Origin of the sequence: Erythrobacter epiphyticus (assembly GCF_034653295.1) — a bacterium.
Lineage (GTDB): Bacteria > Pseudomonadota > Alphaproteobacteria > Sphingomonadales > Sphingomonadaceae > Erythrobacter.
In genome coordinates this window covers 1-57,671 of sequence record NZ_JAYEEU010000005.1, presented here as the reverse complement: position 1 = coordinate 57,671, position 57,671 = coordinate 1, and the positions used below count along the sequence as shown (strand labels likewise).

At 61.3% G+C, this 57,671-nt stretch carries 52 protein-coding genes and 1 pseudogene (1 of these 53 running past the window's edge); 26 read left to right on the top strand and 27 right to left on the bottom strand.

Annotation, left to right across the window (positions count from 1 at the left end):
* Positions 1-152: the final stretch of a LysE family translocator gene (locus SOQ14_RS04025; protein ID WP_322896773.1), read on the top strand. Its footprint begins 460 nt before the window's first position; only the last 152 of its 612 coding nucleotides appear in the window; its start codon lies off the left edge, out of view; the stop codon is at positions 150-152.
* A gap of 39 nt (positions 153-191) precedes the next feature.
* Here SOQ14_RS04025 and SOQ14_RS04020 read toward each other — a convergent pair.
* Positions 192-951 (bottom strand): annotated as a pseudogene (locus SOQ14_RS04020) (IS5 family transposase).
* 218 nt (positions 952-1,169) lie between these two features.
* Here SOQ14_RS04020 and SOQ14_RS04015 point away from each other — a divergent pair.
* Complete coding sequence (locus SOQ14_RS04015) at positions 1,170-1,805, top strand: response regulator (RefSeq protein ID WP_322896772.1); 636 nt, start codon at positions 1,170-1,172, stop codon at positions 1,803-1,805.
* Here SOQ14_RS04015 and SOQ14_RS04010 read toward each other — a convergent pair.
* Positions 1,791-4,046: a sensor histidine kinase gene (locus SOQ14_RS04010; RefSeq protein WP_322896771.1), complete on the bottom strand. Its 2,256-nt coding sequence runs from the start codon at positions 4,044-4,046 to the stop codon at positions 1,791-1,793. The genes SOQ14_RS04015 and SOQ14_RS04010 overlap by 15 nt on opposite strands.
* A 294-nt stretch (positions 4,047-4,340) precedes the next feature.
* On the opposite strand from SOQ14_RS04010, the gene SOQ14_RS04005 reads away from it, so the two are divergent.
* From SOQ14_RS04005 to SOQ14_RS03990, 4 genes are all read left to right on the top strand, one after another.
* Positions 4,341-10,097 carry an autotransporter domain-containing protein gene (locus SOQ14_RS04005; RefSeq protein WP_322896770.1) on the top strand — a complete coding sequence of 1,919 codons (5,757 nt, stop codon included), beginning with the start codon at positions 4,341-4,343 and terminating at the stop codon, positions 10,095-10,097.
* A 489-nt stretch (positions 10,098-10,586) separates the two neighbouring features.
* On the top strand, positions 10,587-11,498 hold the full coding sequence (locus SOQ14_RS04000) for a GNAT family N-acetyltransferase (protein ID WP_322896769.1): 912 nt from the start codon (positions 10,587-10,589) through the stop codon (positions 11,496-11,498).
* A 286-nt stretch (positions 11,499-11,784) separates the two neighbouring features.
* Positions 11,785-12,258: a flavin reductase family protein gene (locus tag SOQ14_RS03995; RefSeq protein ID WP_322896768.1), complete on the top strand. Its 474-nt coding sequence runs from the start codon at positions 11,785-11,787 to the stop codon at positions 12,256-12,258.
* Complete coding sequence (locus SOQ14_RS03990) at positions 12,249-12,536, top strand: hypothetical protein (RefSeq protein WP_322896767.1); 288 nt, start codon at positions 12,249-12,251, stop codon at positions 12,534-12,536. Before SOQ14_RS03995 ends, SOQ14_RS03990 begins: the two co-directional genes overlap by 10 nt.
* Here SOQ14_RS03990 and cofD read toward each other — a convergent pair.
* Genes cofD through SOQ14_RS03975 form a run of 3 tightly spaced genes read right to left on the bottom strand, consistent with a single transcriptional unit; the run spans position 12,533 to position 14,864 of the window.
* On the bottom strand, positions 12,533-13,462 hold the full coding sequence (gene cofD / locus SOQ14_RS03985) for a 2-phospho-L-lactate transferase (RefSeq protein WP_322896766.1): 930 nt from the start codon (positions 13,460-13,462) through the stop codon (positions 12,533-12,535). The genes SOQ14_RS03990 and cofD overlap by 4 nt on opposite strands.
* Positions 13,459-14,214, bottom strand: coding sequence for a coenzyme F420-0:L-glutamate ligase (gene cofE, locus SOQ14_RS03980; protein ID WP_322896765.1), 756 nt, complete (start codon positions 14,212-14,214; stop codon positions 13,459-13,461). Before cofE ends, cofD begins: the two co-directional genes overlap by 4 nt.
* Positions 14,215-14,231: 17 nt before the next feature.
* Positions 14,232-14,864 (bottom strand): TetR-type transcription factor C-terminal domain-containing protein, encoded by a 633-nt coding sequence (locus tag SOQ14_RS03975; RefSeq protein ID WP_322896764.1) that lies wholly within the window; start codon positions 14,862-14,864, stop codon positions 14,232-14,234.
* A 202-nt stretch (positions 14,865-15,066) separates the two neighbouring features.
* Between SOQ14_RS03975 and SOQ14_RS03970 the strand changes: the two genes are divergently transcribed.
* Positions 15,067-16,425, top strand: a complete 1,359-nt coding sequence (locus SOQ14_RS03970; protein ID WP_322896763.1) for an MFS transporter — start codon at positions 15,067-15,069, stop codon at positions 16,423-16,425.
* A 2-nt stretch (positions 16,426-16,427) separates the two neighbouring features.
* A complete protein-coding gene (locus SOQ14_RS03965) occupies positions 16,428-16,877 on the top strand; it encodes an acyl-CoA thioesterase (protein ID WP_322896762.1) in 450 nt (149 codons plus the stop codon).
* Between the two features lie 3 nt (positions 16,878-16,880).
* Here SOQ14_RS03965 and SOQ14_RS03960 read toward each other — a convergent pair whose 3' ends face one another.
* The 13 genes from SOQ14_RS03960 to SOQ14_RS03900 all read right to left on the bottom strand — a co-directional run bounded on the left by SOQ14_RS03960 (position 16,881) and on the right by SOQ14_RS03900 (position 31,371).
* Positions 16,881-17,327: a MaoC family dehydratase gene (locus tag SOQ14_RS03960; protein ID WP_322896761.1), complete on the bottom strand. Its 447-nt coding sequence runs from the start codon at positions 17,325-17,327 to the stop codon at positions 16,881-16,883.
* Complete coding sequence (locus SOQ14_RS03955; RefSeq protein ID WP_322896760.1) at positions 17,324-18,502, bottom strand: acetyl-CoA C-acyltransferase; 1,179 nt, start codon at positions 18,500-18,502, stop codon at positions 17,324-17,326. Before SOQ14_RS03955 ends, SOQ14_RS03960 begins: the two co-directional genes overlap by 4 nt.
* A gap of 16 nt (positions 18,503-18,518) precedes the next feature.
* A complete protein-coding gene (locus tag SOQ14_RS03950; protein WP_322896759.1) occupies positions 18,519-20,777 on the bottom strand; it encodes a TonB-dependent receptor in 2,259 nt (752 codons plus the stop codon).
* Positions 20,778-20,810: 33 nt separating this feature from the next.
* Positions 20,811-21,581, bottom strand: coding sequence for an enoyl-CoA hydratase/isomerase family protein (locus tag SOQ14_RS03945; RefSeq protein WP_322896758.1), 771 nt, complete (start codon positions 21,579-21,581; stop codon positions 20,811-20,813).
* Between the two features lie 6 nt (positions 21,582-21,587).
* Positions 21,588-22,679, bottom strand: a complete 1,092-nt coding sequence (locus SOQ14_RS03940; protein WP_322896757.1) for an LLM class flavin-dependent oxidoreductase — start codon at positions 22,677-22,679, stop codon at positions 21,588-21,590.
* Positions 22,680-22,780: 101 nt separating this feature from the next.
* Positions 22,781-23,725, bottom strand: a complete 945-nt coding sequence (locus tag SOQ14_RS03935; protein ID WP_322896756.1) for an acyl-CoA dehydrogenase family protein — start codon at positions 23,723-23,725, stop codon at positions 22,781-22,783.
* Positions 23,726-23,734: 9 nt separating this feature from the next.
* Positions 23,735-24,880, bottom strand: a complete 1,146-nt coding sequence (locus tag SOQ14_RS03930; protein ID WP_322896755.1) for an acyl-CoA dehydrogenase family protein — start codon at positions 24,878-24,880, stop codon at positions 23,735-23,737.
* Position 24,881: 1 nt separating this feature from the next.
* Positions 24,882-25,799 carry an SDR family NAD(P)-dependent oxidoreductase gene (locus SOQ14_RS03925; protein WP_322896754.1) on the bottom strand — a complete coding sequence of 306 codons (918 nt, stop codon included), beginning with the start codon at positions 25,797-25,799 and terminating at the stop codon, positions 24,882-24,884.
* Positions 25,796-27,343 carry an AMP-binding protein gene (locus SOQ14_RS03920; protein ID WP_322896753.1) on the bottom strand — a complete coding sequence of 516 codons (1,548 nt, stop codon included), beginning with the start codon at positions 27,341-27,343 and terminating at the stop codon, positions 25,796-25,798. Before SOQ14_RS03920 ends, SOQ14_RS03925 begins: the two co-directional genes overlap by 4 nt.
* Complete coding sequence (locus SOQ14_RS03915) at positions 27,340-27,852, bottom strand: VOC family protein (RefSeq protein WP_322896752.1); 513 nt, start codon at positions 27,850-27,852, stop codon at positions 27,340-27,342. Before SOQ14_RS03915 ends, SOQ14_RS03920 begins: the two co-directional genes overlap by 4 nt.
* Entirely contained in the window at positions 27,849-28,847 is a 999-nt protein-coding gene (locus SOQ14_RS03910) for an LLM class flavin-dependent oxidoreductase (protein WP_322896751.1), read from the bottom strand. Before SOQ14_RS03910 ends, SOQ14_RS03915 begins: the two co-directional genes overlap by 4 nt.
* Positions 28,848-28,859: 12 nt before the next feature.
* A complete protein-coding gene (locus tag SOQ14_RS03905) occupies positions 28,860-29,843 on the bottom strand; it encodes an enoyl-CoA hydratase/isomerase family protein (RefSeq protein WP_322896750.1) in 984 nt (327 codons plus the stop codon).
* Between the two features lie 22 nt (positions 29,844-29,865).
* Positions 29,866-31,371, bottom strand: coding sequence for a class I adenylate-forming enzyme family protein (locus tag SOQ14_RS03900; RefSeq protein ID WP_322896749.1), 1,506 nt, complete (start codon positions 31,369-31,371; stop codon positions 29,866-29,868).
* Between the two features lie 250 nt (positions 31,372-31,621).
* Here SOQ14_RS03900 and npdG point away from each other — a divergent pair, with 250 nt between their 5' ends.
* Genes npdG through cofH form a run of 3 tightly spaced genes read left to right on the top strand, consistent with a single transcriptional unit; the run spans position 31,622 to position 35,269 of the window.
* Positions 31,622-32,275 (top strand): NADPH-dependent F420 reductase, encoded by a 654-nt coding sequence (gene npdG, locus SOQ14_RS03895; RefSeq protein WP_322896748.1) that lies wholly within the window; start codon positions 31,622-31,624, stop codon positions 32,273-32,275.
* Positions 32,268-32,915, top strand: a complete 648-nt coding sequence (gene cofC, locus SOQ14_RS03890) for a 2-phospho-L-lactate guanylyltransferase (RefSeq protein ID WP_322896747.1) — start codon at positions 32,268-32,270, stop codon at positions 32,913-32,915. Before npdG ends, cofC begins: the two co-directional genes overlap by 8 nt.
* The gene (gene cofH, locus SOQ14_RS03885) at positions 32,912-35,269 is read left to right on the top strand and encodes a 5-amino-6-(D-ribitylamino)uracil--L-tyrosine 4-hydroxyphenyl transferase CofH (protein WP_322896746.1); all 2,358 of its coding nucleotides are present in this window, start codon (positions 32,912-32,914) and stop codon (positions 35,267-35,269) included. The genes cofC and cofH overlap by 4 nt, the downstream gene beginning before the upstream one ends.
* Before the next feature lie 42 nt (positions 35,270-35,311).
* Here cofH and SOQ14_RS03880 read toward each other — a convergent pair whose 3' ends face one another.
* Positions 35,312-36,277 (bottom strand): LLM class flavin-dependent oxidoreductase, encoded by a 966-nt coding sequence (locus SOQ14_RS03880; RefSeq protein WP_416232725.1) that lies wholly within the window; start codon positions 36,275-36,277, stop codon positions 35,312-35,314.
* 927 nt (positions 36,278-37,204) lie between these two features.
* On the opposite strand from SOQ14_RS03880, the gene SOQ14_RS03875 reads away from it, so the two are divergent.
* The 4 genes from SOQ14_RS03875 (at position 37,205) to SOQ14_RS03860 (ending at position 39,419) form a co-directional block, all read left to right on the top strand.
* Positions 37,205-37,384 (top strand): type II toxin-antitoxin system HicA family toxin, encoded by a 180-nt coding sequence (locus SOQ14_RS03875; protein WP_322896744.1) that lies wholly within the window; start codon positions 37,205-37,207, stop codon positions 37,382-37,384.
* Positions 37,385-37,438: 54 nt separating this feature from the next.
* A complete protein-coding gene (locus SOQ14_RS03870) occupies positions 37,439-37,882 on the top strand; it encodes a type II toxin-antitoxin system HicB family antitoxin (protein WP_322896743.1) in 444 nt (147 codons plus the stop codon).
* Between the two features lie 428 nt (positions 37,883-38,310).
* On the top strand, positions 38,311-38,592 hold the full coding sequence (locus tag SOQ14_RS03865; protein WP_322896742.1) for a hypothetical protein: 282 nt from the start codon (positions 38,311-38,313) through the stop codon (positions 38,590-38,592).
* 197 nt (positions 38,593-38,789) lie between these two features.
* Complete coding sequence (locus SOQ14_RS03860) at positions 38,790-39,419, top strand: hypothetical protein (protein WP_322896741.1); 630 nt, start codon at positions 38,790-38,792, stop codon at positions 39,417-39,419.
* Positions 39,420-39,641: 222 nt separating this feature from the next.
* Here the strand turns inward: SOQ14_RS03860 and SOQ14_RS03855 are convergent, their stop codons facing one another.
* Together SOQ14_RS03855 and SOQ14_RS03850 are read right to left on the bottom strand one after the other, a co-directional pair.
* A complete protein-coding gene (locus SOQ14_RS03855) occupies positions 39,642-41,822 on the bottom strand; it encodes a TonB-dependent receptor (protein WP_322896740.1) in 2,181 nt (726 codons plus the stop codon).
* Between the two features lie 102 nt (positions 41,823-41,924).
* Positions 41,925-42,779 carry a helix-turn-helix domain-containing protein gene (locus SOQ14_RS03850; RefSeq protein ID WP_322896739.1) on the bottom strand — a complete coding sequence of 285 codons (855 nt, stop codon included), beginning with the start codon at positions 42,777-42,779 and terminating at the stop codon, positions 41,925-41,927.
* A 224-nt stretch (positions 42,780-43,003) separates the two neighbouring features.
* Here SOQ14_RS03850 and SOQ14_RS03845 point away from each other — a divergent pair, with 224 nt between their 5' ends.
* Genes SOQ14_RS03845 through SOQ14_RS03830 form a run of 4 tightly spaced genes read left to right on the top strand, consistent with a single transcriptional unit; the run spans position 43,004 to position 47,406 of the window.
* Positions 43,004-45,193: a TonB-dependent siderophore receptor gene (locus SOQ14_RS03845; RefSeq protein ID WP_322896738.1), complete on the top strand. Its 2,190-nt coding sequence runs from the start codon at positions 43,004-43,006 to the stop codon at positions 45,191-45,193.
* Between the two features lie 4 nt (positions 45,194-45,197).
* The gene (locus SOQ14_RS03840) at positions 45,198-45,512 is read left to right on the top strand and encodes a hypothetical protein (RefSeq protein ID WP_322896737.1); all 315 of its coding nucleotides are present in this window, start codon (positions 45,198-45,200) and stop codon (positions 45,510-45,512) included.
* A gap of 17 nt (positions 45,513-45,529) precedes the next feature.
* Positions 45,530-47,098 carry a PepSY-associated TM helix domain-containing protein gene (locus tag SOQ14_RS03835; protein ID WP_322896736.1) on the top strand — a complete coding sequence of 523 codons (1,569 nt, stop codon included), beginning with the start codon at positions 45,530-45,532 and terminating at the stop codon, positions 47,096-47,098.
* Positions 47,095-47,406, top strand: a complete 312-nt coding sequence (locus SOQ14_RS03830) for a DUF3325 family protein (RefSeq protein WP_322896735.1) — start codon at positions 47,095-47,097, stop codon at positions 47,404-47,406. Before SOQ14_RS03835 ends, SOQ14_RS03830 begins: the two co-directional genes overlap by 4 nt.
* Before the next feature lie 222 nt (positions 47,407-47,628).
* On the opposite strand, the gene SOQ14_RS03825 is transcribed toward SOQ14_RS03830, so the two are convergent.
* The 4 genes from SOQ14_RS03825 to SOQ14_RS03810 form a co-directional block, all read right to left on the bottom strand.
* Complete coding sequence (locus SOQ14_RS03825; RefSeq protein ID WP_322896734.1) at positions 47,629-48,111, bottom strand: hypothetical protein; 483 nt, start codon at positions 48,109-48,111, stop codon at positions 47,629-47,631.
* A 211-nt stretch (positions 48,112-48,322) separates the two neighbouring features.
* Entirely contained in the window at positions 48,323-48,562 is a 240-nt protein-coding gene (locus SOQ14_RS03820; RefSeq protein WP_322896733.1) for a hypothetical protein, read from the bottom strand.
* Positions 48,563-48,720: 158 nt separating this feature from the next.
* The gene (locus SOQ14_RS03815; RefSeq protein ID WP_322896732.1) at positions 48,721-48,975 is read right to left on the bottom strand and encodes a hypothetical protein; all 255 of its coding nucleotides are present in this window, start codon (positions 48,973-48,975) and stop codon (positions 48,721-48,723) included.
* Between the two features lie 89 nt (positions 48,976-49,064).
* A complete protein-coding gene (locus tag SOQ14_RS03810; RefSeq protein ID WP_322896731.1) occupies positions 49,065-49,304 on the bottom strand; it encodes a cold-shock protein in 240 nt (79 codons plus the stop codon).
* A 270-nt stretch (positions 49,305-49,574) separates the two neighbouring features.
* Here SOQ14_RS03810 and SOQ14_RS03805 point away from each other — a divergent pair, with 270 nt between their 5' ends.
* The 7 genes from SOQ14_RS03805 to SOQ14_RS03775 all read left to right on the top strand — a co-directional run bounded on the left by SOQ14_RS03805 (position 49,575) and on the right by SOQ14_RS03775 (position 56,236).
* Complete coding sequence (locus SOQ14_RS03805; RefSeq protein WP_322896730.1) at positions 49,575-53,969, top strand: chemotaxis protein CheB; 4,395 nt, start codon at positions 49,575-49,577, stop codon at positions 53,967-53,969.
* Positions 53,970-54,251: 282 nt separating this feature from the next.
* Positions 54,252-54,659, top strand: coding sequence for a glycine zipper 2TM domain-containing protein (locus tag SOQ14_RS03800; RefSeq protein ID WP_322896729.1), 408 nt, complete (start codon positions 54,252-54,254; stop codon positions 54,657-54,659).
* Between the two features lie 45 nt (positions 54,660-54,704).
* Entirely contained in the window at positions 54,705-54,851 is a 147-nt protein-coding gene (locus SOQ14_RS03795) for a lmo0937 family membrane protein (RefSeq protein ID WP_322896728.1), read from the top strand.
* Between the two features lie 50 nt (positions 54,852-54,901).
* Positions 54,902-55,093: a Thivi_2564 family membrane protein gene (locus SOQ14_RS03790; protein WP_322896727.1), complete on the top strand. Its 192-nt coding sequence runs from the start codon at positions 54,902-54,904 to the stop codon at positions 55,091-55,093.
* A gap of 58 nt (positions 55,094-55,151) precedes the next feature.
* A complete protein-coding gene (locus SOQ14_RS03785; protein ID WP_322896726.1) occupies positions 55,152-55,334 on the top strand; it encodes a CsbD family protein in 183 nt (60 codons plus the stop codon).
* A gap of 49 nt (positions 55,335-55,383) precedes the next feature.
* A complete protein-coding gene (locus SOQ14_RS03780; RefSeq protein ID WP_322896725.1) occupies positions 55,384-55,710 on the top strand; it encodes a hypothetical protein in 327 nt (108 codons plus the stop codon).
* Between the two features lie 58 nt (positions 55,711-55,768).
* A complete protein-coding gene (locus SOQ14_RS03775; RefSeq protein ID WP_322896724.1) occupies positions 55,769-56,236 on the top strand; it encodes a ferritin-like domain-containing protein in 468 nt (155 codons plus the stop codon).
* A 339-nt stretch (positions 56,237-56,575) separates the two neighbouring features.
* Here the strand turns inward: SOQ14_RS03775 and SOQ14_RS03770 are convergent, their stop codons facing one another.
* Positions 56,576-57,208 (bottom strand): tyrosine-type recombinase/integrase, encoded by a 633-nt coding sequence (locus tag SOQ14_RS03770; protein ID WP_322896723.1) that lies wholly within the window; start codon positions 57,206-57,208, stop codon positions 56,576-56,578.
* Positions 57,209-57,233: 25 nt separating this feature from the next.
* The coding region (locus SOQ14_RS03765; RefSeq protein ID WP_322896722.1) for a hypothetical protein at positions 57,234-57,671 on the bottom strand (438 nt) is incomplete at its 5' end.

Here is a 57,671-nt window from a genome sequence, read left to right as displayed (position 1 = left end):
CGACGGTCATTCATCTCGTGCTGGTGATCACGGGAGCACGTGCACAGGTCTGGCTTGCCGATCCCCAGCGGATGCAAGTCGCGCGGCGCGGGTTTGCACTGGTGATGCTGGCGGTGGCCGCGTCGTTCCTGCTGGCTGATGTCGGCGCCTAGCGGCATTGGCCTCCCTTTCAGGGCTAGGCCGTAGACTCATTACGCGGCGCACCAGATGCGAGTGCAGACGAGTTTGACGGCGGCGAGGTAGTTTTCGGGGCAGTTGTCGTAGCGCGTGGCAATGCCCCGGAAGTGTTTGATGCGGTTGAAGAAGCGTTCGACGAGATTGCGTTGCCGATAGAGGCAGCCCGAGAATGCAAAGCGCTGCTTGCGGTTGGAGCGCGACGGAATGTTGGCCCAGGCATTCTTGTTGGCAGCCGCTTCACGGATGGCGTTGCTGTCGTAACCCTTGTCGGCCAGCAACGTGGCGCCTTCGGGCATGGCATCAAGCAGTGCTTCGGCCTCCCGGCTGTCGTGAACCTGACCGCCCGTCAGGCCTAGCGCGACGGGACGACCATCAGCGTCAACGAGGGCATGGATCTTGCTCGTGAGGCCGCCTCGGGAACGTCCCATGCCGCGATCATTGGCTCCCCCTTTTTACCCGTCGCACCATGCTGGTGGACGCGGACACAGGTAGAATCGATCATCACGATATCGCCTTCGAAAGCTGCGGAAACCGCTGCCATAAGCAGGTCCCACACCCCAGCTTTGCGCCAGCGGACGAACCGGTTGTAGCAAGTCGTCGGGGGGCGTAGCGCTCGGGTATCTCGGCCCATGGCGAGCCTGTTCGGAACCGCCAGAGAATGCCGTTCAGCACGCGCCGGTCATCAACGCGGGGAACGCCGCGCGGCTTGTTGGGCAGAAGCGGCTCGATAATCGACCATTCCCTGTCCGTCAGTTCGTAGCGTCGCCGTTTCATCCAAAGCTCCTTCCTGAAGCCTTGAATCAACCCACGGAACTTCCCGCAAGTCAGTTTATGAGTTTACGGCCTATTCTCAAGGCGTAGCGGACAGAGGCGGGCCCGCATAAAGTTGCTGGTGGGAGATGCAGGGCAAGCCAAGAAACATTTGGGTTGCACGACACGGCTTTTGCCCCGCACATAGCGCTTTCGCACGACACGTGCGGGAGCTTCCATCAATGGCCTGCGACACGACAGCACCCCACCGTCACAAGATCCTCATTGTTGATGACCATCCTTTGACGCATGGCGGGCTGCGTCTGCTGTTTTCGCAGCACCCGCAATTCGAGGTGGTGGGCGCGCTTGATCGCTGCGAAATCACCACGGCTTTCATCCGATCGCAGCCGGTCGATATTGTGCTGCTTGATCTCAACATGCCTGAGGTGCGCGGCGTGGATGTGCTGGCAGATATTGTCGGCGCGCACGACATGACGGTGATCGTGCTTACCGGCGAGACCCAGTTCGGCGAAATTGACTATGCGCTCAAGCTCGGCGCGCGGGGGGTGGTCAGCAAAGGCGATCCGCCCGAGGAGATCATCGCAGCCTGCGAGGCCGCGCTGGCGGGCGATATCTACATTTCCAGCGGCATGCGCGATGGGCTCGCCGCGTTTGAGCAGATCGCTGTCTCGCTGTCAGCGCGGCAGATGGCGATCCTGCACTATCTGGCGCAGGGTGAAAGCAACAAGGAAATCGCCTATCGCCTGTCGATCGCGCAGCCGACTGTATCGTTCCACATTGGCGAGCTGCGCCGCAAGTTCAATGTCCCGAACAATCGCAAGATCGTGGAACATGCACGGACCTTAAAGCTGATATGATGCCACCCGCAGGGCGGGATGCTGCGCCATTTCGTGCGAGAGCGGCTTGATCAGCATCAGGCTTGCCAGCTCGCTGATGCGACCGCGGGTGATCGAGGTATCATCATAGGTGGCAGCAATCAGATTGCGCTCGCGCGCTTGCGGCGCGTCAGCCGCGATCGTTTCGAATTCGCCGCGCTTATCAAAGTCTGCAAGCCGCCATCCGGGCAAGCGCACTGCCATCTCGTCAAGGCTGCACGGCGTCACCCGCGCAAACGCGCAGCACAGGCTGATCCGCAAGCTGGTGCCCGCAGGCGTGGTTTCACGGATCGACAAGGTGCCGCCAAGGCTTTCGATGATCTGCTTTGCTGAACCGAAGCCGGAGCCCGTAATCACGCCGTTGCCTTCCCGCGCCCGCGGCAAAACCCCCTTCAGCAACTGCGCGGCGACATCGGGCGTCATGCCGCTGCCAGTGTCGGCGATTTCGATGATCGCGGTGTCATCATCGATCTCCAATGTGATCTGGGCGCCGCCCGCAATGGTATGGTGCAGGCTGTTGCTCAGCAGATTGGCAAGCGCACGCATCAGCAGCGGCCGGTCGGAAACGATCGTGGCTGCACGGTCGATCTGCGCATGGAGGGTCAGCCCCTTGCTCGCAAAGGGGGCCTTGAACATCATCAGCAGCGGCTCGATCAGGGCCTCACCCTTGAAGGTGCTGAGCGCGATGAAGTTGGACTGGCTGCCGATAATCGTCGCCCCCGACATCGTGGTGGCGGCGATTTCGCTGAGATAATTGGCCGAGCTTTGCAGCATCTGGGTGAGATCGCGGTGCACACCATCGGCATCGCTGCGCTTGAGCACGCTCACCGCGGTGTTGAGAGCGAGAATGACCTGTCTGCTATCGTGACCCGATGCGTGGAGCAGGGCGTTCTGATTATCGACAGCCATCAACGCCGCTTCGCGCTCTTCGGCGAGACGCGCAGCCTCTTCGCTGATGCGCAACCGCTCTGCCATGGATTGCGCGTACTTGGCGTCGGCCTCCTGGCGCTCGGTCTGGATTTTCCTGAGGTTGAGGCCCAACGCCAGCGTCACCATCAGGACTTCGAACAGGCCCACAGGCCCGACCCAGTGCCAGTTGATCGGCAGCCAGGTCACCAGTCCCATCGAGGCCACCGCCCCATAGATGATGAAAAATGCAAGGCTCGCCCAGCCGACCAGCAGCGGCCAGAGCTGGCGCCCGATGTGACGGATCGCGAAAATGCCCACCCACGGCAGGAACAATGCGACTGCGCCTGTGACCAGCCACGCCAAGGCATGCAGCGCGCCGCGCACTTCAGGGCCAAAGAAAGCCAGCGCAGGTTGGAGCGCAATGGCGACCGCGCCGACGATGATCAGCGCAAGCAAGGCCTTGTCCAGACGCGGCAGGTTGTGCTGCGTTTTCAGGAAGGTGCGGGCAAATTGTGCCATCGAGACGGCAAAGGCGCATTTGATGCCATCCTCGATCATGACGCTGAGCAGCGGTTTGTCGGCCAGCAAGAAGATTGTCAGATAGCCTTCGGCATGAATGGTGTTGATCGCAAAGAAAGTCTGCGCGAGCGCGAGCCAACCGAATTCGCGGTGCCCGGTGATCGAAAAGAACACGAAATTCAGGAAGGTCAGCACCGCGATCCCGAGCACCACGCCCGAAACCATCGCGATATTGGTGCGGCGATCCTGAAAGAAGGTGCCGTAGGTTTCCAACCGCAGGGGCATGTAGGTCGAATTGTCCGACAGGAAATCGATCACCATGGTCCTGGTCTGACCGGGATCAAGCGTCACCTCGGCGCTGAAGGCCTGATAGGTGCGCAGATTGGCCTGTGCCGCGGCTGGATCGCTGCCATTGATAATGGTGTGAAACTGTCCGTCGGCAAATTCATAAAGGCGAAAATAGCTCAGCGAGCCGCGCCCTGTGGTAAGGATCCACGTGCCCGCCTCGGTGCCAGTGTTGCGGACTCGTATAGTGAGAGCGGTGCGCTGTCCGGGCGGGCCGAAATGTTCGACGCCGGCCGGATTGGCGCGCAGTGGCAGATCCAGCATGCGTTCGATCGGCACGGGAAGCGGGCCGATCTCCTTGGTGTAACGGATCGCCGATGACAGCGGCGGACCGTCTTTCCCGGCTTCTAGCGCCACGATTGGCAGCGAGGGCATGGCCGCCGCAGGCGATGCGAAGATCGCCGCCATTAGGGCGACGATCATGGCAACAAGATGCGACCGATGCGGCATTAGCCAAACCTTCCTCCGCGAAGCAATTCTTGTCAATCGTTTTGAATAAGCTGAGAAAAATCCTTAAAGTTTGCTTTCAAGCAAGAAAAAGCAATGAGAACAAGGCCTCGCGCGAACCCAAAATTCATTGGGTAGACGAGCCCTGCGCCCCCCACCTATCCGACCCGCACAATGACGCCAATCGCGCGTGCGCAGGTGCATCCAGAGGGCGGGGCAGTTCCCCAAAAATGGACAGTCTGCACACGCGGGATCGTGTTCGTGGCGTGCAATGTGTTCCAGAGGGGGACTTTCGAAATGGCCAAGACTTCCAAAACCCAGCTTCTGACAAGCAGTGCCATCGCAGGGGTTGCGATCATGCAATTTGCCCCGGCGGTGCAGGCTCAGGAAAACTTTGGAATCCGCAACCAGCAGCCTGAATTGCTGGAAGTCGTGGTTGATGCCGACGAAACCGTCGAAGGCAATATCATCGGTGTCTTTGGCGACACTGGCCCGGTCGTGGTTACGAACAACGGGTCGATCCGCGGCAATGGCTTCAATGGCGGTTCGCTGCAAACATTGCCCGGGGGCGGTGTGGTGATCGCGCAGGGCGGCTCGTCGGTGACCAACTTGGGTGACATTTCGGGCGCGCAATTCGGGATCACCACAATCAGCTATCTCGATCCTGCAACCGGGCAGTTTGAGAGCCGCGCGATCAACACCACCGTGGTGAACAGCGGTTCGATCTCCGGCGAACAGGATGATGGTGTCCGCCTGATTGGCGGCGGGGTTGTGCAGAACAGCGGGACGATCAGCGGCACCGGCAGTGCTTTTGCAGACGGCATCTCGATGTTCCCCTTCGCTGACCAGGCGAACGAGAATTACGCCGCACTGGTTGAAAACGGCGCCACCGGCAGCATCGCCGGGCAGCGCTTTGGTGTGATCCTCTCGGCTGGCGGTGATGTCACCAATGATGGGACCATAATCGGGGTCACCGGCGGTGTCTTTATTCAGGGTACGGCGCTGAATGTGGCCGAGGGGGAGGTGCGCAGCGGTTTGACTGCAAGCGTCACTAATACCGGCACCATCAGCGGCACGGGCAATTTCGGATTTGGCGGGATCGACGGTTATGGCGTCGGCTTTGGCGGCGATCTGGCGACAGCATCGCTGGTCAACGCGGGCACCATCACCAGCGCTTTCAACGCTGGCGTGCGCCAGGGTTCGGCAGCAGCGCTGACAATCACCAACGAGGCGACGGGCATTATCGAGGGCGGCACCTCAGGGGTCTTGGGGCTTGGCAGCGGATCCCTGACGGTGATCAACGCCGGGGTGATCCGTGGCAATGGCACCTATGATGGCTTTGATGCCTCGCCTGATGCGGGCGTCAACATCACCGCTGCCGGTTCGAGCGTTGCCAACAGCGGCATGATCTCGGGAGCGGGCGGCGGGATCACCACCGCATTCGTCCCCGGCCCGCAGCCGGGAGAGTTTTTCGGTCGCGCCATCGGCACGGTGGTGACCAACACCGGCACGATTGCAGGCGAGAGCAATGATGGCGTGCGCCTGATTGGCGGCGGCAGCGTGGTCAACAGCGGTGCGATCAGCGGCACGGGCGGGGCCTTGGCCGACGGGATCTCGATGTTCGCCTACACCGATCAGGCGATCGAGAACTACTCCGCGCGCGTCGAGAACAGCGCCACGGGTACGATTACCGGCCAACGCTTCGGGATGATCCTCTCGGGCGGCGGGGATATCGCCAACGCCGGTGCGATCACCGGCGGCAATGGCGGTGTGCTGATGCAGAGCGGCCCGTTCAACCTCACTGGCGGGGCCGTGCCTCCGGGCCAGACTGCCACTGTGACGAACACCGGCACGATCAGCGGCACGGGCAATTTCGGATTTGGCGGGATCGACGGTTATGGCGTGGGCTTCCTCGCCCAACTGGCGACAGCGTCGCTGGTCAACGCGGGCACCATCACCAGCACGTTCCACGCCGGGGTTGCGCAGAGGTCTTCGGCAGCGCTGACAATCACCAACGAAGCGACGGGCACTATCGAGGGGGGCACCTCAGGGGTCTTGGGGCTTGGCAGCGGATCCTTGACGCTGGTCAATGCCGGGGTGATCCGCGGCAACGGGACCTATGATGGCTTTGATGCCTCGCCTGATGCGGGCGTCAACATCACTGCTGCCGGTTCGAGCGTTGCCAACAGCGGCACGATTTCGGGTGCAGGCAGCGGGATCACCACCGCATTCGTCCCCGGCCCGCAGCCGGGGCAGTTTTTCGGTCGCGCTATTGGCACGGTGGTGACCAACACCGGCACGATTGCAGGCGAGAGCAATGATGGCGTGCGCCTGATTGGCGGCGGCAGCGTGGTCAACAGCGGTGCGATCAGCGGCACCGGCGGGGCCTCGGCCGATGGTATCTCAATGTTTGCCTATACCGATCAGGCGATCGAGAACTACTCCGCGCGCGTCGAGAACAGCGCCACGGGTACGATCACGGGTGAGCGCTTCGGCATCATCCTGTCGGGCGGCGGGGATATCGCCAACGCCGGTGCGATAACCGGCGGCAATGGCGGCGTGCTGATGCAGAGCGGTCCGTTCAACCTCACCGGCGGGGCCGTGCCTCCGGGCCAGACCGCCACTGTGACGAATACCGGCACGATCAGCGCGACAGGTGACTTCGGGGTAAACGGCATCCTTGGCTACGGCGTAGGTTTTGCGGGCGCGCTTGAGACGGCATCGCTGGTCAACGCGGGCACCATCACCAGCGCGATTAACGCTGGTGTGCGCCAGGGTTCGGCCGCAGCGCTGACGATCACCAACGAAGCAACGGGCATTATCGAAGGTGCCAATTCGGGCGTGGTTGTCTCAGCCGGCAATATCAACCTGACCAATGCCGGGGCCATCCGCGGCGATGGCACTTCGACCGGGACGAGCACGGCCTTTGAAGGTGGTATTCGTCTGCAAGCTGGCACGAACACCATCGCCAACAGCGGAACGATTTCCGGTGCACAATTCGGTATCGTCACCACGCAGCTGTTCAACACCGCCACCCAGACGCTGGAATGGCAGGTTGGCCGCACGCAGATCACCAACAGCGGCAGCATCATCGGTGATGTGAGCGACGGGATCCTTCTGCTCGCCGGTGGCAGCGTGGTGAACAGCGGCACGATCCGCAGCGGTGCCGGTATTGGTGCTGACGGGATCCAGCTGCAATTCATCCCCGGTCAGGATAGCGGCGAGAGTGAAATTGGCATCGTCACGAACCGGGCTGGTGCCACAATAACCGGCGAGCGCTACGGGATCATTCTTGCGGGCGGCGGGGTAATCACCAACGCCGGGACGATCAGCGGTGGCACCAATGGCGTTGCGCTCGTTTCACAGAACTTCCCCGGCAAAGTCGGCACTTTGATCAACGGCGGTACGATCAATGGCGGACTTCTGGTCAATGTTGATCGTGCGCGATTGGAGAACGTTGGCACCATCATCAATGCTAACGGTGCTGGCATCTTGATTGAGGGAGGACGCGCTGACGTCATCAACAGTGGGAGGGTCGGCGGCAATGGTGTGGCGATCCAGTTCAGCGCGGGTGATGATCAGCTTATCTTGAATACAGGGAGCCGTATCGAAGGCTTGAGTGATGGCGCGGCAGGTTTTGACCGTCTGGTACTGGAGGGCAGCATTCTGGAGCTGACCGCTGATCAGGCGATCGGCGATGTCACCGGGTTCGAAAGCCTCGCGATTACCGCCGGCTACTGGAACAAGACGGGCAGTGCGGGCACCTTCGACAGCGTCGTGATTGGCGATGGTGCGGCTTTGCAGATCAACGAAGCTGCTGTGGCCGGTCAAGCCCCGCTGTCGTCGCTGGTGGCCCCTGCGATCACCAATAATGGCCGCCTGGTGCTCAATTTCAGCGATGATGCCGCGCTTACCCAGCTTGCTGGCCGTCCGATTGGCGGAACCGGCGCGTTGCAGCTGATCGGCGAGGGCGTGCTTAGGGTTGCTGGCAGTGCCATGACCCACACGGGTGGCACGACGGTCAGCAATGGCGGGCTGGTGCTTACCGGCACGCTGCCGGGCGATGTGACCACCGAAGGCGATGGCTTCTTCCAGCTGGGCAATGGCGGTACCGAAGGCACCTTCGCGGGCAATCTCGTCAACAATGGCCGTTTCATCTTCAACCGTTCGGGCGATTATGATTTCGTCGGCAATTTCTCCGGCTCGGGCGTGCTCGACAAGCTGGGGAGCGGCGTGCTGGTCTTCCTGGGCGATTATGACTTCCGCGGCACCACCAACATCCTTGCCGGATCGGTGCGGATTGCCGGGGTGATCGACCCGACCACCCAGTTCAACCTCGGTTCGGGCGGGACGCTCGATATCAGCGGCAATGATCAGACGATCGCTGCACTGTCGGGTGAAGAAGAAGCGCAGGTGGAACTGGGCAGCCAGACGCTCAATGTCACCCAGCAGGAGAACACCACCTTTGCAGGCACGGTCACGGGTACCGGTGGTCTCGTCAAGGACGGCGATGGCCTGCTCAACCTGACAGGCGACAGCACCTTCTCTGGGCCGACGGCCGTCAATGGCGGCACGCTGGCCGTGAACGGCTCGATCATTTCGCCGGTAACGGTGAACGAAGGCGGGACGCTGGGCGGCAATGGTTCGGTGGGCAGCACCACCGTCACCAGCGGCGGTGCGATCGCCCCGGGCAACTCGATCGGCCGCCTCACTGTCAATGGCGATCTCGCCTTTGGCGCAGGCTCGTTCTACGAGGTGGAGGTCAACGCTGCCGGACAGGCGGACCGGATCGATGCCACCGGCCGGGTCACCATCGCAAGCACGGCGCAAATGGCGATCCTTGCCGAAAATGGCACCTATGCGCCGCGCACTGATTATGTGGTGTTGACCGGGGCACAGGGCGTGACCGGGACCTTCGGCACGGTGACGACGGACCTTGCGTTCCTCACGCCGTTCCTGCGCTATGGTGCCAATGCGGTGACGCTTTCGCTCTACCGCAACGACGTTTCGTTCGCGGCGGTTGCGGCCAATCCCAACCAGGCAGGGGTGGCTGGCGCGATCCAGGCGCTCGCGATCAACAATCCCCTGTTCGAAACCGTGCTGGTGCAGAATGCCGCCACAGCGCAGGCGACCTTCGCCGACTTGTCGGGCGAAATCCATGCCAGCACGATTGCCGGTCTGACCGACGACAGCCGCCACCTGCGCAACGCCATGCTTGGCATGGCCGCGCCGCAGCAATCCGGGGCCTTCCTGTGGGGCTCGGCTTTCGGCAGCTGGGGCGAGTTTGATGGCTCGGCCACCAATTTCGGGATGGAAGCTGATCACCGTGGCTTCGTCACCGGGGTCGGCTACGGCGGCGAAGGCTTTGGCATTGCGGTCTCGGCGGGTCTGGGTGGCTCGGACTTCGCGCTCGATGGCCGCGCTGACGCATCGGATGTGTCGAGCACCTATCTGGCGCTGCACGGCAGCTTTGCCTTGCCGGGCGGATTCCGCGGCGCGGCGGGTGTCAGCTATGCCTGGCATGACGTGGTGACCAACCGTGCGGTCGGCGGGGCGCTGGCACAGTCGCTCACCGCAAGCCGCGATGCCAAGACCTGGCAGCTGTTCGGCGAAGTCGGCTACACGCTTGCGCTCGGCAGCACTGCGATCACCCCGTTCGCCCGTCTCGCGCATGTCAGCACGGATAGCGACGGCTTCACCGAAGTTGGTGGCAATGCGGCGCTGACGGTGGGTGATGTCGATCAGAAGACGACCTTCCTCAGCCTCGGCGCCCGTGCAGAGTTCGGTGCGGCTGATGCGAAGCTCAAGCCCTATGCTTCGGCAGCGTGGAACCGGGCTTTCGGAGATCGCAATGCTGCGGCGGTTGCGCGCCTCAGCGGCAATGCTCCGGCCTTCACGGTCTCGGGCCTGACGATCCCGCAGGACTCCGCCGAGCTCGAAGCCGGCCTTTCCTATACGGCGGGCAGGCTGAACCTCGGTGCGGGCTATGTCGGCACGCTCGCAGGTGATCGCAACACGCATGGTGCGCGCCTGACGGCACGCTTCAGCTTCTGATCCGCTAGCCGGATTGCAGCATGATGATGGCCGGGGCTGGCAACAGCTCCGGCCATTCTTGTGTGTGGGGTTTGCGGGCGGCGATAGCATGAGCGCGCGTGCGGCGCGGCCCGCTGTGTGGCGGTGCCGACGCGCGCAATCGCACAGCTCCGAGGCTATCAAGCGAAAGGAAAGGTGGTCGGGGAGACAGGATGCGAGTCCACTTTTCCCGACTTCAAAAAAGCTTTCAAACCCGCAGGTTAACACACGCCCGATCAGCGTGTGAAACCCCATGTGACACGCCATGTGATACAAGACAAGAGTCTGCGGGACCATTTTTCGTGGCCCCGGCTTTAGGCGACAGCAGCACGCTTGGCACCTGCAGCTGGATCCGTTCCTGGACGATAGGTCGGATGAAATCGTGCTTTGGTCTCAGCGGGTTACGGGCTCGATCCGGGCCTCTGTCGCTTGAGCTGGACAGGGCGCTCGCGCCGTGTTCTGCCCGCAGTCGTGGCCGATTGGCCGAATCGTGGGTTGCCGCTCGCCAAGGGCATTTCCGCCAATGATCTTGCCCGCCTGTTTCGCGGACACACCGGGAGGATGCTGAGGCAGGTGTGGCGGCTTGGCCCGATGCGCGAGACCGATCCGGGCTTTACGCTGGTCGCGCAGGCCGCCCGGCTGGCGGGCTGGCGGGTGCTGGCGCGGCCTTCGGGAGGGTGGCGGCTGATCGATCTGGCGGCGGCGCGCGTCGAGGGCTGGCCGCGCGGCTCCACTGCCAAGCGCCTGCGCTGCTATGAACGCAACCTTGCCGCACAAGGCGTGGTCGGCTGGCGCCATGTGCGCGGGCAAGACTGGAGCGCACAGGTGCTTGAAGAGCTCGGCCAGATCGAGGCGCAAAGCTGGATCGCGCGCACCACCGATGGCAGCGATGCCAAGTTCCTGCACGCGCATCAGCGCGTCCAATGGCAGCGCGCGCTCAGCGATCCGGTGCTCGCCGAGATGCTGTGCGCCACGATCCTGACCCTCGATGGCCGCCCGGTCGCCTTCTGCCTCGATGTGGATAGCGGCCCCTGCCAATACGGCATTGCAGGCACCTATTGCCAGGATATGGCGCCCTTTCATGTCGGCGAGCTCGTCAATTACCGCGTCATGGCCGATGCTATTGCAGACGGGCAGGGCGTGCTTGATCTGGGCTCGGGCTTCAGCGGCTACAAGCGCGAGATGGGCGCGATCGAAGCCTATCATTTGGTAGATATGCTGCTCATAAGCAGCCCCCTGTTCGCCGCCGTGCGGGGAAGGATGTGGGGCGGGGCGCCCAAGGTCGCGGCAAGCGCATCCACGGCGCTTCAGGATGGTGGGCATGCTGGCCGCGCGGGCGTGTGGAAACCGCTTCCCGACGCGACCGGTTCTGACGGGGTATAAGTCATCCTGGCTGCACTTGCAGCTAGCCATCTGCCTCACTGCGTATCGCGCGCCGGTTGTTGCGGCCGTGTCTGGATAATCGGATCGGGCAGGTTCACCAGCTAAGGCGTAAAAAACATCCTGCGCCGCAAGATAATGATCGCCCACGACGGCCCTAAAGCCACGCACGCCAAGCTCCGCGCTCTTGGCACAAAAGGATCAGACAAAATCCGGCAGGCATTCACGCGCATGAAACTTGACAAGCTTTCCGAAAATACGATACCGACCGGTCGGAATGGGAGGACCTATGCGCTCTGAAGATTACAGGTCAATTGCCTCACGCTGGATCAGTGGCGTATCCATAGTGACTGCATATGAAGATGATGAGCCTGTGGGCGCGGCGGTAAGTGCGGTCATGCCTCTGTCGCTTTCGCCCGCACAATTCGCGATCAGCCTGGCGGCATCGTCATCGACGCTGGCAACCATCAGGCGCACCGGGCGCTTTTGCGTCAACATTCTCTCGAGCAAGCAACAGGATTATTGCCGCCGTTTTTCGGGCCCGCGCGACGAGAGATTTACGAGCCTTGATTACCACCTCGGCATGCTTGGGGTCCCGGTGCTCGGCGATGCTCTTGCCCATGTCGAATGCGAACTGGAGAGCGATCATGTCGGCGGGGATCACGTCATTCTCGTTGGTGCGGCCCGCGCAGGGGCTGCCAATGACTGCGAGCCGTTGGGCTATTTCGGCAGCAGGTTCTGGACGCTTACGCCATGCGCCTAGTGGTTGATGGGGCCGGACAGGTTGTCGCCACCCAAACCGCGGTGTTCACCAGCCTCGATGTTCTGACAACCAACCGAGCCGGGCTTGCTGAAGCCTTTGCAGCGATTGGCACAGTCGAGGATGATCATGTCTGGGTGGACATCGCTTGGCTTCGCAAAGCCTGCGCCAGCCCTTGCGAAGAGTGGCAGGCAGGGTTTGACGCGATGATAGACTTTGCCACGCGCAAGGGCTGGACGCGCGAAAACCGGTTGGTGCGCGCACACGTCGTCTCTGGCTAGAACCGCGCGATCCAGTCCACAACCGCGCGTGCGAGGCGGCGGCGTCCCGCGGCATCGCGCATGATCGTGTCGGTGCGCCGGAACGCCACACCGACGGGGTCGCGATCAGCCTCATCGATCATGATCCCGTCCAGCAATCCGTGATAATGATCGGCAATCGTCTGGACATCAAGCTGCAGTCCGAGTTCGTTCATGATCTTGGCGGTCGGCCCTTTCACCGCCTTGCCGCCGGGCAGGGGCGTGACTGCGATGACCGGCACGGTTGCAGCCTTGAGGTGATCTTTGATTGTTGGCACGGCAAGGATCGGATCGATGCTTAGCCAGGGATTGGACGGCGCGATGATGATTGCGCGCAAATCCTTGCGAGCAAAGGCTTGTGCCACCCCGGGAGCTGGCCGCGCCTGGCGCGCACAGTCCAGATCAATCGAACGCACCATCGGTTCGCAGCGCTGCCTCACAAAATAATCCTGAAAGGTCAGCTGCCCTCTTTCAGTCACTATCATGACGCCGCAATCTTCGTTGCTCATTGGCACAAGCCTGGCGGTCACGCCCATGCAGGAGGCCAGATCGGCGGTAATACGTTCAAGTGTTTCGCCGCTTGAAAGGCGCTCCGTGCGGACGAGGTGCAGGGCAAGGTCCCTGTCCCCCAGCGAAAACCAGTCCGGGCCGCCCAGCTTTGCGACAGTTTCCATCCCTGACCACGTCTCGTCACGCCGACCCCAGCCTTTGACCGGGTCAGCAAGCCCCGCAAGCGTATAGGCGAGGGTATCGATATCCGGACTTATCCGAAGACCGAGATGATTGAAGTCATCACCCGTATTGACGATCGCGGTGACGTTTTCCCCGCCCGCCTCCAGCACCAGTCCATCAACGAGCCGTGCGCCACCAATGCCGCCGGTGAGAACCAGATAGTGATTTGCGCTCATGGAAACAAATCCGTTTGGGAAGGGCGAATGAGGTCACCGGCGCAGCCAGGCACGCCTGGTGCCGCAAAGCCGCGGACCAAGGCGACAGGGCAGCCTTCCGCTCCCTCGCCCATAACGAGCCCGGCCGCAGCTGCCAGCGCATCGGCCACAGCTACTTCGGTGGCGATAAGCATGCGGCCGTTCCGGTCGTACTCGCCCCGGCGGTCCCACAAGGTCGGGATGCCTGCAGCACCAATTGCCACATTGACACTGCCATGACGCCAAGCGCGCCCAAAACTGTCTGAAATCACGACGCCAAGCGCACCACCAAAGCGCTCCGACAAGGTTGCAGCCAATCGCGCAGCAGAGCCATCGGGATCAACGGGCAGCAGCAGGGCATGATCGGCTGCGTCAAGGTTGGACTGATCAATCCCCGCATTGGCCATCACCAGGCCGAGGCGGTGGCGCACGATGAGCACGCCGGGCTTGGCCCGCATTACGGAGGCACTCTCGCGAAGCACCAGTTCCACCAGCCGTGGATCCTTGCCGGTGCGCTTGGCCAACGCAACGGCGTCGCAGGAAGGCTCTACCGCGGCGAGCGCAACCTTGCGCCCTTCCGCTTTGGAGACGATCTTTTGCGCGACCACCACGACATCCCCCACCGCCGGGGGGCACTCGCAAACGAGCGCATCGCCGATCTTCGCTGCCAGATCATCACCGGCGGCGATTTCGCCGATCAGCTTCGGAGCAAAAATTGCCAGCTGCGCCGTCATGGCCGCGATCGTTCAGGTCAACGCGCGGGGGCGGCAACGCCATCCATCACCAACTGCGAGAAAATTCGCGCCACCTCATCCAGCTTGAGGCGGCCTTCGGGTACGTACCACTGATAGGACCACGCGCACATCCCGATGATGCCGAGCCCGGTGATCGCAACATCCATGTCGGAGCGAAACTCGCCGGTTTCGATTCCGCGTGCCAGCAATTTGCGGAAAACGCCTTCAAGCTCGTCGCGGCGTTTGCGGATGTGTTCGAACTTGGGTCCCGACAGATATCGGCGCTCCTGAAAAAAGATCGTCACGTTCGCATGATATTTATCGAGGGCGTGCAGGATCGCATCAATCATGGTGCGTAATTGTTCGGTCGGCGTAAGATCGCGTGCGACGATTTCCTCGATCACTCCCAGCTGATATTCAATGTAATCATCATGGATCAGCAGCAGCAGATCCTCTTTGGATTCGAAATGATGATAAAAAGCGCCCTTGGTCACCCCGGCCTCGTCGGCGATATCCTTTACCGCGGTTCCGGAAAATCCGTCGCGGTTGAACAGCTTTAGTCCGGCCTCGATGATGGAGGCACGTGTCTGGACGGGATCATAGGTTCGGGCTCGGGGCATCGCTGATTTGGAGTCCTTCTTGGCAGCCATTCGACGCTTCCTGTTCCTTCAGAGAATTGAGGTTAGTTGGCGGTGCGCGGCGTTGCAATACCGGCCGGTCGGCTTGATAGCGAAAGATACGCACCAACCGCTCAATCGCCATTGACCTTTGCCTGTTCCCGAGCCACACATTATTCCGACTGGATGGAATGAAATCTGGCGGGGGAGGGACTGGACAGTGGCGGATCTAGGCGTGTCTAACAGCGACACCGAGACGCCAGCCCCGCGTGCGGCGCCCGTCTCCATTGCCGAGGAAGGCTGGCCAAGTGCCGGGCGTGCATGGTGGCACGTCATCGTGCTGACCACCGCCTATGTGGTGTCTTTCGTTGATCGCACGATCATCAGCCTGCTGGTCGAGCCGATCAAGGCGGATCTCGTCATAAGCGATACCGAGATTGCATTGTTGCAGGGACTGGCTTTCGGGTTATGCTATGCATTGATGGGCTTTCCGCTGGGGTGGATGGCAGACCGCCGGTCGCGCCGGACCCTGATAGGTGCAGGATCGACGCTCTGGGGTGTCGCAACCGCCTGGTGCGGGACGGCGGGAAGCTTTGTCCATTTGTTCCTTGCCCGGGTTGGGGTGGGGATTGGCGAGGCGAGCCTGTCACCTGCCGCGCTCTCGACGATCAGCGATTTGTTTCCGCGCGACAAGCGTGGGCTGCCAATCGGGCTTTACACCATGGCGGTATCGCTCGGTTCGGGGCTGGCGCTTATTCTGGGCGGTGCAGCGCTGGCGTGGATCACGACCTTGCCGCCGATACCCCTGCCCTATTTTGGCGTGCTGGCACCGTGGCGCATGGCTTTTGTTTCGGTGGGCCTGGGCGGAGCGGTTCTCCTGCTCTTGCTGCTGGCCACTGTGCGCGAGCCGCGCCGCCGGACCTCTCCCCTCGCGAACCAGAGCGCGCCCTCCGACAGCATCCTGCGATACATGCTGGAGCATCGCCGGTTTTTCGGCCGTCATTATGCCGGTGTCGCGCTCTATTCGATCCTTGTGAGCGGCGTGCTGTCGTGGGCGCCGACGCTATTCATCCGGCGCTTCGGCTGGAATGCAGGCGAAGTTGGGCTTTATTACGGGATGCTGTTCCTGGTGTTTGGCGGCCTAGGCACGATCCTCGGTGGAGCTCTGTCAGGCGTGCTCCAGCGGCGCGGGGTCAAAGGTGCACCGGTATGGATTGCGGGCTGGGGCGTGGCCCTTGTCACGCCTTTCATGGTGGTCGCCGGGCTTACAGACAACGCCTCGCTTGCGCTGTGGTGCTTTGCTCCGGCATTGATGTTCTTCACCTCGCCCGGCGCAACCGCGGTGCAGGCCATTCAGGATGCTACGCCCGGCCATCTCCGGGGCAGGTCGGCGGCCGTCTATTCCTTTGCGGTTACCATCATAGGGATGACTTTAGGGCCGCTCATCGTAGCCTTCTTCACCGATGCTGTGTTTGGCGATCCGATGGCAATCGGCAAGGCATTGGCTCTTACCGCTGCGCTGTGCGCTCCGCTCTCAGGAGCTCTCATTTTGTGGGGTGTGCGGCCATTTGAGCAAACCAGCGAAGGGCTGTGATCATGACGACAAATGCGCCCATCTGCATCACCGCGCGAGTCCGCTTTGGCGATTGCGATCCGGCAGGCATTGTCTTCACGCCGCGCTATGGCGGCTTCGTGTTCGAGGCAGCCGAGACATGGCTCGAAGCAGTGATGGGCCTCTCGGTGCATCAGCAGCTCAACAAAGGGGAGATCGGCACACCGGTGCGCTCTCTGACGACTGACCTGCACCGCTCGCTTCGTCCCGGCGACCGGTTTGCGAGCACAGTCTATGTAGAAGCGATTGGGCGCACCAGTTTCCGCCTGCTGGTGATTGGCCGACGCGGAGACGGGGTGTTATCGTTTGTCGGGCGCATGACTTGCGTGACCACCGACCCATCGCACCGCTCAGCCATGCCGCTGAGCGAAATGTACCAGCAGCGCCTGACGCAATATCAGGCTGACTGCGGCGATATTCCCGCCATCGCCTGAGACTTATACGAAGACAATCCCGATCATGTCGGCAATGCAGGCAGGCTTGGCCTGTCCTTCCACCTCGACCACAACCGCAGTTGTCAGGCGCGCGCCTTCACCATGCGGCTGAACAGCCGTAAGACTGGCATGACAGCGGATCCGGTCTCCGGGGCGCACGGGAGAGACGAACCGCAAGCGGTCGGTGCCATAATTGACCCCCGCCTTGGCCTCGAGCCAAGGCACGCCGGCGAGCATTGCAGGAACCAGCGAGAATATCAGCAGGCCGTGTGCCACTGGGGCTCCGAATGGCCCTTCGCGGAGGGCGCGCTCGACATCGATATGGATCCACTGCCGGTCGCCCGATAAATCCGCATAAGCTGTGATCATGGGCTGATCGATCGTCATCCAATCGCTCGGTCCCCAGGTCTCCCCGATGCGCGCGGTGAGGCGTTCCACCAGCCCGCTCATGACACGATCTCGAACAGGCCAGCGGCCCCCATGCCGCCACCCACGCACATGGTCACTACGCCCCACTTAGCGCCGCGACGCCGCCCCTCAATGAGGATATGGCCCGCCATACGCGCGCCCGACATCCCGAACGGATGCCCAAGCGCAATCGCCCCCCCGTTCACATTGAGCCGTGCGGGATCAATCCCGAGGCGGTCCTGACAGTAAAGCACTTGCACAGCGAAGGCTTCGTTAAGCTCCCACAGGTCGATGTCATCGATCTGGAGGCCATGACGCTCCAGCAGTTTGGGAACAGCAAACACCGGGCCGATGCCCATCTCATCGGGCTCGCAGCCTGCCAAGGCAAAGCCGCGGAACAGGCCTAGGATCGGCACGTTTCGGCGCGCCGCCTCGTCGGCCCGCATCAGAACCAGCGCAGCGCCGCCGTCGGACAGCTGGCTGGCGTTGCCGGCTGTGACTGTTCCCTCAGGCATCACCGGAGGGAGTGTCGCCAGCTGCTTGGCGCTGGTCGGGCGCGGACCTTCGTCCTCAGCGATCGTGACCTCTTGTGCCGCGGTTTCCCCTGATTGCCTGTCGGTCACCAGCTTCGATACGGTGATAGGGACAATTTCATTATCAAATGCGCCCGCGGCCTTCGCCTGGGCGACCCGCCGCTGGCTCTCCAGCCCGAGCGCATCGCAGCGCTCACGCGGGATGCCATAGCGGCTGGCAACCACTTCTGCGGTCTCGATCATCGGCATGAACAGCCCGGGATGGCTGTGCATCAGATCAGGGTCCATCAAGCGGTGCTGATTGATGTGCTGGAGCGTCAGGCTGACAGTCTCCAAGCCGCCGGCGACCGAGACCCGCAATCCTTCGCAGGCAATCTGGTGCGCGGCGGTCGCAACCGCCTGAAGGCCCGACGAGCAGAAGCGGTTGACTGTCTGCCCCGGCACCGCCACGGGCAGCCCCGCCTTCATCGCAGCCATGCGGGCGATGTTCATGCCCTGCGCCCCTTCGGGGCTGCCGTTGCCAATCACGACATCCTCGATTTCCGCCGGGGCAATCCCGGCGCGGGTTACCGCGTGGGCAATCGCATGGGCGCCCAAGGTCGCACCATGCGTGTCATTAAAGGCGCCGCGGAACGCCTTGCCAATAGGCGTCCGCGCGACGGATACAATCGCAACTTCATGCATGGCTCTGTCTACACCCTTAGAAGCTGAAGCGCAGACGGACGCCGTAAGTCTGCGGCGGACCGAAAATTGCGAAACGGTCACCGAGGAACGGAATAACGTTCGTGCGGTACAATTGATCGGTAAGGTTCTTTCCCCAAACCTCAGCGGTGAGCCGCCCGACCCGTACCCCGGCTGCAGCGTCAAGCAGGCCATAGCCCTCCTGGGTGTTCACCGCATTGTTCGCCGGATCGAAGAAGAAAGTGTCCTGCCAGCGATACTCACCGCGCACGAAAGCGTTAACCTTCTCGGTCACGGGAAGCTCAATCTCGCCGCCGATATTGAAGGAATTTTCGGGCGAGAAGATCATCCGGTTCCCGGCCCGATTGATATTGAGGTTGTCGACCAGCTGGACGTATTTGGCATCAAGATATGAGTAGCTGCCCCAGAGAGTAAGCCATGACGTCGGCTTGGCATTGAGATCAAGCTCGACGCCGCGTGCGCGGGCTGCACCGGCGTTGGTGATCCGAAGGATCGGCAAGGGATCCTCAGGTCGTTGCGCGTTCTGGCGCACCTGAAGATCGTCATAATCGGTGTGGAAGGCCGACAGCGCAAAGGTCATACGATTTCCGAATACCCGGCCCTTCATGCCGATTTCATAGCTGTTCGCGGTTTCCGGATCGAACGGCGTGCGTGCAGCTGCGCCGGTGGGAGCCTGCCCTTGAAAGCCGCCCGACTTGAAGCCGCGCGAATAGTTCGCATAGAGATTTACCGATGAACTGATGTCGTAGATGATCGCAAGGCTCGGAGTGAAGGCGCCCCAGCTCTCGCGGGCGGCAATGTCGTATTCTTCGACCGGCGGCGCAGCGATGATAGCATCGATATCAGCGATCGAGACAACTCTAGTGCTGATGTCCTTGGTTTCGTTGGTGTAGCGAATCCCGCCCGTGACTGCGAGGCGATCAGTAATGTTCAGCGTGGCAGACGCAAAAACACCGACACTTTCGGTCTGTGCATCCTGGAACGAGCCACTGATGCCAGTCAGACCGCCCAGCGCGGGAACCCGCGCCCCGATAACAGAGATCAGGTCGGCAATCTCGGTGCGATCCACGCTTTCCTTTAGGTAATAGACGCCTGCAATTGCCGTTGCACGGTCATTCCAGAAGGGTTCTGTAGCAAAGCGGATTTCTTGGCTGAACTGACTGGCCGTTTCCTCTTCGATGTTGAGCGTATCCAGCACCGGATAGGGTGGAGAGCCGATCCCCGTGAAAGCATCACCCAGATTGACATCGCTGGTGCGATAGGCGGTGATCGAAGTTAGTGTGCCCAAATCGCTGCGCCAGTCGATGCGCCCAAGACTGCCGAAAATAGTGCGGTTTTGATAGGTTACGCGCGGAGATTCGGACTCGCGCGGGTTGGTGCTGGTCTGAAAAGCGGTGACCGATCCGAACGGCGGCGGAGTGAACGGGCCTTCCCCCTTGCGCGATTGGCCGTTGTCTGAGTGGTCGCTGTAATCAAACGAAATCAGGACATCCAGATCCGAGGTCGGTGTCCACAGCAACTGGCCGCGCACGGCAAACAGGTTCAGGTTTTCCAGATCCCGGTTGAGGCGGATATTGCGCGCAAATCCATCGCGCGAGCGATGAACCCCGGATAGCGATACTGCCAGAGTCTCGCTGATCGGGCCTGAGACATAGGCGCGAAGATCAAGGGCATTGTAATTCCCGTAAGATGCCTCGGCTGCTCCATTAAAGCTTTGCGATGGCCTACGGCTGATGACATTGACGAGGCCGCCCACCACATTCTTGCCGTAAAGAGTGCCTTGCGGACCGCGCAGCACCTCGACGCGCTCGACGTCGAGGAATTCAAAAGCCTGACCTGCGCCTCGCGCGATGTAAACATCGTCCATGAAAACAGCGACGCTGTTGTCCTGTGCAGCGCCATCATCGGTGGATCCGCTACCGCGGATAAACAGCCGTGGTTGTGCGACGTTGAATGCGGTCATGGTGAAGCCGGGTACGCGGCTTGCCAGCTCGTCGACCCCGCGGATTGCAGCATCGTTGATGGCTTCTGCCGTCAAGGCTGTGATCGAAATCGGCACATCCTGAAGCGACTGGGCGCGCCGCAGCGCGGTTACCACGATTTCCTGGACACCGACATCACTGCGTGCGGCTTCTGCCTCGCGCGCCGGTTGAGAGGTAGCTGGGCTGGTCTGGGCCGCGAGCGGCCCTGCGAGAGTGGCAGCCGCCAGCATAACACCGAATGAGACTCCCGATTTCAGATGCAATTTCTTTGTCATCATTACTCTCCCCCACTTTTTGATTTTTTGAGTTTAGCCTGGTTGCGGCCTGAGCCTTTCAATCAAGCCTTGTGCCACGGGTGATTTCAGAGCCTCTACTGCTCCTGCCACCGTGATTTCGTGATGCTGCTCGCGTTCTGCGGCATCGAGCCGACGGAGCAGGTGTTTGAGTTCGGCGATAACCGTGCGGGGCATCGCCGCGAGGCGCGCTGCAAGCGCGCGGCCAACTTCGACAAGATCAGGGCTTGCGACCACTTCCCGCACGAGGCCAGCGGCCTGTGCATCCCGCGCAGAGCGCTTGTCGGCAAGGGCAAGCCAGTCGAAGGCAGCGCGCCTGCCCATAACGCGCAGCATATCTTGCGCCACGATCGCAGGTACGAGACCAAGCGCGGTCTCCGGCAGGTGAAACGTCGCCCGCTCACAAGCAATCGCGTAATCGCAGCGCGCCACTAAAGACATTCCGAAACCCGCAACCGGGCCATTGACCAGAGCAATGCTCGGCAAGTTGCTTTCGGCAAGCCGATCAAGCGTCCGCCCATTGGCACCAAATTGATCGGCCAGGGCCTGCCTCTCACCGCTGGCCATGGCGACAATTTCATCCAGATCCCAGCCTGCACAAAAGCTGTCGCCTTCACCGGTGATAATCACAGCGCCGACGGCGGGGTCGCGTTCTGCCTGCCCAAGCCCGGCCTCCAGCGCATCGACCACTGCACGATTGGCAGCGTTCCTGCGCTCGGGCCGTGCGAAGGTGAGCGTCGCAACCCCGTCCATCACGCCATATTTGACCACCGGAGCCGCGCTCACTTCGGGTCAGCTTACGGCAACAGCCATTTTCGGAGAGGCAACAGGCTTCTCGGCAAACGCCGGGATCACCTCTTCGGCAAACCTGTGCATTGCATCGAGCGCCGCGCCGCGTGCCAGCGAGGGGATGCGGAACCAGCAAATGTAATGCGTCACCCCGAGCTGTTCCTGAAGCACACCAAGAGTGTCGATGACTTGCTGGGTCGAGCCGAAATTGCCGCCATGCGTCAGGGTCTGCTCGACGCTGAGCAGATCAATGCCTTGCTTGACCTTGTTGTAGTAGGCCTGCTCCTTGTCATCGATCGGGACCAGCCCCTTTTGCTGGCCGGGAATGACATTGCCAACCATCCGGTAATAGCGCAGCGCAGCTTCGGCTGCTTCGCGCTTGCCGGTTTCTGTCGGGCCGACCCAGACCTGCTGCATGTAAGGACGTTCAAAGGCATCCGGCGCGTGCCCGCCTTCGATCAGGCCCTTGGTGTAAAGATCGAAATTCCGCTTCATCAGGGCCAAGGGCGTGAAGTTCGGGCTGGTGATGATGCGCTCGCCCAAGCGGCCCCATTTTTCGAATGATTCCGGCGAGACCGAAGCGTGCAGGATCGGGATTTCCTTCTTGAGTGGCTTGGGATGGACAGTCATGTCCTCATACTGGAAATGCTTTCCAGAATAGTCCCAATTGTCTTCCGCCCATGCCTTGCGAAGCAGCTCGATCGTCTCGGCATAGCGTTCGCCCGAAGTCTTGGGGTCTACATGGAAGCCAGCAAATTCGCGTGGCTGATAGCCGCGGCCGCAGCCCATCATGAAGCGCCCGCCGGACAGAATATCTAGCAAAGCAGCGTCTTCGGCGAGGCGCATCGGATTGTAGAACGGCACCACCATCACCGCTGTGCCGATGGTGATCCGCTTGGTTGCCATGGCCACTGCCGTGCCGAACTGGATGGGATTGCCGAGAATCCCGTAACCGGAGAAGTGATGTTCGGCGAACCAGAAGGAATCAAAGCCAAGAGTATCCGCCAGAACGGCCTCTTCCATCGTTTCCTCAATAACCTCGCGCTCGCTCTGACCCTCGGAAAGGGGAAACAGGTTCATGATTCCGAACTTCATCTTCGCACCTCGATATTAAATCCGACCGGTTGGTATTACCTTAAGGCGCAAGCGATGGCAAGACATTCCGACCGGTATGTTTGAAAGTTTCCTGCCCGCGCTCAGGAGGAGAGAAGTGCACTCCCGATCTCGCGGTTGAGTGCGGCGGCCCGGCCCCAGGCTGCGTCGATTGCAAAGGCCCGCTTAAGATAAAGATGGGGGTCTGCCTCGCGAGTTATGCCCATGCCGCCGTGGGTCTGCACACAGGCCTCGCACGCATAGATCGCTGCGGTGCCAGCGGCTGCCTTGGCCATTCGGGCTGCCTTGACAGCCAATTCCGGCGCGCCTTCCAGCGCCCAGGCCGCGTGGAGCGTTAGCGACCAGGCTGCTTCCAGATCGGCGGTCGCGTGCGCCAGCCGATGGCTGATTGCCTGATAGACGCCGATCGGCTTGCCGAATTGCTCACGCGTGGTGGCGTAGGCCGCAGCGATACGGATCGCGCCGCGCCCGACCCCGCAGGCCTCTGCTGCGAGCAGCACCTGGACCCGTTCCAGCCCATGCCCGCGATCCTCACCCTCGGCAATGACGGAGCCAGGGGTGACCCGGCCAGCCAGACGGGCTGGATCAACCGATCTGACAGCCTCCCAGCCTGCTGCTTCGCGAAGCCGCCAGCGCGTACCGGTACGCTCGACCACTAGGGCGCTCTTACGCGCGGCGCCCACGCCGTGCTCATCCACCAGAGTGGCACGCGCACCGGATCCCAAAAGCCGATCAGCAAGGCCCGCACCGGCCAGCGCATGGACCGACTGGAAATGCGTCAGGAATCCACCGGGCTCGCCAGCCTCGCCCAAAGCCTGCACCAGCAAGGCCGCCTCGACCATGCCGGCCGATCCCCCCTGCGCCTCCGGCACGCCCAGTGCGCTCCAGCCTTCGATCAGTTGCCCATCAGGCGAACCTTCGGGGGATGCGCCATTGAGCAGGGCACGGGCGCGCGCCAGCCCCCCCTTGGCCATGCGGCTGGCGGTATCGGCGATCATTTCCTGATCGGATGTGAACAAGGCTTGCATGGTTCGTCCTCAGCGCGAGCGCGGCAGGCCGAGCACACGCTCGGCAATGATGGATTTCTGCACCTCGTCGGTGCCGCCTTCGATGGAATGCGCGCGGGCTCGCAGATAGCGGTCAGTCCACCAGCTTCCCGAAGTGCCCAGATCATCAAGCGAGCCGGCAAGGCCCTCCTGAATGGCAAGCCGGGTGATATCCTGAATGACACGTGCCCAGATCAGCTTCACTGCGGAGCTTTCCGCCCCCGGCTCGCGGTGCGCTGCGAGTGCCGACATGATGCGGATCCCCGAGACGCGCAGCGATTCCACCTCGCTTGCAAGCTTGCCGAGCTGCGCGCACAAAAGGGGATCATCACTCCGCCCGCTTTGCCTGATCGCCCCGATCAGCCGGTCGAGCACCTGCTGGGCCATGACCTGCAGCATCAGCGCAGCGCCCGAACGTTCGAACGTCAATACCGTGGTGGCGACCGGCCAGCCTGCGTTGATCTCGCCAAGCCTTTCGGCATCGGGCACCCGCACATTCTCGATTGTCATCTCGTTGAATTCGCTGTCGCCGTTGATCATGATAATCGGGCGAATTTCAAAATCGCGGGTGTCGGCCAGCAGGCAGGTTATGCCCTTGTGCTTCGGGGCGGCCGGATCGGTACGGGTGAGAAGAATGCATTTCTGTGCCCGGTGGGCCCATGAGGTCCAGATTTTCCGGCCATTGACCAGCCACTCGTCTCCGTGCCTTTCGGCGCGTGTGGCAAGGCCTGCCAGATCAGAGCCTGCCCCCGGTTCGGAAAAGCCTTGGCACCACACTTCCTCGCCCGAAAGAATCCGCGGAAGATAGCGCTTTTTCTGTTCGTCGGTGCCGTGCACCATGATCGTCGGTCCGACCAGATTAACCCCGATGACATTGATTGGCATCGGCGCGTCGCGCTTGACTGCCTCCTCGTTGAAGATCGCATCATGCACATGCCCCAGGCCGCGTCCGCCATAGGCTTCGGGCCAGGCAATTCCAGCCCAGCCATCGCGGTGCAAGCGGGCCTGCCACGCGATGCTTTGCTCCTCACGCGCCTTGCCGTCTGATGCATGGGCAAATCCGCGCAGGGCCTCGTCGAGCCATGCTGCTGCCTCGGCACGAAAGGCGGCCTGTTCCGGAGTGTCGCGAAAATCCATGTCAATCCTCTGCGCGCTGGCCGAGAGCGGCCAGCATTACGTTCAGTTCATCAACGCCGCTTTCGGGGATGATGAACCCGTCCTCGGCGGTGATCGCGTCCATGTTGGTGGCGATCTCTTCGGGAGTGGCTATGCCTGCATCGGGCTTGGTCCAGCCCGGTGTCAGCCCGAGGAAAACCCGCGCGTAACGACCGCCACCGGCCGAAAAGATCTGGTTACCCCGCGTGCAGTCTTGCGAACACAGCCAAGCGACCAGCGGCGCAACATGGGCGGGATCGAGCTTGTCAGCGTGCGGGCCGAGCAGGTCTTCGGTCATGCGGGTGCGCGCGCTGGGGGCAACGGTGTTTACAAGGATGTTGCTGCGCGCGCCTTCGAGCGAGAGTACCCGCATCAGCCCGACCAGCCCCATTTTGGCGGCGCCGTAATTGCTCTGCCCGAATGTGCCGAACAGCCCTGACGAGGAGGCAGTCAGGACTATCCGCCCGTAGCCGGCTTCCCGCATATGAGCGAAGGCGGGGATCAGCGTCCAAAAGGCGGCCTTGAGGTGCACATCAAGAACCGCGTCAACATCATCAGCCTCGAGCTTGACTAGAGTCTTGTCGCGCAGGATTCCGGCGTTGTGCACGACCGCTGCGATGCGTCCCGAATGCGCGATCGCCTCATCGATCATGGCGCGCGCCTCGATGGGGTCGGTTATGTCGTGCGTCGATGCCTGCGCGGATCCGCCGGCGGCAATGATCTGTGTCACAACAGTCTCGGCAGGGCGAGCGGCAGTACCGCTGCCATCGGTTGCCGCACCGACATCATTGACCACCACGTGAGCGCCGCGCTGTGCCAGCAGCAGAGCATGGGCGCGCCCCAGTCCACGGCCGGCGCCCGTGATCAGGACGACCTCACCATCCAGCCGGATCTCGCTCACAGGGCGCGCTCCAACTGCACCCAATAGGTATCTCGCAGCTTCTTCTTCTGCAGCTTGCCGTTTGGATCGCGTGGTAGTTCGTCAACGAAGTCCACTGAACGCGGCACCATCAGGCGCGAGAGATGCGCGCGGCAATGCTCGATCAGTTGCTGTGCCGTGGCATCATCTGCAGCCCAGCCGGGATTGAGGGAGACGACCGCTTTCACTTCCTCGCCGAATTCAGGATTCGGAGTGCCGATCACGCCGCAATCGTGCACCGCTGGGTGATTGAGCAGGCAGGCATCGATTGCTGCAGGATAGATGTTGACCCCGCCTGAAATGATGATCTCGGCATCGCGTCCCGAAAGAAACAGATAGCCGTCTTCATCGACATATCCGTGGTCGCCGACATGAATGAACTGACCCTTGACGCTGCGCGCGGTCTTTTCGGGATCCTTGTAATAGGAAAATTTCTGGTCACCCTGCCGCATCCAGATCTTGCCGACCTGATTGGGGCCAAGCTCGTTGCCCTCATCATCTAGGATCTTGACTTCGGAGATGGTAAAGGGCCGACCAACGGTGCCGGGACGCTCCATCCATTCCTGCGAGGTGACGATTGTACCGCCCACCTCGGACGAGCCGTAATATTCGAAGATCACCGGTCCCCACCATTCGATCATGCGACGCTTTTCGTCGACCGGGGTTGGCACCGCGCCGTGAATGACATGGCGCAGCGACGACACATCGGCGGCTTGTCGCACGGCTTCGGGCAGCTGCAGGAGGCGGTGAAAATGCGTTGCCACCATATGCGTACTCGTCACGCGGTCGCGTTCAATCCGCACCAGGCAATCCTGCGCCGTCCAACGCTCCATCATTTCGATGGATTGCCCAAGATGCAAGGCCGCAGTTGAGATCGAATGGACCGCGGAATGATAGAGCGGCGAGGTGACCAGATGCACGCCGTCGCCGGGTTCGATCCCGAAAGTGCGAAGCAGCCAGCTCATTGATCCCACCAGGTCATCGGCACTGCTGGACTCAATAGGTCGCCGCACACCTTTGGGCCGCCCGGTTGTCCCCGAGGTGTATTGCATCACTTGCCCTGCGGGATAGCCGCCGGGGCGCTCGGCTGTCTGGCCAGCGCGCAATTGCTCCATTGTGGTGAAGCCTGGCGCATGCGTGACGCTGAACCGCCGATCTGCAGGAAAGCCGATACTATCAAGCGCGCTGGTGCCAAGACCGGCAAATTCGGCGTCGACAAAGACGGCCTTTGCCTCGGAATTCTCAACCACGTAGCCGATGTCAGAAGCAGTGCCATGGTGGTTGATGGGCACATAATACCAGCCACAGTTAAGCGCTGCGAGGAACAGCTCGATACATTCCGAGCGGTTACGAAGCAGGGTTGCCACGGCATCGCCGGGTTTCATGCCGAGCGCGATCAGCGCATTGGCGGTACGGTGGGCGCGCTCTGCCAGCTCGCCAAAGGTTACCTTGGAGCCATCGACCTCGCCAATCGCGATCCGATCGGGATGATGCTCTGTCCAATGCCAGAAATTTACATATGTCATAGGCGTGTCCTCGGATTTCTGGCGCGGAATTCAGCGATTTCTTCCTTGCTGGGCAGCGCGACGAGTTCCACCATCACACCGTCCGGGTCCGCGAAGATCGCAACCCGGATGATGCCGTAGTTCTCCAGCACCGCATCGGCCGGTTCGGCGCAGACTTCGACGCCCGCTGCGATCCCGCGGGCCCAGATCTCGTCAAGCTCCTCGCGGCTGACCTCAAAGGACAATAGGAACACGCCAGGATCGCCCGGACGCTTGGGCCCAGTATCTGCGCGCCCGTGACCGCGCCATTCAATCAGTTCGAGCTGTCCGATCCGTGACGGGCCCTGGAAATAGACACTGTGCCCCACTGCACCATCGGGCAGCCCCATTATCTTGATGGTTCGTGGATCGCGGATCGGCATCTCGAGGGTGCGCCGCAAGCCCATGACCCCGCCGTAAAACGCTTCGGAGGCCTTCATATCGCGCACACTGAGCGCGACATGATGCACTTCGCGGGCTGCTGCGCTCATGCGGGCACCTGCTGGAACCGCGGAGCAACCTCTTTGGCGAACAGGCGCAGGCAGCGCTCTGCCTCGCTGAATGGCATCCCGCCCCAGAACGAACGGAACACGAAATGATTGAACCCGTGCTGGCCAATCGCAGCGATCTTGTCGGCGACCTCGTCGGGGGTCCCGACCATCAGCGAATTGTCGATCAGCTCCTGCCAGCGCGAATTGAACCAGTCGAGCGCCTCGTACTGGCCATAGGCGGCATATTCGCGGCGCAGATATTCCACTGCCATGGTGCGCGCGCGTTCGCCATCGGTGTCGATGAACATCTCCTTGAGGATGGGGCGTTCGATCCCGTGGACCGGCTTGCCCGCCGCAATCAGGGCCTCATCGTAGATGGCGACATGCTTGGGCAGATAGTCAGCGCTTGGCGAATTGCCCGGGGTCAGCCAGGCATCGCCAATCCGCGCTGCCCGCTGCACGGGAACTCGCGCACCGGCACCGACCCAGATCTTCGGCCCGCCCGGCTGGAGCGGGGCTACCCCGATCCGTTTCTGATCGATCTTGAAATGCTCACCTTCGTAGCTGATTGTCTCATCGGTCCACAGCTTGCGGATGAGCTCGATGCCTTCCTTGAGGCGTCCGCCGCGATGATCCATCGAAATGCCAAAGCTATCGAATTCCTCCGCCCGGTAACCCGCGCCGACACCCAGCACGATCCGGCCGCCTGAGAGCTGATCAAGGGTAGCGAATTCCTCGGCAATATGGACAGGGTGGAACAGCGGCAGGATCAGGATGCCTGTGCCCAGCATCATATCGCCGCTGTGGTCGATCAGCCGGGCCATCATCGATACTGTCTGGGGCGTCTGCAGATTGCCCAGAAAGTGATTGATGGTGAACACCGAATCATAGTCGAGATCGCGTGCGGTCTGAACATATTCGATCAGTTCACCAATCGAGCGCTGGAGGTCCGCATCTCGCGGAAACTGGTGCGAAGCAAGGATGCCGAATTTCATCGCCGTTGGTTCCTATTTATCGGACTTGCGCGGGGCATTGCGCCCGCCCATGCGGAAGAAGGGAGCAACCGCTGCATCCCGTTCACGCAGCGCGCGGCCGAGGCCTTTGTCGCGGCGTTCCTTGATGAAGTTCCAATCGCCTTCATCGAGGCCGAGATTGGTCGCCCAGCCGTGCGCGATCCATGCGCCAACCTCACCGACCGATGCGCCGCGAGCGTTCTGTGCGAGCTGCATCATCGACTTGCCGATCATGATCCCGTCCAGCGGCATGAAGGAGATCGCCTCGACATAATCGGCAACCCATTGATCAAGCTGGTCGCGCGGCACCACTTTGTTGACGAAGCCGCATTTCTCGCCCTCTTCTGCAAGCAGGGGGCGCATTGTCAGCATGATTTCCTTGGCCTTCTTTATGCCGAGGTTTTCGATCCACTGGACCACGTCCTGGGGGCCTGCGCCAAGGTAACGGAATGCAGGGTGCGTGAAGGTTGCATCGGGCGAGCAGATGACAATATCCGCCGCCAGTGCGATCTGCATATGGCCGCCATAACAATAGCCGTGAACTTGGCAGATGGTCGCCTTGAGACAATTGGAAATGCGGTTGTTGAAGGCGCCGAACAAAAGGTTGCGATCCGGAAGCATCCGGGTGCGCTGGGGCGGACGCTTGCGACTTTCTTTGTCCTTGCCCGACTTGTAGCCGATATAGAACCCAAGCTCGTCGCCATCGGCGCCCGTGCCGAAACAATCGCCTTCTCCGCGGAAAACGATTACCTTGACCCGGTCGTCTGCCTCGGCTTCCTTAACGTAATCGCCAACCACTTCGAAGGCTGCCACAGGGATCGCGTTAAGCTTTTCGGGCCGATCGAAAATGATGGTGGCGACGCGCCGCTCTGCATCCACCTCATAGCGCACGAAGCTTTCAAGCGTCGCGCGATCGGTGGTCATGTGCTCCACCGTCCAATGGGTTTCCAGCAGATCGACTTCAGTTCTTTTGGGCATGTGATCAAGGCTCCTTGAAAGCTTAGCGACCCGCGAGCGCGGCTCGGTCAATTTTTCCGGTTGGTGTGCGCGGCAGCGCCGCAATGAATTCGACTTCACGAATCGCCTTGTAATGGGCGAGCCGGTCACGCACGTGAGCGATCAGGGCAGCGCGCTCAGGCTCCCCGGGAGCCGCGACATTGCTGCGCGGCACAACAAAGGCCTTGGGCACCTCGCCAAGCCGGGGGTCAGCAGCGGCCACAACAGCGACGTCGGCAACGATCGGGCTGGTGCGAAGCGTGTCCTCAAGCTCGCTCGGGAAAATCTGGAAACCGCCGCACTTGATGAGTTCGCGCTTGCGCCCTGACAGAAACAGCACGCCATCCGCGTCGAGATAGCCAAGATCGCCTGAAAGCACCCAGCCGTCGCGGTGGATCATTTCTTCTGCGTTGTTGCTGCCGGCATAGCCGGTTGTCAGCCGGGTCTTGACGCAGATTTCGCCTACCGCGTTCGGGCCGAGCGGCTGCCCGTCCTCGTCGCGAATTTCCACTTCCACGCCAGGATAGACGCGGCCCACCGATCCAGCGCGCCACAAGCCGTCGCGGACATCGCGCGCCGTCCAGCCAGCGACGTGGCCGATTTCCGTTGATCCGTAATTGCTGAGCAAGGCGATGCCATAGCGCCGTTCGAATGCTGCCCGGGTTTGCGGATCGACCGCGCCGCCCGCCACAAGAACCGAGCGCACCGTGGACAGATCAATGGCTCCGGGCGCATAGGCCAGATCATAGAGCATTGTCGGCAGCAAAAAGAGATTGTCGATCGCATGTCTGCGAACCGCGCTATCCACCGCATCGGCGGCAAAACGCTCTACCAAAGCAACCGAGCGGCCGACATGATAAGAAAACAGCAATGCCTGCTGGCCGCCGCTGTGGAACAGCGGGAGCAGTATCAGATTGGGCGATGCGGCATCGGGGGCAAGCGCATATGGCCCGGCTCTGCCCTTGGACGCAAAGGCAAGCTTCGACATGGTTGCGAGCGTCCCCCCATGGGTTGCGACCACCGCCTTTGGCTTGCCGGTGGTTCCCCCGGTGAAAAGGATCGCGCTTTCATGGTCTTCAGCCAGATCGCAGGCGTCGGGCAAATATTCGGTGCCAGCCCCCTGAGCGAGCGCGCTTGATAGCAAAGCGTTGATCGCTCGCTCGGCTACGGCGGCGCGAGCGGTCTCGAGATCATCCCCGACAACCGCCAATTTCGGCCCTGTCTTTTCGAGCGCGCTCGCCAGATCATCGCGGCCGTAAAGGGGGCTCACCAGCACCGGGACCGCCCCGATCGACCAGCAGGCATAGAGCGCAATCACTCCCTCAGGCCGGTTGCGAAGGATAAATGCGACACGATCACCAGCGGCGATGCCTTCAGATTGCAGCGCAGCAGCGGCACGAGCGATTGCATAGCCAAGTTCCCGAAAGGTCCAGCGCGCCCCTTCAAAGGCAAGCGCCTGCCGATCGGGCGCTTCGCGCATCCGCCGGAACAGATCGTCCGCTAAATTCATGTCCCCTCCCAAGCCAGTTAATACCGGTCGGTCGGAACCTTTTGGCGCGGTCTCTTGACTCGGTCAAGGGGTTTCCAGCGCCACATTGCGAATTGGAAGAAACGCCCGGGGGCAAAGCTGGCGGCGCACCAACACAGTTTAACGGGATATCATTCGGCAGCGTAATGAATGGCCAAGAAAAGGATTGCGCCCAATTTTTGGGTGGTCTAACTTCATTCGTGCCGGTCGGTATGAATTTGGGGAGAGGCACATGAAGCGTGGCAAGATTGCGATATTGGGCGGCACGGGCGCGCTCGGCTCGGGGTTGGCCCGGCGCCTTGCTGCGTCGGGGTGGCACGTGCTGATCGGATCGCGGGATGCTGGCCGGGCAGGCGAGTTTGCGGCGTCACTGGGCGCATCCAATATCGAGGGTATGAGCTACGCAGAAGCGGCGGAGCAGGGCGATCTGGCAATTCTGACTGTGCCCTTTGCAAGCCAGTCAGACGTCATTGCGGCAGTTGCATCGCACCTTGCTGGCAAGGTTTTGATTGATGCGACCGTACCGCTGAAGCCTCCGAAGGTTTCGATGGTTCAGCTCCCCGAAGCAGGTTCGGCCGCCGCCTATGCCGTGCGCGCGGCGGGCGCAGAAGTGCGGGTGGTGTCAGCGTTTCAGAATGTCAGTGCCCAGCTGTTGCAGGATGACGGCGATATCGATTGCGATGTGCTGGTGACCGGCGATGATGCTGAAGCCCGTGACATGACGATTGCGGTCGTTCGGGATTGTGGTTTGCGCGGCTGGCACGCTGGCCCGCTGGCGAACTCGGTTGCGGCAGAGGCGCTCACCTCGCTGCTTATCTTCATGAACAGGACGTACAAATCGGGCCACGCCGGCATTCGCATCACAGGCCTTGAACCGCATGAGTGAGGGTGTCGCGATTGTCATCCTGTGCAAGCCGCTCAAGCTTGCGAAGTGCCGGCTTGCGCCGATCCTCGATCCACAAGAGCGCGCAGCCTTTGCTGCGGCGATGCTTTCTGACGTGCTTGATGCGGCGTGCGGCGCGCGCACGGCGCGACGCATCGCGGTTCGCAGTGCGGATGCAGGCGTGGGCAGGATCGCTCTGGCCAAGGGTGCCGAGTGGCAATTCGAGGAGGCAACGCAGGGGCTGAATGCAGCTGCCAGTGCTGCGAGCGCAAGCGCTTGCCAAAGCGGCGAGAGGTCGCTGATGCTGCTTTCGGCCGATCTGCCTTTTGCGACGGGCGCGGATATTGATCGCCTTGCAGAACTCGGAACGTATGCCGGGGCGCGGGCCCATGATGGGGGCACCAATGCCTTGTTGCTTGACCCCGCCCGCCCGTTCCAGTTCCTTTATGGCCCGAACAGTTTCAGTGCTCATGCAGCAGGCCTCGCGGCCCAGGGCGAATCGCTGCGCTGTCTCGTGAGTGGTGGACTGGCGGAGGATGTCGATACACCACCAGCGGTTGCCCGGCTGCTCAACAAGCGCGTGGGCGCGGCCACACACGCCTTTCTCGGCGAGCTGCCGCACCTGCGGGAGCAAGTGGCATGAAGGCGCACGCAGATCTGCCACTTGACGATCTTGCGGCGCTGACACAGGGCGCCCGGAGGCTGCGCGATGAGGCCTATGGCGAACTCATCACCTATTCGCGCAAGGTTTTCATCCCGCTGACGACCTTGTGCCGCGATGTTTGCCATTACTGCACCTTCGCCAAGGCGCCGCGCGAGATCCCGGCCCCTTATCTTACCCTCGAGGCGGTGCGCAAGATCGCACGTGCTGGCGCGGCGGCGGGCTGCAAGGAGGCCTTGTTCACGCTAGGCGATAAGCCTGAGCTTCGCTATCGGGCCGCGCGCGAGGCGCTGGCGGCGGCCGGCTGTGCGACTACGGCAGATTATCTTGAGCGCGCAGCAAAGGCAGTGTTCGACAGCACAGGCCTGCTGCCCCATCTCAATCCAGGTATCCTTTCCCGCGACGAGCTTATCCGGCTGCGCGAAGTTTCGGCATCGATGGGGATCATGCTCGAATCAACCGCCCAGCGGCTGTGCGAACGCGGCGGCCCTCATTTCGGCTCGCCCGACAAGAATCCACAAGTGCGGCTCCGAATGATCAAGGAGGCAGGCGAACTCGGCATCCCGTTTACCACGGGGTTGCTCATCGGAATTGGCGAAACCCGTGAAGAACGCCTCGAAGCTATCGCGATGATCGCCGATCTGCACGCCGGTTACGGCCATATCCAGGAAGTGATAATACAGAATTTCCGAGCCAAGCCGGGCACCCGGATGGCGGTTGCGCCTTCGCCTGATCTAGAAGAGCTTGTGTGGACCATCGCGGCGGCACGATTGATGCTACCTGATGATATCTCGATCCAAGCGCCGCCCAATCTCTCGCCGGGCAATCTCGGCGCGCTGATCGATGCCGGGATAAATGATTGGGGCGGGGTCTCCCCTGTCACTCCCGACCACGTCAATCCCGAAGCCGCCTGGCCAGAACTGACCGCTCTTGCGCGGGACACTGCCGCGGCAGGCAAGCAGCTCACCGAACGCCTAACTGTCTATCCGGGCTTTGCCCGCTCGCCCGATCGCTGGTGTGCATCGGCAGTTGCGCGCAGACTTCGGGAGTTATCCGACGCAAGCGGTCTTGCGCGCGATGATGCGGATTGGCGTGCAGGCACCAGCAAGGTCCCCCCTGCGCCTGTGCTCATGCGTACGCATATTGGCAGCGCGCTCAACCCGGTTTTGCGTAAAGCAGAGGCGCAAGACCCGCTTGACCAGAGAGATATCGTCACGCTGTTCGAAGCGCGCGGTGGAGCGGAGCAAGACATCTGCGATGTCGCAAATGCGACCCGGATCAAGCAATTGGGCGATGCGATCAGCTATGTCGTCACCCGCAACATCAATTACACCAACATATGTGCCTATGCCTGCACTTTCTGCGCCTTCTCGAAGGGACGGGGCGCGGACTCGCTGCGTGGCAGTCCCTATGATCTGGACCTGGGCGAAGTCGCTCGCCGGGTGGCAGAGGCCCATCAACGCGGCGCGGTTGAGGTCTGCATGCAAGGCGGGATCCATCCCCACTATACTGGCGAGACCTATCTTGCCTTGCTGCGTACGGCGAAACAGGCCTCACCGGGAATGCATGTCCATGCATTCTCGCCGCTCGAAGTGACCCACGGGGCGCAATCGCTTGGGTTGACGCTTGATCGCTTCCTCGGGAGGTTGCGCGATGCAGGGCTAGGCAGCCTGCCTGGGACCGCTGCAGAGGTGCTCGACGAGGAGGTCCGCGCGATCTTGTGCCCCGACAAGGTTTCGACCTCCGAGTGGCTTGAAGTGATGGAAACCGCTCACGCGCTGGGGCTTCGCACGACGGCGACAATCATGTTCGGTCACGTCGACCGCTATGATCACTGGGCTAACCACCTGATCGCACTGCGTGACTTGCAGAGGCGCAGCGGCGGCTTCACTGAACTCGTACCACTGGCTTTTGTCGCCAATCAGGCACCGATTTATCGGGCAGGCAAGGCGCGCCCCGGCCCGACTTGGCGCGAGGCTTTGCTGATGCATGCGGTCGCACGGCTTTCGCTTGGTCCGTGGATCCCCAATATTCAGGCCAGCTGGGTGAAGCTCGGGATAGCGGGGGCGCAGTCTTGCCTCGCTGCAGGAGCCAATGATCTGGGCGGAACCTTGATGAATGAGAGCATCACACGGGCAGCAGGCGCAGCCCATGGTGAGGAAATGGGTCCGCAGGAGATGGAACAGGCCATCCGGGCTATCGGACGGACGCCCCGCCAGCGTACGACGCTCTATGCCGACGCCCCGCCTTCCCAGCAAATGCGGGCCTTTGCAGCCGCGCCGCTTGATGCGGTGGTTAACACACCGCCAAAGCGCAATGTGAAAGCCTACGGGTAAGAAGGCCTCACCCGGCCAGCGGAGCCAATGCAGGCGCCAGCCTCAGGCTTTGATCGCCGGGATAACCTCTTCGCCCATCAAACGGATAATCGACATGGCGTCCGCGTGTGGCATTCCGGCCCATTGGACGCGCAGTAGCAAATGGGTGAGACCAAGGCGGTCAATCAGGCCACACATCTTTTGCGCCACGGTTTCAGGATCGCCGACAATGGCGAATTGATCAATAAGATCATCGATCGAGACATCCTGCGCGGCCTGCCATTGCTTGTATTGTTTGTATTGGCGGACCATGTGTTCGCGCGCGATTTCGCGAGCGGCTTGTTCTGTCGGCGCCACAACCGCTTCGCGCAGCAGCGGGTAGGCTCGATCGAGCGGTTGGCCATGGTCGGCCAGAAAGCCTCTGAACTGATCAAACCGGACTTTTTGTTCGGCCTCGTCACCATCAGGTGGAGCAAGCCACGAGCAGCCGAGCCGTGCGGCGCGCTTCAACCCGATCTCACCGAATGCGCCCATCCACAGATCAGGTGTTGCGCCTTGCGGGCGCACGCGAAGATGCACCTTGGCGCGATCGAGCCGCCCAAAAGGAAAATCGCCGGAGACCTCCTCACCGGCCAGCAAGCGTCGCAGCACATTCGTATTGACCTCGAGCCGCTTGAAGCGATCCTCGAAGGGGATCCCGAATGCGTCGTATTCGCGGGCGCGGTAACCGCTCCCCAGACCGGCGATCAGCCGACCTTGCGACAAGGCATCAATCGTCGCAAGATCCTCTGCCAAGGCAAGCGGGTTGGCAAGCGGCGAGACATAGACGCCGAGGCCAAGCTCCATCCGCTCGGTCATTGCGGCGATGTAACCCATAAGCGGGATCGGCTGCATGAAGGCTGAGTGGGCCAGATAGTGATGCCCCAGAAACAGCGCATCAAAGTGGACATCTTCGGCAAGGCGTGCCTGTGCGGCAAGCTCCGCAACGCCTTTATGCATATCATAGCCCGGCTCAAACTGCGCAGACATGAACAGACCAATCTTGGCAGCCATCCGAACCTCTAATTTAATACCATCCGGTCGGTATTATTTTCTAGACGGCCTCCTATCAAGCGTTTTCTCGATAAAATGTGTGGCGGAACGCCTTTAGGTCCGGCCATGACATGATACCGCCTGCCACCCCGGCGCGCCTGCGGGTTTCTATTTCGAGGGTGCCTTAGGGATCCGGCGACACCGCCCGAGCCCGAGGGCGGTGCTTGTGCTCTGCTGTCGCAAGGTCGCGGCCTGTCATCGCGCGCCCTCAGACACAAGACTGCCGCAAGTGCTTCCGCCTCATGCCTGCCATTTCAAATGGCGGCGATCATGATCTTGATGTCAACCGCATTCGGGATACCAGCGGGGATTGAAGCGCCGAGACCTGCTTTTGGTTGCAGAGACGTGCTCTCCCGAAAAGCAATCGCAGGGGTGGCAGAACGCCAATCAGCTTTTCCCGACTTCAAAAAAGCTTTGAAAACCGCAGGTTAGTACACGCCCGATCAGCGTGTGAAACCCCATGTGACACGCCATGTGATACAAGACAAGAGTCTGCGGGACCATTTTTCGTGGCCCCGGCCTGAGGCGACAGCAGCACGCTTGGCACCTGGGGCTGGATCCGCTCCTGGACGCCTTGCTGGGTGAAGTCGTGCTTTGGTATTAGTCGGTTACGGGCTCGATCCGGGCCCCTGTCGCTTGAGCTGGGCAGGGCGCTCGCGCCGTAGTCTGCCCCTAGTCGTTGCCGATTGCCCTGCCACAGGCCTCTGCGATTTTACGCCTCATGTGCACCAACACCCGGCACAAGCCCCAAAACCCCCAAATCAGGGCACTTTGGGCCCCATTCAGTGTGTAATCAATGTACATTATTGGATTGACGCTTTGAAGCCTGATGTGTAACTATTGCGCATAAATTCGGGGCGCGATGTGAAACGGCGAGATATCATCAAGCGGCTGCGCGAAGCAGGATGCGAGTTCGAGGAAGGCGGAAATCACACGATCGTGTTCCTCAATGGTCGCAAGATCACCGTGCTGTCGCGCCAGAACGAGATCGCCGAACCCATCGTGCGCCAGATTGAGAAACAGTCCGGCATCAAGCTGCGCTGAGGAAGCAAGGGGTCGCCTGTCCCCCAATGCAGGCATGCAACACTGGAGAGTGACATGGCCAAGCATTTTTATCCTGGGGTCCTGTATCCCGCTGACGCCGATGGCCTGTTCGGGGTCTTCGTCCCCAATGTGAATGTGATGGCATCGGGTTCAAGCGCGGATGAGGCTCTGGCTGATGCTGCCGAGATCCTGCAGGAATATTGCGACAACCTCGCCGATAAAGGGGAGGTGCCTGAGCCGCCTGCTCAAATCGGTGACATTGAGCTTGATGGCGGGCAGATCGTGATGCTGCCCGTGCTGATGCCTGCCGAGCAGGCGCGGTTGAACATCATGATGGATGCAACGTTGGTGAAGCGCATCGATGCGGTGGCCCCTAACCGTTCGGCGTTCCTGTCGGCTGCTGCGCGCGCGCACCTCGCTCTCATGCGGGCTGAGATGACCGAGCAGGGCAGAGCCGCCAAGTCATCCCGCAAGCGCGCACGTCTCGCTGAGGCCTGATGCCTCGACCCAGGCCATGCCTGTCCGCATTAGGCAACCGAGGCCTCTGACGTCTACCGCCTTTCGGTTGCGGCTTTCCATACATTAACGACACGGTCGCTGACCCCTCCGGCGCTGCTTTCCATCGCTCGCCACGAATTCGTGGGGGTGGTCATCAGGGATCGACGATTGGCCCCAAACCCGATGTGATCTCGTGGCTTTGGCCGGGCCGAACTTCCTATGTAGCTCATATACTTAGTGTCATGCCCGCCAATGATGCGCGCGTGACTCTTGCTCGCTCATAAAAATATGTCTGTTCATCAACGGGCTGGGCAGTGAATCGCAGCGTTCCGCAAAATTATTCAAAAAAAGCCTTTGTTTGGAAATATTCCATCCTAAAATCTGGTCGGTTGGGCATTTTCCCAATCTGCTAGGAAAGGATATTACCTATGACCGGTCCAAACACGGCAGCCCCACCGGTTTCGCTGACCCAGGCAGTGGCGGCACTTCAGCAAAAGCGCGGTGCAAAGCCGCGCGCGCGAACCCAAGCGGACATAGTTGCCGACAATGCCGACACGATCATCGAGCTCGTGCGGCGATCTGACGCGCTCGGCCTACGAGATCACCTGCCTGTCTGCTGCGCGTCAGGCGTCGTGGGCGCTCGAAAAGGCGCGGCCGATCCATTTCTGAGCCGCCGCAGCATCTTACCCCATCATCATCTGGTCAGCTGATCACTTGAACCCCTGATCAGCCGATCACGTGATCAGCTGCACCCACGAACTTCTCCGCCGTCAGCCTTTGGATGCTGACCCGGTCTGCCGCTCGGGCAGTCCGGCGATGCGCTCTGCGCTGATCCCATCAACCCCTAACCCAACCGAGCACCAACCAACCGCAGGCGATGCCTGCTCAACACAAAAAGGAAATACCGATGAATACCATAAACATGAATACCAAGACCCCTGATGCCAGAGCCCCAAAAGGCAATGGCACCCTGCGCTACACCTTTGTGGACACCGAAAGCCTGTGGGATCCGGGTCTCGTCCATGCCCACCGTGCGATCCATCCGGCCTGCCAGACCAATCGCATTGCCTCGCGCGTCATCACGGCGGCGGCATTGTTCGATGTCGACATCAAGCCTGACGGCACGCTTGAGTTCGGCGAGGTCAAATCGTGGAACGCCCGCGCCCATGGCGGCAGCTACGGGGTGGTCAAAGCCCTGTTCGACAATCTTGCCGCCCGCGAAAACCGCGTGGTGGTGACCTGGGGCGGGCTTGCCACCGACCAGCAGGTCCTGATCCTGTCTGCCATGGAGAATGGTTTGGCCCTGCCGCCCCACTTCCGTGAGGCGGACACCCTTCCCCGGAAGCGTCTCCATCTCGATCTGGCGCTGGCCATGAAGAGCAGCAGTCCGACCTATCACCGCCATCATCGGGGAGGGGCAGATGGCGGCTTGACGCCATGGCAAGCGGCTAGCGGCACATCAGGGCAGCGTCGGGGTTCCGGCGTTGCCCCTTTGGCCCACCGCGGGTTCCTGTTTTGGGCGGTTGCAGGGGCATAACGATCTATCGTGGCTGGCCCGTTTGCTGCCCGATCGGCTCCGGCGGCTCCCGACCCAGACCCTGCCATTCACGTCTCTGAGATCGAACGTCTTATTTTGCTAGGAGCCGCCATTCCGCTTTCGGGATCGCGCAAGATCTTTCCATATGACTGCAAGTGGGTGGTTTGCCGAACGGCGGCTTCCGATCCGAGAAGCTGCCGCGCCGCCCCCTTTCACATGCACCTACCACTTGTAGCTCAGCTGCATCCCGACAACCCGCGGCGGGGCGACCCCGGCATAAAGCGTGCCGTCATTACCGAACGCGAAATTGGCGAAGGCATTGGTGTTGAACACCAGTTCGTCGGTCAGGTTCTCGACATAGAGGCGGGCCGACCAATGTTCGGCCTCCCATCCGATCTGCCCGCCGATCAGCACGACCGCGTCCTGAAAGGCGGTGTTTTCGGGATTGAGCGGGGTGTTTCCTGAAGCCGCCACCTCGCCGCGGACGAACAGCCCCTTCCACGGCCGCCACGAGGCTGACAGCGAGGCATCATATTCGGGCACCAGTCGCACCCGGTTGCCGGTGAAGTCCTGCGTCGCGGAAAAGCGGTAATCGGTATAGGTGCTGTCGACATAGCCGAAGGACGCCGCCAGCTCGAGCGTCGCGCTCGGCTTGCCGGTCACTTCCAGTTCGAAGCCACGGCTGCGGACATTGGCATCCGAGGTGATGAGGTTGGTCGAGATCGCCTGCCCCTGATCGTTCACCAGCACGTTGAATTCCTGCCAGTTGTTCGCATCGATATGGAACAGCGCCCCTGACACCAGCAGGCGCTTGCCCAGCAGTTCGAGCTTGGCCCCGGCCTCGTAGCTCCACAGCGTTTCTGCGCCGAAGCCGCTGAAATCGCGGGTGACGGCGCTGCTGGCAGCACCAAGGTTGAACCCGCCGGGGATCCACCCCTTGGCCGCCGAGACATAGACCAGCAACGCCTCGTCCGGCCGCCAGTCGAGCGAGGCCTTGGGCAGGAATTCCTCGAAGGTGCGCGACAGGTCTTCCGCCGGGAACTGGAACTGGCCGAAGGGGCCGAGGTCGAGCACGCCCGCCTCCTGCACCTTGTCGCGCTCGGCCTGTTCGTAGCGTCCGCCGGCGGTGAAGCGGACAGTATCGACCAGCGGCACGGTGACCTGCCCGAACACCGCATAATCGCGCGAACGGGTGGTCTGGAGCGGGGCCGGGACATAGTCGCCAAGCCCGCCCGGGCCGACCAGCGTCGACAGGATCTGGCCTTCGCTGCTGCGATAGTGGTTGAGCCCAGCCACCCACTGAATGCGCGCACCGGCGGGCGAGGCAAGGCGGGCCTCGAAGTTCCAGAAGGTCTCGTCATCACGATTGGCCCCCGCCGCGCCGGGCAGGGCGGTGAGATCGAGGTCGGTGCCTTGCGAGTTGACGTCAAGCTGCCGCCACGAAGCGTTGAAATCGAGCACCGCCCCGCCGAAATCGACATTGAGGTTACCGGCCAGCAGAACCTCATCCTCCGCTGTGCGCTTGGGCGCGTCGTTGATGAGGGTGAAGCGCCCCGCCCGCCTGCCGCCATTGAAGAACTGCGAATAGTTGCGGTTATAGACATCGTGGTCGATCGGCAGGAATTCCTGCTCGTAAAGGCCGGGTGCGCGCAGGATCGAGGTCTGGGCCAGCAGGTCGAGCGTGACGGTGGCCGACGGGGTCCAGCGCAGTTTGCCCTGCACGAAGGCTTCGCTCAGCTGGCCTTCCTCGCCGATCGAAGACCCGATGTTGCGCACGAAGGAATCGGCGTGGGAATAGCTCGCCACCATCGAAGCCGTCAGCCGGTCCTCGATCAGCGGGCCACCCATCGCGAGGCGAACGTCGCCGCCGATGCCATTGCCGAAACCGAAGCCCGATCCCGTCACCTCGCCCTCGAAGGCATCGCTCGGCTGACGGGTGCGGATGACGATCAACCCGCTTTCCGTGTTGGCGCCGTATAGCGTGCCCTGCGGCCCGCGCAGCACCTCGATCTGTTCGACCGTGCCGAGCGTCTGCTCGCGCAGCTTGCGGAAGGGGATGCCGTCGACATAGACCGCCGCGCGGTTGACGATGAAGGGGTTGGATTCGATCCCGCGGATCGTGACGTAGGTGCCGCCGACCTGCCCGGTCTGGTTGAACTGCACGTTGGGGATGTAGTCGTCGATCTGGCGCAGACTGTCGATCCGGGCGTCGCGGATGAATTGCTCGGTCAGCACCGTCGCTGCCACCGGCGTATCGGCAAGCGGCGAAGGCTGGCGCGTGGCGGTGACGATGATTCCGTCTTCGGTGATGTCCGGCTCAGGTTCGGTTGGCTGTGACTGGGCCAGCGCGGTAGCGGGCGCGACACCGGACAGCAGCGCGGCAAGGATGAAGCGGTAAGCCATGGAAACCCCATAATTGCGAACAAGTCGCAACTATGTATGTAACAACATAACATCAACTGCCCTGACTTTCGCATTCGGGCAATTGCTTTGGCTGGCGGGCAATCACCTCTGCCAGCGGCTCGGAGCGATCCCGTGCTGCCGCTTGAAGGCGGTTGAGAAGTGGGCCGGGGAATAGCCCACCCGGTAGGCGACCTCGGTCGGGCCTATCCCTTGCCGCAGCAGCCGTCCGGCCTCGTCCAGTCGGAAGCGGGTCAGATAACCGCCGATCGACAGACCGAACTCGCGCCGGAACGCCTCGCTCAAGGTCCGCGGACTGCATCCGGTCCGGCGGGCAAGCTCGGCGATGGAGAGCGGGCGGGCGAACTCGGCCTCGATGATCGCGCAGGCCTCGCGCGCCAGACTGCGGGAGCGCGGCGCGTCGGCATCCGAAGGGCGCGGACGGCACAGCGCTTCCTCGAACACCGCGACCAGTTCTAGCGCCCGCGCCTCGCGCGCCATCTCCCGCGCAGTGCCCTGGAACCACGGGTCGATCGGCATGGCAAGGCGGGCGATGACAGACCGCGGCACGCCCGAAAGCGCCATGCAGACATCGCCCTGACGACGGGCAAAGTCCGCCAGCGGGCCGAACCCGTCGAGCTGCGACGGCTCGGCAGACAATCCGGCTGAGTGGAATTGTCCCGGGGCAAGGATCGTGGTCATGGTGACCGGGGCGGTGCAGATCACCAGCGTCGCGCCTGCGCCGGTGACAGCCATCTGTCCGAACGGCGCCACACTCTCGATCCCCGGGGTGAGGCCACAGCCGAAATGAAGCCCGGCGGGCAAGTCGGCCTGGTATTCAAGCCTTTGGGGATTCACCCCGCTCGATTGCCAGTAGGCAGAACCGGACGGATGGCACGCCGCCTGCTCGGTCGCCCCGCCGCTGATGGCGCCTATCGCCTCGATCCAGTTTCCATCCATCGGGCAGAATATTCCCTATCTCGCCCGCCGGATGCCAGCCAAATCTAATAGACCGGCCTGCCGCGTCTCCTGGGGCTGCATCTCATGGGCCGATGGCAAGGCTCGCAGGTGCCCTGACCAGCGTTGCGCCGATCCCAATTTCTTGTGACATTCGATTCTGCAATTGACAATGATTCGCAATCGCATCATTGGCGGCGGCGGTTAAAGCTTATCCGGGGCCATCCATGAACACCTTCCGCGCGACTACATCACTGCTCGCACTCGTTCTTGCAGGCGGGGCGATCTTGCCGGCAGCTGCAGCGGCTCAATCGCAGGACAGCAGTGCGAACAGCGCAGATGATGATAGTGACGGCACCCGCGCACGCCGCACCGCCGAGGAGATTCTCGTCGTCGGCAAGCGCGAAACCGGCTACAAATCGGAAACCCAGTCGGGCGGCACCTTCGGCGAGCAGAGCATCCTCGATACGCCCTTTTCGGTGACGGTCATCACACAGGAACTGCTGATCGACCAGCAGGTGCGCTCGCTCGGCGACATCGCCCGCAACGACCCTTCGACCATCGTCAGCACGCCGCCGGGCTTCAACGACACGATCAACGTGCGCGGCTACAATCTCGATAACTCCTCCAGCTACCGGCGCGAGGGGCTGATCTTCCAGAACCAGGTGCAAAGCCCGTTCGAGAACAAGGCAGCGGTCGAGATCATCAAGGGGCCGACCGGCGTGCGCTATGGCTTCACGCCTCCTGGCGGCGTGATCAACTACGTTCTCAAGCGCCCCACGCCAACAGCCTACACCTTCGCGCAGGCGTTCGGCGACAGTTATGGCGGCTATGGCATCCACGCCGATGTGGGCGGCCCGATCGGGGACAATCTCAGGGTGCGGCTCAATGCAGTGGCCGCGCGAGAGGCGACCTTCGTTGATGGCGTTGCGGGCGGGCGCTACCTCGCCAGCGCGCTGCTCGAATGGAAGCCTGCCGACAATCTGGTGATCGACTTTGAGTTCGAATACCAGTTCCGCGAGCTCGAACAGCAGTCGATCATCAGCTTCGGCTCGTTCGCCGCAGGGGTGACCCCCGAGCAGCGCCGCCGGGTTCTGGAAAACTTCGACCAGACCACCTTTCTGGGGCAGGACTTCGGCACCTATCCCACCTCCAACGTGATCGGTTCGCTGGGCGCGAAGTGGGAGTTCGCGCCGGGCTGGACCTTGCAGGCGCGCGCGCAGCAGATGCGGCTTGAGCGCGACCAGCAGGGGGTCGGCATCCGCGCCGGCACATTGCAGGCAAACGGCGATTACACCGCGACCATCTTCTTCAGTCCCAATCAGGTGCGCGATCCGTTTTCGGCCGAGGCTTTCGTGACCGGGGAATTCAGGACGCTCGGGATCACCCACGAAGTCGCGGTCGGCGCGGCATACAGCCGCAATCCGCTCAAGTTCGCCCTGACTTCGGCGACCCCGATCCTTGGTACATCGAACGTGTTCAACCCCGTCACGCTCCCGCGCCCCGCGCCTGCCAGCCTTGTCACCTCGCCGGTAGTCGATGCGCTGATCATTTCTCAGGAAGCGGTGTTCGTCTCGGATCTTGTGACGGTGACCGAATGGCTGAAGCTGTTCGGCGCTGTGCGCCATGCCGAGCAGCGCAATCAGGAGCAGACCCTCGCCAACCCGACGCTGCGGACCACCTATGATGACAGCGCCACAACCCCCAACGTCGGGATCCTGATCCAGCCGAACGACAAGCTGACGATCTACGGCAGCTATGCGCAAGGCATAACCACCGGCGTCCAGATCCCTATTACCGCGATCAATTTCGGCACCCAGGTGTTTCTCGATCCGGCGCGCACCAGCCAGTACGAGATCGGTGTGAAGGCCGAGCTGTTCACCGGCGCTTTGCTGACGGCCGCTTATTTCGACATCAGCCAACCGCTGGCGACCTTCGACGAGCGCGACTTCTTCGACTACATCGGCGATCAGAACCATCGCGGCTTCGAGCTTACCTTGTCAGGCGAGCTGACGCCGAACCTGCGGGTGATCGCCGGCGGCCTCTATCTCGATCCGACGATCAACAATCCCGACAATCCCGCCGTCAATGGCAATCGGCCGAGCGGCGTGCCGCGTTATCAGGCGAACCTCTACGCCGACTGGAAACTGCCGATGGTGCCCGGTCTCGCGGTCAACGCAGGCCTGTTCTACACCGGCGATCGCGTCGCCAACGACATCAACACCTTCACGATCGATGGCTATGTGCGCTTCGATCTCGGCCTGCGCTATGCCTTCGAGATCGGCGACCAGCGCCTGACCGCGCGGGTGAACGTGCGCAACGTGACGGACGAGGACTTCATTGAAGGCACCGCCTTCGGCCAGTTCCTGTTCGGATCGCCGCGCGCTGCGTTCTTCTCGCTGACAACGGAGTTCTGAGGCGATGGCAGGCAACCGGCAGACCGCAGGCTCACAGCGTGCCCCCGCCGGGTTTGGCGGCGCGCTTGCCCTGTGGCGGCTGCTGGTCGGCTTTGTCGGCGGCTATGCACTGGTGTCGGGGTTCGTGGCGCTCGCCGGATCGGCGCTGCCGCTGCTGGGGATGGAGCGGGGCGAGGCGTTGAGCCTCGCCAGCCTGCTTGCCCTGTTTGTCTATGTGCCGGCCTGCCTGTTCATCCTGTCCACCCGCCGGCCGTGGCGCAATGGCACGATCCTGCTTATGCTCGCCGCCGCGATGATCGCCGCGGCAGTCATGATCTGAAGGGGGGCGCGAGACCGGTGCCGAGAATCAGCGAAGACTTCCGCCAGGCGATGAACTGGACGCACACGTGGCTTGGCGTGGTGCTCGGCATCGTCTTGTTCGCGGTGTTCTGGATGGGCACGCTGACCATCTTCGCACCCGAGATCGACCGCTGGATGATCCCCGAAACGCGCATTGCCCATGATGGGCGCGAGGTTTCCTATGATCGGCTGCTGGCGCAGCTGCCGCCCGATGCCGCCACCAGCGATTACGTCAATTTCGTGGTGCCGACCGAGCGCCATCCGACAATCGGCGTCTTCTATCGCGACAGTCAGGGCGCGTTCCAGAACCTGCTGCTCGACCCGCGCACCGGCGCGCCGATCAGCGTGACCGACAGCCATGCCGGATCGGGCTTTATCTACCCCTTCCATCTCTCGCTTACCATCGAATGGCAGAATCTGGGATACTGGATCGTCGGCTTGGCGGCGCTTGCGATGCTGCTTTTGCTGGTTTCGGGCATCTTCGTGCATCGCAAGATCATCGCCGAGTTGTTTGTGTTCCGCCCGCAGCGCAAGCCGCGCCGCGCGACCCTTGATCTGCACAATCTGTCATCGCTTGTCGGCCTGCCGTTCTATATCCTGATGCCGTTTTCGGGCCTGCTGATCTTCGCTTCGCTTTACCTACCCTGGGGCATGGCCGAGCCCTTTGGCGGCGACATGGACAAGGCCGAAGCAGCAATATCGGGAGCTTACGATCCCGGCCCCCGCACCGGAAGGCCCGCACCGATCGCCTCGCTCGATGCCATGAAGCGCAAGGCAGAGGCGATGTGGTCCGAGACCGAGGGCGCACCCGTCAAGACAAACATCTTGCGCATTCTGAACAATGGCGACGAAAGCGCGGTCGTTTATTTCCGCAACACCTTTCCCGAGGACCGGGTGGTGCTGAGCAAATATGTCGCGGTGCTGGACGGCCAGAGCGGCGCTGTCCTTCAGGACTTCGTCAAGCCGCCGATCGGCGAGGCGTCCGCATGGGTGCAGGGCGCGCACTTCATCCAATTCGGCCATTGGCCGCTGCGCTGGCTCTACTTCCTCGGCGGGCTCGGCGGCTGCGTGATGATTGCGACAGGCAACCTGTTCTGGCTGCGCAGCCGCGAGGGGAGGCTGGCGCGTGCCTCGCTCGGCTATCGCACCGTCGAGGCGCTGACCATCGGCGGCGTGACCGGGATCATTGCCGCGACTGGCGCCTTCTTCGTCGCCAACCGATTGATCCCGGCAGATGCCTTCCCGGTGAAAGGCGCGAGGGCCGATGCTGAAGTGCAAGTGTTCTGGCTGGTCTGGCTGATCGCCTTCGTTCACGCCGCGATCCTGCGCGAGCGCGCCTGGGCCCAGCAAGCCTGGGCCATTGCCGTCCTCGCCATCGCAGCGGTCGCATCGAACGCCGTTACCACCGGCGATCATATTGGCGTGACGCTAGCTGAGGGAGAATGGGCCGTAGCCGGGATGGACTTGCTCCTGCTCATCACCGCAGGAATTGCCGCTTGGGCGGCGATCAGGCTTGCGCCGTCACCAATGCCCGAACGTCCATTCGATCCCATGCCTGCCGAATGAATATGCTGCTCCTGCTTGGTGCGGTGCTCGCCGCCCTGTTCGGATGCGCCTTGCTGGCGTTGTCGCAGCCGAGGCACTGGCAGGCGGTGACGCGCACTCGCTCGGAGCCCGGGCGCACACCGCAACGGCTTGGCTGGCTGTTGCTGACAGGCAGCATTGTGCTCACGATCCTGCGCGACGGTGCAAGCTTTGCCGCGCTGTTTGCGCCGGTGCTCATCGGCTCTGCTGTGCTCGTCACCGCCATGGTGCTGACATGCTGTCCGCGCGTACTCAGCCCCATCATGAAAATGATCATGCCAATGAACTGATGACTGCTTCGGGGTCGTTTGCTGAAAGGCAGGAATTTTCCAGAAGCGAGGCTAAGCCGCCATTCGCGGCCCGATCCGAGCCGTGACGGCTCCCGCCCCCGATCCAGTCATTCCCCGCAGCGGCGCTCAATGTCTGTTTTCGCCAAAAGCCGCCACGCCACTTCCAGGGTCGCGCACTGGCCCCGCGCCTGACCAAGAGTGGGTGGATTGCTGCCTTCGCATTCAATGATCGGATGACCGGTCAAGTGCGTGCTCCGGACTGCGCGCCAAGCATTTCGCTTCGAGCAGTGAGAAAACGACACCGCTGGCGATACCGCCGATCGCATAAATGGTCGTTGTGAATGGGTCGAACCTCACTCCGTTGAGGCCGATCCCGAAACCGCGCGACCAGTATTCAGGAAGCAGCGCCACAACCAGCGCGATACTCACCACTCCAATCAGAACATTGATTGACACCCCACGTCGAGCACCGCCCAAGCGCGCAACCACCACGAGGGCGCTGAAAAGGATTGCGTAGGTCAGCTTCGCTGCAGGCGACACCTCGTCCGCAACTTCGAAGGCATCCAGCAAAAGATTCCCAGCGGATACGAGCGGCGAGAGCGACAAGGCCGCAATCATGAGGCTCGGCAGATAGACTGCAGTCGCCCAAGCCAATACCCAGGCGGCGAAAAAGCATTTGGGTGATGTCGGTTGCGCTATAGTCATGGCACTGTTCTAACTAGCCAATCCCACAAGTCGAGCCAGTCGACCGGCAGCTGAGTGGTCCCAAACGATGCCCGCTCCTTGTAGAGGATCCGAATGGAGCGGCCTCATGATGGCAGTCTGCGAGACATCCTTATTTCGCTTTTGATCAATCCTTCAGGCAATTCCAAAAGAGCAAAGCGGCGGGCGCTCTCGTAACACCACGAGACAGGCCCTAGTGACCACAGTTCTTCTGCTGGATTTCCCGTTCAATTGATCGCAGAAAAACGGCTCCATATTGTTCTGTCGAGCTGAAATCCTGCTCATACTCGCCGATATTGTGCCCGGCTCCGAAAGCCGTCTGCAAGCGGGTGAGTATGTCTGGACGATCATCTGCGAGAAACCGTATGAGGGTCCGCAAGATCCGCGCATGCGCAAGCACTCTTCGTTCGAGTTCGGTTTCTTCGGCTTCCATGAGTGCTTATCCTTCGATTGTGCCCATCCACCGTGTCCCGTCTTGTGCTTGACAAGCCGATCCCAGATTGATCGGGGTGGTTGCCGCCAGTCTTCAGCTTTCGCCAATGCGAAATCAGCACCGGAATAGGTGCAGGTTGTGGCATGATATTCTGGGCATCAGGTGGTCCCAGAACCGGTCAACGAGGCATCTGCAGATGGAGGCAGCGAACCGCCCTCGCTTTCCCATGTTTCCAGCTCTTCATCAGGTGGCAGCGGCGTTTCGGTCATGAGATCGCGATCGCGCAATCGCCGGGTTTGGGTGGCGACAGGCGCGATCTTGTCAGGACAGGATCGCGCATCAGCACCAGCAGCGCGTGTGTCGATTTTCATCAGGGCGAGCTGACGGGCGTAGAGCAGTGTGTTGAGATCCATGCCAGAGCCTCCTTGCGCGCCTCAATAACAGAGCATGTCGAGCCAAAACCGGGCGCACCCTCATGATGCGCCCGGGTCTGGGTCAGCGATCAGCCCTGCTGTTGCTGGGCTTGGTCATGCTGGCGGTCCTGCTGAAGGTTGACCGCATGGGGCTTACCTCCGCTCATCTGGCGGGTATCGTAACCATAACGCTCGCCGGCCTTCGGTTCGGCAGCTTCCTGTTGGAGATCCGCCTTGACGAAGTCGAGCGGCGCGCCGCCCTGTTCGGGTGTAATGGTTCCGCAGCCCGTCTTGCCATTGTAGTTTCTGATCTTGCCATAGCTGGTCATGATCGATTTCCTTCTATTGTGCGCAGGCGTTCAGGAGCGACCGCTTGTGCGCGGCGCTAAGAGACGCAAGGGAAAGTAGGGAGGGGCTGAAACGTAGCCCTCGGAACCGTCGATCACGACTGGTAGCTGGCTAGAATATACAGTTCCGGGCGCGACAATTCAATGCGTGGATATACGGATTGGCCTGTCAGCGGACCGCCGACCACGGTGCCGCACCTGGGGTTGTTTCAAGGTGCGGACGCCGCGCTTTCCTGCTAGACCGTCTGTCTGATGAGCCAAGATAGCACTCCTGAGGCAGGAAAAAGAAAGCCTGCCGGAGCGGGCTCGGTACCGCGCAAGGCCGGGGTGCGCCCGGCGACATTGTCGCCCCACGCAGATACCAGATCCGGTTTGCAGTGCCCGATCGTCGCGATCGGTGCGTCAGCGGGCGGTCTGGAAGCGATGACGCAGCTGTTGGATGTCATGCCCGCAGATACCGGCATGGCGTTCCTTCTGGTGCAGCATCTTGACCCCTATCACGCCAGCCAGCTGGCCGAACTGCTTGCCAGCCACACGCGTATGCCCATCCGCGAAGCAGCGGAGGGCATGGCGATCAATCCGGACGAAATCTATATCTGTCCGCCCGGCCATTTCATGTCGGTTCGATTTGGCGTCTTGCATCTGTCGAGGCCACAGGCGGGCGACCACATCCGATTGCCAATCGATTTTCTGATCCGTTCCTTGGCTGAAGGATACGGCGCACGATCGGTGTGCGTCATCCTTTCGGGCAATGGCGAGGATGGCAGTGCGGCCTTGGCGGCGCTCCACAGAAGCGGCGGATACATCATCGTGCAGGATCCCAAAGAGGCGGAACATGATGGAATGCCGCGCAGCGCCATCATGACAGGTCTTGTGAACGCCGTCGTGCCATTATCCCGCATCCCGCCGGAGCTGGCGAGGATTTCGGTCCAGATTGCCGATGCAGCGGCTGCGGTTGCGATGTTGCCCGATGCCTACGAGACCAGCGATATCCAGGCCATCATTACCTTGTTGCAGCAGAAGGTTGGCCAGGATTTCAGTGCTTACAAGCGCGGCACGCTGGAACGGCGCATCCAGAGGCGCATGGGGCTGCGCGGGCTGCCGGCGGGTGCCATTTCGCGTTATCATGATGAGCTGACCCATAACGAGGAAGAATGCCGCTCGCTGGCCGAAGATCTCTTGATCAATGTCACCAGCTTTTTCCGCGACAAGGCGGTGTTTGATCTGCTGGAAACTGAAGTCATTCCCGAACTTATCGGCAATCTGGCGGCAAATCAGGCCTTGCGGATTTGGGTTGTCGGATGCAGCACCGGCGAAGAAGCCTATTCGCTGGCGATGATCTTTCGCGATGCCATCATGGCGTCGCGCCGCGACATCAAGCTGCAGATTTTCGCATCCGACATTGATGTCCAGGCGATCGCGGTGGCGCGAGAGGGTCTCTATCCGCTTTCGATCAGGGACGAGGTTCCGGCTGACCGGCTGGCTCGCTATTTCATCGCCGAGGAAAACGGCTATCGCGTCACTTCAGGCCTGCGCGGATCGGTGGTGTTCACCGTGCAGGATGTGCTGAATGATCCGCCGTTCTCGCGGATGGACATGGTATCCTGTCGCAATCTCCTGATCTACCTGAAGCCGGAAGCGCAAGCCAAAGTCATTTCGTTGTTCCATTTTGCCCTGCGCGAGAATGGCATCCTGATGCTGGGCATGGCCGAAACGCCTGGCAATTCAAACGGTCGCTTCGCAGTCGTTCACAAGGCCGAGCATATCTATCGCCATCTTGCACAAAGCAGGCCGGGAGAGGCTGGCTTTCCCTTGAGTATCATCGAAAACCTGCCGCGGCTCGATATGCTTGAATCCAAACAGCAAGTGACGAGGCAGACCGTGCTGGCCAATCTGTGCCGGGACACCGTGCTTGAAAACTTTGCGCCAGCAAGCCTGCTGATCAATGCCCAGCGCCAATGCGTCTATACCGTCGGCCCAGTGAGCCGATACCTCAAGGTGGCGGCCGGACCACCATCGCTGGACGTGATGGCGATGGTGCCGACAGAACTGCGCGGCACCCTGCGCTACGCCCTTTCGCGCGCGCAACGCGATCATCCGACGGTCAATACCCATCTCTGTGAGACGAGCGTGGACGGGAAGCCCGTGCTCTTCACCATGTACGTTCGCTTTCTCGAAAGTGACGGCGAGACGCTGCATCTTGTCAGCTTCATAGAGAAACCTTCTCGCCCCGCCGACGAACCAGCGCGCCTAAGCGACGACACACAGTCGCAAGTGCGCGAACTCGAACGCGAGCTGGAAACGGTTCATGCCGAACTGCAGAAAGCGATCCAGAGCCGCGATGCCCTGGTCCTCGAACAGAAGGCGATCAATGACGAAGCGCTGTCCGTCAACGAGGAGTTCCAGTCCACCAATGAGGAATTGCTGACCTCGAAGGAGGAATTGCAATCACTTAACGAAGAATTGATCGCACTCAACAGCCAGTTGCAGGAAACGCTTGATCGCCAGCGGATTGCTTCGGACGATCTCCAGAATATTCTCTACAGCACCAACGTGGCCACCCTGTTCCTCGATGAGAAGCTGCGCATCAGGTTCTTCACCCCCGCCACCAAGACGTTCTTCAATGTCATTCCCGGCGACATCGGGCGCCCCCTGTCCGATCTGCAATCGCTCACCGATGACGCTGACCTGCTCGCAGATGCTCGTATCGTGCTGCGTGACAGCAACACCATCGCCTGCGAGATTGCGGGGCCTGCTGGATCATGGTTCCAACGCCGCATTTTTCCCTATCGTACGCATGACGACCGGGTCGAAGGTGTAGTGATCACCTTCTTTGACATCACCGAACGACGCCGGACGGCGGTCGCGCTTGATGAGGCGCGGCGGGCCGCCGAACAATCCAACCGCGGCAAATCGCGCTTCCTTGCCGTGGCAAGCCATGATCTGCGCCAGCCGCTCCAGTCGCTCAAACTGGTCCAGTCGATGCTGTTGCAGGAGATCGCTGGCGGAAGGGCGCGCGAGCTGGTCGATCAGTTCGGCATGCTGCTCAATACCATGACAGAGATGCTGAACTCGCTGCTTGATATCAACCAGATTGAGTCCGGTGTGCTCGAGATCAGTACCTCGACTTTCCCGGCGTCCGAGATGTTTGACCGGTTGCTGGCAGAATTCCAGCCGCAGGCTCAAGCAAAGTCGATCAGGCTACAGGTAATGCCGACCAGCGCCATCCTGTTCAGCGACCCGCGCCTGATTGAGGTGATGCTGCGCAACCTGCTGGGAAATGCCGTCAAATTCACCGCGTCCGGAGGACGGATCCTGATGGGCTGTCGCTATGTCGGGAATGATATCCGGATCGAAGTATGGGATACAGGCATCGGCATCGCTGACGATCAGCTACAGGCGATCTTTGATGAATTCCATCAGATCGATAACCCTGCCCGTGAAAGCGGGCGGGGTTTCGGACTAGGGCTTACGATCGTGCGCGAACTCGGCCAACTTCTTGGGCATGATGTGAACGTCCGTTCGTGGCCGGGCAAAGGCTCGGTTTTCTTCGTGACTGTCCCGCGCGCTTTGAGGTCAGCGCTTGCTGCACCCAAAGTGCCGGACCTTAAAGCGCTCGAATTGCCTGAGGACAAGCCGGGATGCAACACCATCGCATTGATCGAGGATGATCCGGGTGTGCGCGAGGCGCTTGAAGCCCTCCTGGCCGCAGCCGGGCACACAGTGATCTCGGCAAAGGATGGTCGCGCTGCGCTCGAGCTGGTCGGGCAAGGTGCGATCCTGCCCGATCTGATGATCACCGACTATAATCTGCCAGGACACATGGATGGGATCGAGGTGCTGAGCGCCTTGCGTGCGAGATTTGAAGAGCCTGTGCCCGGCATCGTTCTAACCGGCGATATCTCGCAAGGCGCGCTCTCGAAGATCGAGATGGCCGAATGTCTGCTGTTGAGCAAACCGGCAGCAGCAGAAGCGCTTCACGCCGCGATCCGCAAACTGACCCATGCCACTTCTAGGCAAAGCGCGGCGAGCGCGGCGGTGGAGTCCCGCGTGATCTGCGTTATCGAAGGCAATCCGGATAAGCGCGAAACCTTGCGCAGTGTGCTCCAACACGAAAATTGGTCTGTCAGGATTTATCCAGATGCCGAGACGTTTCTGGCCGAAGAGCCGACTGAGCAGGAGCGATGCCTGTTCATCGATGGAGACTTGCCTGACATCACTGGCATCGCCCTCATCGAGCACTTGCGCGCGAAGGGAGATGAGGTCCCGGCAATCCTGATGATCGGCACCGGAGATATCGCCACGGCGGTGCAGGCTATGCGATCAGGCGCTAACGATTTCATCCCTCTGCCAGTCAGCCGACGCGATTTGATCGAGAGCATCCACCGTGCCGTTGCGCAGACTTCAGCTAGCCAATCCCAGACTGTTCGCGGCGGTGATGATGCAGGACAATTGGCAGCGCTGACGCCACGGCAAAAGGCCGTGCTTGATCTGGTGCTGGCAGGAAAGCCGAGCAAGATCATCGCTTTTGAACTCGGCATTTCGCAGCGCACGGTAGAAAGCCATCGGGCACACATCATGGACAGATTGGGAGTCCGCAGCATTCCTGAGCTGGTGCGTGCAGCGCTGGCTGCCCTTCCCGATTAGGGCCGAGAATCGCCCGGTCGTTATCGCACGCGCAGATGGTGCTGCGCGGCAGGGGTCCTTGCCACCTTGGTGTTAGCTTTTCCCGGCGGATGATCCCGCATTTTTGTCACGAGGCATACGAGCAGGTCGCACGAGTGCTGCGCTTCTTGCGTAGTTTCCGAGTCTGACCGCAGCCCGGGCATAAGCTCATAAGAGCAATGCGACCCCGACTAGGGCATCCGGCTGAACATGCTGATGACTTGGCACATTGGCCGGATGCCCGCTCTTTTGGAAAGGTGGGCCATGTTCAAATTAGCTCTCGGCGTATTGTCCGCAGCGACCTTGTGGGGCTGTGCAGGCGATTATCAGGCACGCGACTATCGCAGTGACTGGTCTCGGTACGATTACAATCGGCCCGATCCCAACTACGGGTCGTACTATGCTGATCGGTATTATCGCGACGACCCGCGGCGCTATCGCGAACGGCGGCTTTCCCGCAACGAGCGGATCTATCGCGGCGAGGACGGACGCTATTACTGCCGCAGGTCGGATGGCACGACCGGATTGATTGTCGGCGCGATTGCTGGCGGTGTCCTTGGCAATCTTATCGCACCGGGCGGTTCGGAAGAGATCGGCACGATACTCGGGGCGATCGGCGGCGGCGTTGCCGGTAGGGCCATTGAACGCAATCAGGATATCAGGTGTCGCTGAATAACCCTTTGCGGCACATATCCAATCCCACGGAAGGGAAGGGCCATGCTCTACACCATCATCGCTATACTGATCGTCTTATGGGTGCTTGGATTGGCCACATCCACGACATTGGGCGGCTTGATTCATCTGCTTTTGGTGATCGCCGTGATCGTATTCCTGGTGAATGTACTCAGAGGCAGGCGCACCTGACGCACGGCGACCTGACATCGTAGAGACACGTTCAACAAGGAGTGCCGATCATGCCGCTTATCAATCTTGTGATCGTGCTGGTGGTCGTCGGCGTTCTGCTCTGGCTCATCAACACGTATTTGCCGATGGACGGCAAGATCAAAACCATTCTCAACGGAGTGGTTGTGATCGTTGTCGTTCTTTGGCTGCTCCAGTCCTTTGGCGTCCTGGCTTCGCTGGACGGCATAAAGATTGGCCGGTGACGCGATGTCATCCGGACTGACCGCAGAGTTTTTCTGCCATATTTCAAGGAGCTGAATCATGGGTGAATTCACCGACAAGGCCAAAGGCATCGCAAACGAAGCAATCGGCAAGACCAAGGCTGCCGCAGGGCGTGCAAGCGACAATCCCAAGCTCGTTGCCAAGGGCATCGTCCAGCAAGGCAAGGGCAAGGCTCAGAAGGCATCCGGCGCGATTAAAGGCGCGCTCGGCGACAAGATCTAGGCTTGCCAGAGCCTACACCGCTTTGGCGCCAAACAGAAAGGAACCCATCATGTCCAATGCCTCATCACAAGGTCTGTCCGGCCAATTTCAGGACACTGTTGATCGCGCAGCCGAGACCTTCAAGGCTGCTGCGGCTACCAAGGATGCCATCTCGCAGGAAGCTGGCGAAGTGCTCACAGCTGCGGCCACCGAGACCGCCAAACTTGCGGAAAGCATGCGGGCTCACGCGGCCCAGGCAGCGAAAGAGGCTGCGCAATATGCGAGGCACGAGTTCGAGGCGCATCCGCGAGCTTCGCTGGCCGCAGCCCTGACAGCTGTCGTGGCCGTAATTGGTGTGATGGCGTTCAGCTGGCGGAGCAAGCGTGCCTCCAATTGAGGCATGTCAGGGGTGCGATACGGCAAGATATCCTCTTGGCTTGGAGAGCCCCATGTCCATGGCATCACACGAAAAAACCACGCTGAATGTCCTCATTGCCACCACTTTGGACAGCATTGATGATTTTCTCGACGCGGCAGACAATGTCGAAAGCGACAGCCTTGTCGCACTGTTCGATCAGCGCGTGATCGCGTGCCAAGCGGTTATGGATACGCTCCGCTGTGAGGTGATCCGGCTTGGCGGCAGCCCGCAACGCAACGGTTCATTGTCTGCCAGTGCACACCGGGTTTTTTCCAACCTTAAATCGGCCATGACGGGACGAAACGAACAAGCCATCATCGTCGAGGTCGCAACATGCGAACGTCATTTGAAGGCCAAGTTTGCAGATGCGATGGCAGACACCCGATTGTCGCCGGAAGTTCGTCGCACAATCCGCGATTGCTACGCTGCAATGACCCTGCATCATCGCCATGCCGAAAGTTTCAGGCAAGCGCTGGAGAGCGATCAGGCGCCGCCTGAATTATGAAGCCTCACCGAGGCAGATCAGGCCATCAAGGTCCGAAGAGATTGCACACATGGGATCGGATTACGTCATCGCCATGTCCCGGTTTTCCGTGCTTATTGCTGCGTCCGTGAGAACGGCACTAGCGGGCGCAGCAATAAGTCTTGGGTGGGCCGGATACCTGTCTCAAGATTGAACATGCTGCGGCGCTCATGAACACTTGCCAGCTTACCAGTATCATCTTCGCTGCTTTATGAACGCCGGTTTCGGCCAAACCGGTCGATCCGTCACGCCGTCTTCCAATGGCAGGAAAGTCCCAGCGCTGGTAGGTCGGCTCCCCGGCTCTAACGAGGAGCCGAATGCTCAGATTTCCGTGTTTTCGGCGAGGGCAAGTGCATCCTCGACATCGATTCCGAGATAGCGCACCGTATTCTCGATCTTGCTGTGACCGAGAAGTATCTGGACGGCACGCAGATTGCCGGTGGCCCTGTAGATGATCGACGCCTTGGTCCGCCTCAGAGAGTGGGTGCCGTATTCGCTCCGCATCAAGCCGATCCCGCTTACCCATTCATCAACAAGCCGAGCATATTGGCGGGTGCTGAGGTGCCTGTTCCGATCGACCCGGCTTGGGAAGACATAATCGTCCACGGCGCCACCCCGGCGCTCAAGCCAGGCCAGCAGACTGGCACGGGCATCCGGCAAAATCTCGAACTGAACAGGGCGGCTTGTTTTCTGCTGCATAACGATTGCGCGCGTTCGGATCTGCCCTCCGTTAACAATGTCGCCGATCTTCATTCGCACAAGGTCGCAGCCGCGCAGTTTGCTGTCGATGGCAAGATCAAACAGCGCACGATCACGCACTCGGCGGCATTCATTGAGATAGAATCGGATTTCCCAGATCTGCTTCGGCTTAAGCGCACGCTTGGCGCCGACACTCCTCCCTGCGTTCCAAGCTTGGCGCATTGTGGTGGTGTTTCCGGTCTCAGGCATCTCCATGATTGTTCTCCTATGACCACTATGGTCACCAGAAGGATGTCTGCAGGTCAGACGATTGAAAATGCTGTCGCTCTAACCGACCACTTGTAGGCTTCGCCAGCGCTATCCTCGGTGTTTCACGAACCGCCGGTTTCGGCGGAATCAGTCGTTCAGGCACGCTGTGCCGGTTGGCAGCTTTGTCCCAGATCAGGCCGCGCAGTCCCTCCACTTTCAGCGCGGCCCTCACGGGTGTGATCCGTTTTTCCTGCTTCAATCTGAGCCTCGGCTTGCCAGTGCGCGAACGATGGCGAAGCGGGAGTAGTCGAACGGGGCGGGGGCGCAGATCGCTCGTTGCGACATCAATCTGCTTGACCATGAAGGCGCGATATTCCGCCAGCACTTGGGCCACACCATGCGTCTCGACCCGCTTGGAATAATGCAGGGCGTTGGTGCCCTTGCGGGCATGGCCCATAATGTCGGCGCG

Coding starts and splice junctions, on each gene's coding strand:
- SOQ14_RS04015 (WP_322896772.1), top strand. CDS start 1,170: ATGGCCTGCGACACGACAGCACCCCACCGTCACAAGATCCTCATTGTT.
- SOQ14_RS04010 (WP_322896771.1), bottom strand. CDS start 4,046: ATGCCGCATCGGTCGCATCTTGTTGCCATGATCGTCGCCCTAATGGCG.
- SOQ14_RS04005 (WP_322896770.1), top strand. CDS start 4,341: ATGGCCAAGACTTCCAAAACCCAGCTTCTGACAAGCAGTGCCATCGCA.
- SOQ14_RS03995 (WP_322896768.1), top strand. CDS start 11,785: ATGCGCTCTGAAGATTACAGGTCAATTGCCTCACGCTGGATCAGTGGC.
- SOQ14_RS03990 (WP_322896767.1), top strand. CDS start 12,249: ATGCGCCTAGTGGTTGATGGGGCCGGACAGGTTGTCGCCACCCAAACC.
- cofD (WP_322896766.1), bottom strand. CDS start 13,462: ATGAGCGCAAATCACTATCTGGTTCTCACCGGCGGCATTGGTGGCGCA.
- cofE (WP_322896765.1), bottom strand. CDS start 14,214: ATGACGGCGCAGCTGGCAATTTTTGCTCCGAAGCTGATCGGCGAAATC.
- SOQ14_RS03975 (WP_322896764.1), bottom strand. CDS start 14,864: ATGGCTGCCAAGAAGGACTCCAAATCAGCGATGCCCCGAGCCCGAACC.
- SOQ14_RS03965 (WP_322896762.1), top strand. CDS start 16,428: ATGACGACAAATGCGCCCATCTGCATCACCGCGCGAGTCCGCTTTGGC.
- SOQ14_RS03960 (WP_322896761.1), bottom strand. CDS start 17,327: ATGAGCGGGCTGGTGGAACGCCTCACCGCGCGCATCGGGGAGACCTGG.
- SOQ14_RS03955 (WP_322896760.1), bottom strand. CDS start 18,502: ATGCATGAAGTTGCGATTGTATCCGTCGCGCGGACGCCTATTGGCAAG.
- SOQ14_RS03950 (WP_322896759.1), bottom strand. CDS start 20,777: ATGACAAAGAAATTGCATCTGAAATCGGGAGTCTCATTCGGTGTTATG.
- SOQ14_RS03940 (WP_322896757.1), bottom strand. CDS start 22,679: ATGAAGTTCGGAATCATGAACCTGTTTCCCCTTTCCGAGGGTCAGAGC.
- SOQ14_RS03935 (WP_322896756.1), bottom strand. CDS start 23,725: ATGCAAGCCTTGTTCACATCCGATCAGGAAATGATCGCCGATACCGCC.
- SOQ14_RS03930 (WP_322896755.1), bottom strand. CDS start 24,880: ATGGATTTTCGCGACACTCCGGAACAGGCCGCCTTTCGTGCCGAGGCA.
- SOQ14_RS03920 (WP_322896753.1), bottom strand. CDS start 27,343: ATGACATATGTAAATTTCTGGCATTGGACAGAGCATCATCCCGATCGG.
- SOQ14_RS03915 (WP_322896752.1), bottom strand. CDS start 27,852: ATGAGCGCAGCAGCCCGCGAAGTGCATCATGTCGCGCTCAGTGTGCGC.
- SOQ14_RS03910 (WP_322896751.1), bottom strand. CDS start 28,847: ATGAAATTCGGCATCCTTGCTTCGCACCAGTTTCCGCGAGATGCGGAC.
- SOQ14_RS03905 (WP_322896750.1), bottom strand. CDS start 29,843: ATGCCCAAAAGAACTGAAGTCGATCTGCTGGAAACCCATTGGACGGTG.
- SOQ14_RS03900 (WP_322896749.1), bottom strand. CDS start 31,371: ATGAATTTAGCGGACGATCTGTTCCGGCGGATGCGCGAAGCGCCCGAT.
- npdG (WP_322896748.1), top strand. CDS start 31,622: ATGAAGCGTGGCAAGATTGCGATATTGGGCGGCACGGGCGCGCTCGGC.
- cofC (WP_322896747.1), top strand. CDS start 32,268: ATGAGTGAGGGTGTCGCGATTGTCATCCTGTGCAAGCCGCTCAAGCTT.
- cofH (WP_322896746.1), top strand. CDS start 32,912: ATGAAGGCGCACGCAGATCTGCCACTTGACGATCTTGCGGCGCTGACA.
- SOQ14_RS03880 (WP_416232725.1), bottom strand. CDS start 36,277: ATGTCTGCGCAGTTTGAGCCGGGCTATGATATGCATAAAGGCGTTGCG.
- SOQ14_RS03870 (WP_322896743.1), top strand. CDS start 37,439: ATGGCCAAGCATTTTTATCCTGGGGTCCTGTATCCCGCTGACGCCGAT.
- SOQ14_RS03865 (WP_322896742.1), top strand. CDS start 38,311: ATGACCGGTCCAAACACGGCAGCCCCACCGGTTTCGCTGACCCAGGCA.
- SOQ14_RS03860 (WP_322896741.1), top strand. CDS start 38,790: ATGAATACCATAAACATGAATACCAAGACCCCTGATGCCAGAGCCCCA.
- SOQ14_RS03855 (WP_322896740.1), bottom strand. CDS start 41,822: ATGGCTTACCGCTTCATCCTTGCCGCGCTGCTGTCCGGTGTCGCGCCC.
- SOQ14_RS03850 (WP_322896739.1), bottom strand. CDS start 42,779: ATGGATGGAAACTGGATCGAGGCGATAGGCGCCATCAGCGGCGGGGCG.
- SOQ14_RS03845 (WP_322896738.1), top strand. CDS start 43,004: ATGAACACCTTCCGCGCGACTACATCACTGCTCGCACTCGTTCTTGCA.
- SOQ14_RS03840 (WP_322896737.1), top strand. CDS start 45,198: ATGGCAGGCAACCGGCAGACCGCAGGCTCACAGCGTGCCCCCGCCGGG.
- SOQ14_RS03830 (WP_322896735.1), top strand. CDS start 47,095: ATGAATATGCTGCTCCTGCTTGGTGCGGTGCTCGCCGCCCTGTTCGGA.
- SOQ14_RS03825 (WP_322896734.1), bottom strand. CDS start 48,111: ATGACTATAGCGCAACCGACATCACCCAAATGCTTTTTCGCCGCCTGG.
- SOQ14_RS03820 (WP_322896733.1), bottom strand. CDS start 48,562: ATGGAAGCCGAAGAAACCGAACTCGAACGAAGAGTGCTTGCGCATGCG.
- SOQ14_RS03815 (WP_322896732.1), bottom strand. CDS start 48,975: ATGGATCTCAACACACTGCTCTACGCCCGTCAGCTCGCCCTGATGAAA.
- SOQ14_RS03810 (WP_322896731.1), bottom strand. CDS start 49,304: ATGACCAGCTATGGCAAGATCAGAAACTACAATGGCAAGACGGGCTGC.
- SOQ14_RS03805 (WP_322896730.1), top strand. CDS start 49,575: ATGAGCCAAGATAGCACTCCTGAGGCAGGAAAAAGAAAGCCTGCCGGA.
- SOQ14_RS03800 (WP_322896729.1), top strand. CDS start 54,252: ATGTTCAAATTAGCTCTCGGCGTATTGTCCGCAGCGACCTTGTGGGGC.
- SOQ14_RS03795 (WP_322896728.1), top strand. CDS start 54,705: ATGCTCTACACCATCATCGCTATACTGATCGTCTTATGGGTGCTTGGA.
- SOQ14_RS03790 (WP_322896727.1), top strand. CDS start 54,902: ATGCCGCTTATCAATCTTGTGATCGTGCTGGTGGTCGTCGGCGTTCTG.
- SOQ14_RS03785 (WP_322896726.1), top strand. CDS start 55,152: ATGGGTGAATTCACCGACAAGGCCAAAGGCATCGCAAACGAAGCAATC.
- SOQ14_RS03780 (WP_322896725.1), top strand. CDS start 55,384: ATGTCCAATGCCTCATCACAAGGTCTGTCCGGCCAATTTCAGGACACT.
- SOQ14_RS03775 (WP_322896724.1), top strand. CDS start 55,769: ATGGCATCACACGAAAAAACCACGCTGAATGTCCTCATTGCCACCACT.
- SOQ14_RS03770 (WP_322896723.1), bottom strand. CDS start 57,208: ATGGAGATGCCTGAGACCGGAAACACCACCACAATGCGCCAAGCTTGG.